The following is a 57,671-nucleotide window of genomic DNA, read 5'->3' on the forward strand; positions in this document are numbered from 1 at the left end:
CCCCTAACCCCTAACCCCTATCAAGCAGGGTTGATGCTGACAATTTTGCCGCCTTGGCGCTGAAGTTGTTGTAACTTCTCAGAAAGTCTTTCGTATGGCACAAATATAGCAGTGCTGCTGCGGCGTACCTTGGGATAACCCGGACTTAATAGCCCTGCGACTTCAATTCGGTAAACGCGATCGCCTTGACCTACAGCGTTCCCTAAATTCTTCCGAGGTGCAACATCATTTGATGCACGGTAGCTCCAGTTTTCGTTACTACCCGAAGGTCCTACGATGGAGGATGCGCTATTTGTTGCCAGTTCGCGAGCCAGACGAGAGGTTTTTCCTTCTACTTGAGCGCGATCGCTATTGGCATAACCGCGATATAACCGGAACATCCGGTTAAATCCTACTGTTTTTTGTCCTGGTTGAGTTGAAAAACCGCGATAGTATGGTACAACGTTGTCGCCGAAGTTAGTTTGATACTCTACAGAATCAATATAGGAATCTATTTCGGCATCATACCCTTGGTTTTGATACAAATCTAAGTGATAAACAACTTCTGACTCATCGTAGGGAGCACGACCCAACAGATGTTTGTAGTTGAGTTCGATTATTCGAGTTTGGAAGCTGTTGTAGAAAAATTTCTTCTTGTAAAGTTCTGACTTGGCAACGGTACGCACGAACTCCCGGACTGTCAGATTCCCATCTCGCAGGAGTGATTCGGCGCTCTTAAGACGTTCTGATGCCATTAAATAGTCATTACCTAATACTTGCCGATACACGGCACGAATCACCGCTTCGATATCGTCTTTGCTGGCGTTGAGGCGTAGTTCTACTCGAGGTGAATCACTAAAAGCCTCAGTCCCCAGCCTGGATGCTGCTGCTGTAATCGCCATTTTTCTTTCCCCCTATTTCTTTAGCACTTCAGCCAATACCATTTTGGATTTTAGATTTTAGATTTTGGATTGAATAAAGTCTTCTCTGGACTTGATTTCATCCAACTATCTGTCGCATTCTTCGTTCAAATCGGTACCGCTACAAAATGCCTTTGATAAGTATTTTTTATCTTTCCCCAGGTAAAACAATGCCCGGAGCGTGATTCAACTGCTAGGTGATCTCATCCAGCACTTGCATCCCTCTCCGGGCAATACGCGATCTAGCTTAGAGCGTTGATGACGTAATCAATGTAGGTGTTAGCTTCGTTAGCGGCTTGACCGGAGAGACCGTGGTTGGATTTGATGTACTTCAGAGCTTCTACATACCAGCTACCAGATAATTCAAAGGAGCGGTTGATTTCATCCAAACCAGCAATCAAGTACTCATCCAATGGACCGGTACCACCAGCAACCAAGGAGTAGGTAACAATCCGCAGGTAGTGACCAACGTCACGAGCACACTTGGACTTACCACGAGAATCTGCAGCGTACTGAGGTCCTTGCATTTGGGTTGTGTAAGGGAACTTCTGATACACTGTTTGTGTTGCACCGTCAATCAGACGCTGAGCGTTGGCTGTTAAACCACGAGCAGCTTCCAAGCTTGCTGCTGCACGCTCGAAACGACCATTAACAGCTTGTAATTCGGTGTTGCTCAGAAAACGTCCTTGGGTATCAGCAGCTGCTATTGCTTCGGTAATTGGGGTTTTCATGGTATACAATCTCCTCGGTGTTACGTTTTTTTATGCCTAGATACCTTATTGTTAGGTTTTGGGCTTTTCTTGTGCTATTAGGCAACAGCAGCCGCAGCGCGATCGAAGTAGCTAGCTACTTCAGAAATCAATGCACTGCAATCACCAGGGGTGATACCTGCAGGGTCGTTAGCAATTTTGATCGCAGCGTCTTTCATTTTTTGAACGCCAGCTGCAACGGAAGAACCAGGGGTACCTAATGCTTGGTATGTTTCGCGCAAGCCGTTCAAGCAGCGGTCATCTAATACGCTAGCGTCACCTGCTAAAATTGCGTAAGTAACATAGCGCAAGATGATTTCCATGTCGCGCAAACAAGCCGCCATACGACGGTTGGTATATGCGTTACCACCAGGAGCAATCAATTGGGGCTGTTCTTCAAACAAAGTACGAGCAGCGTTGGTAACGATGGTGGAAGCGTTGCTGGTGATGCGGTTTACAGCATCCAAGCGCTTGCTGCCATCTTTAACCAGGTTGTTGAGAGCATCTAGTTGCTCGGTGCTCAAAAATTCACCTCTGGAGTCGGCTTGAGAAACCACCTTAGCAAATGCGTCTAACATGGACTTTTTTCTCCTAATCGCTTAGTTGAGTGCTGTCTTGATTAAAACTGAGATTGTTTTATGAATGAGTGGAATGGTAAACAACAGATACCGAAATAAACTGTTTCTCTTCTTAACGTTCTTCTCTAGCCTGCCTGAGCATTCGCGAGAGATTATGAGAACCTGGTGTGATTTTATGAGAAACTGGCAAACCTGATGAACTGATTGCCTCTTTTAACTTTCGTCTGTTCTTTAACCCCTCCAGATTATGTTTATACAACAGCTATTGGGGCATTATCTGTTACAAATTATGAAGAAATGAGATAGAGCAATAAGAAAAGCCTCAAATCCTTTACATATAAGACACTCAGCCTGAGAAAAGAAAAAAAAACTGTAGCAAAAGTTAATATTCATTTTTTCCAAACCATGATTTCCGTTTATTAATATTTTTTTTATTATTGTTACAACCTAGTTAAGCCAACATATTGCAGTTTCTTATCCAGCGCGATCGCTCACACCGTTATGTAAATAATTCTTAACAAAACGTCCCTAAATATTTCTGCAGCTTTATAAAATTCTTCTTCGTGAGATAAATTCAGCGCAAAAAGCAGGGCTAAAAAGACAAATCCAAAATTTTTGAGATCGGAGGTTGACTTTTGTATTGTATTTTGATATGCAAATGGACGGGACACTCATGAAGGTTGGGCATTGGGCAAAGCAAAAATATTATTGAAATGAATTGTGTCCAATGACTCATGCAAGTTGACAAACAGCAAAACCACCTCCAAAACGTAGTTTTGGAAGTGAAATGTTTAAGTACTGTATAGAACTCCCTACTCCCTACTCCCTACCAAAGCCTTATTGACTCGCGATCGCACAACTTTATCGGTCTCTTGATGGAAAGACATTTGTAAAGCATTGTATGCATCTGGTGTTGCAATTTCTTGCAAAGAGACTGCGGCTGCGTAACGCAATCCCCAATCATCAGGAGCAAGTAAAGCCCAAGTCAATTTTTCCATAGCGTACTGAGTCACACCAGGATTATCGGTGGTACAACATATCCGTCCCAACCCGCGTGCTGCAACACGACGGACATTACCCTGACAGTGATTGGCTACTGCTGTACCCACAACATCCCCTAGCAACTCTGCTGCTCTGGGATCGCCAATTTGAGCCAAAGCTTGAATTATATATGCTTGTACGCCTTGGTCTGTAGAACTACGATAAGCAGAAATCAGTGGTTCTACGGTTGCGGGTGCAAGCTTTACTAAAGACTCCACAACCGTCCCGCATGCAGCATGGTTGCTGTTTAAGGCTTGGATTAATGCAGAGATGTTTGTCATTTGTCAAAGTTTAAAGTTGAATTAGCAAATCATCAATTGCTTTAAACAATAAGTCAGATGTTTCGCGATCGCAAATTTCACTACTATCTAAAACCGATTCTAAAATTCGTTTCAAATTCAGCAGCTTGAGACTGTTTGGAATTCGAGCTGCCAAAATGGCTTCAATAGCTTGTCGATGACCAACCGCCCCTAAATCAAACACAGCAGCCCAACGCAAATACATATTCTCGTGGTTGAGATTTTTAAGAATACGTTCAATGTACTGAGGTTGCTGAGTTAAAAGATACAGGTAGCGAGCAGCTGCACACTGCACTCGTTCAGATGGATGATTGAGAAAAGACTCTATTTGAGGACGAACTGACCAGACCTCTAAGGTACCTAACGCTTCAATGAGCGCTTCGTATGGTTCTTCTTTTGAAGATTGCAGAAGTTTGACTAAAGGCTCAACAGCCCTTAGATCCGCAATAACTCCCAGCGATTGAATTGCTGCTTCCCGCAGGCGCAGATCTTCTTCGCATTCTAGTGCTGCTATTAAAGAAGTGACAGCTTGTGGATTTTTCAGTTGACCTAACGCTCGTGCTGCTTGACGGCGTAGAGGATAACCACCGTTCGGAACTCGATAACGTTCATCAAATAGAGCTTCACATAGTGCTGCACAACTTGCTTGTATTTTGTGCTTTCCCAACCACCAAGCTGCATAATAGCGAATTTGGTTATCTTCACTCTTAAGGGCTGCGATCGCAGTTTCTTCTGAAAGAATTGGTTCTGTTTGATGAGTGGTAGTCATAATAATTCGTAATTCGTAATTCGTAATTCGTAATTTGAATGAATAATTACAAATTACGAATTTTAAATTATGTTTTAGGATTGAGTAATGCTGACTATCTTACCGCCACGCTTGTGAATTTCTTGATAGATAGATGAGAGTCTTTCATAGGGTACTGTGTAGACTTGTCTGCTACGGCGTACTGCTACACCAGTGTTCTGTGAACCCAGAACTGCTTCAATCACAAACATGCGCTTATCACCTCTTACAGGAGAACTGATGAGGGATGGCGCTGCTGTCAAACCACCACCATATGGAGATGTTGATGGTACAATCATGTTTGACAAGTTCATCGAGATTTTCGATCTCAAACGGGAATTTCTACCACCGTATTGTGCGTTATCGCTGTTAGCACTACCACGATACAGTGCAAATATGCGGTTATATCCTACTGTCTTCATTCCCGGAATTGATTTGAACCCACGATAATAGGGAACAACATAACTCCCGAAAGCATTTTCATACTCTGGGCTGTAAATGTAAGACTCTATGTCAGCATCGTAGCCACGAGAAGCATAGAGATCTACATGATAAGCAATTTCTGATTGGTCGTAAGGAGCGCGTCCCAGCAAATGTTTGTAGTTTAATTCAATGAAACGTCCTTGGGAGTTCTGGTAAAAAAATCTCTCTTTGTAAAATTCGGATTTAGCTAAAATCTCAACAAATTGTTGGACATTAATTTTCCCGTTCCGCAACAAAGATTCAGCGCTTTTGAATTTTTGACTGGCATAGACTCCCTGGCGACCAAATATTTGCTCGTAAGCAGCCCGAAATACTAGTTGCAAATCATCTTCGTTCCAATTTTGGCGTAGCTCAACTTTTTTGCCTACCCAATCGTTAACTCCTAGCCGTTCTACAACTGAACTAGTCATCTTTCTCAAACTCCAATTTTGCTAACTGCTCATTACTTAAAAGTTGTGGCTAATGGCTAACCGCCGATCGCTAATTGCTATCAATATTATTAGCAATTAACCATTAGCTATTAGCTATTAGCCACTAGCAAAAGACGTTAAGTTGTTTCTTAGCTCAATGCATTAATTGCATAGTTAATGTAGGTGTTAGCTTCACCAGCAACATCACCACTTAGACCGTGATTGTCGCGGACAAATTCTAGTGCTGCTACATACCAGCTGGGGGACAAACCGAGAGCGCTATTGAGTTCGCTCAAGCCTGCAACAACATATTCATCCAAAGGACCAGTACCGCCTACGACGCAGCAGTAGCTAATGGTGCGGAGGTAGTGATCGATATCCCGTACACACTTGTTTTTACCTTCTTGGGTAGAAGCGTATTGAGGTCCTTGCATCTGAGTGGTGTAAGGAAACTTTTGATACACGTGATTAGCTGCTGCTTCTGCCCATCTCTTGCCATTTTGAGAAAATGCTTTGGCTGCATCCAAACCTGCACGCGCACGGTTGAAACGACCAAAAACAGCTTGTATTTCGGTATTGCTGAGATAAGTACCGCGAACATCAGCAGTTGAGATCGCTTCAGTGAGTGGGGTTTTCATGATCTTCTTAATCTCCAAATGTTAATAGCTGTGATGGCTCAGAACTCAGAAATTGTTTCCTTGAGGAGATCTCTGAATTTTTAGGTTCTTCTCAAGAAAGTCACTTGTAAAAAACTGTATTAAACTACAGCAGAAGCAGCCCGGTCGAAATAGCTAGCAACTTCAGACATAAGTTGGCTGCAATCGCCTCGGCTAATGCCATTGGGATCGTTAGCAATTTTGATGGCAGCATCTTTCATTTTTTGAATTCCAGAAGCTACAGCATCACCAGGAGTACCCAATGCTTGGTAGGTTTCACGCAAACCATTTAAACAGCGATCGTCCAGAATGCTAGCATCACCTGCTAATACAGAGTAAGTGACATAACGCAGAATAAATCCTAAATCACGGATGCAAGCAGCTTGATTGCGGTTGTGGAAGCAAGCACCGCCAGCATTGAAAACTTCAGAACGTTCAGCGACTAAAGCGCGATATGCGTTTGCCACAATAGAGGAAGCGTTACTGGTGAGGCGATTAACCACATCTAAACGCTTATTGCTATCAGCAACTAATGCTGATAATCCGTTAATTTCGTTATCGCTTAGGTAAGAACCTTTTTTATCAGCTTGTTCAACGACTTTAGAAAAAGCATCTAGCATTGTTCTTTTCTCCTCAATTTTATTGCAGCTTATCCAATCTCTAAAATTGGCTTGCGCTTACGTTCAAAGCAATTCTTAAATCGCAGCATAATCACATAGAAATTACAGCACAAATTACCTACACAATCAACGGAAATAACGGTTGCATTGTGCAATTCATTTGCTTGTTGTAGCCTTAGTTCTTTGCTCGATTTCTTAATTACTTTTTAGATTCTATATAGTCCTTGACTAAATTTATTGTTAAAACTTGTAAACTTGTGTAAAACCATACAGTTTTTTACAAAATCCCTTTATCCATCAAGCTTTTAGTGCGATCGGCATCAGCGTGAATTTACAATTCGACATATTCCTTTGCCTATCTTTACCTAATTAGAGCGCCATCTAATAAACGGTCAAAAGTAACATTACCTAGAGTTAGGTTGATAATGATAGCAGCTTTAATGGAAGGATTCAGTGTAAAGTTACGTTAAGTTAATTAAAGAAGATTTTGTAAGATTTCTCATTTTTGTCTCTTTAGCGAGATGGCAGATTGAATATAAATTTTTAGGAATTAAGAATTGACAAAATAGACAATTGGCACTATAAAGTTCATCACCCATCGGTCACCGATCGCTGTTTACACCACCTCGTTCCCAGGCTCAGCCTGGGAATGCCTCACGGGAGGCTCCGCCTCCTGTATGGTGAGGCAGAGCCTCTAGTAATGCGTTCCCAGCCAGAGGCTAGGAACGAGAGTTAGGGATCTGTGTTCTTCGTCGTAAAACCTCTAGTAAAGTTGTGAAAATCTGAGGAAGAGCTGCACTCACTTCTATCCATTCCCCAGATACCGGATGTTGCAACTTCAGTTTCCAAGCATGGAGTGCTTGACCGGGTAAGTTAACTCCCACAGAACGACCAGAACTATAGACGGGATCGCCAACAATGGGATGACCTATTTGAGCGCTGTGAACCCGAATTTGATGGGTGCGTCCAGTTTCTAATTGAAAGTGCATTAAGGTGTAATTACCCAAACGTTCTCTCACTTTCCAGTGTGTTACCGCCAGTCTTCCACCTTTTTCTACTGGAACGACTGCCATTTTTTTGCGATCGACTGGATGGCGACCAATGGGTAGATCGATCGTACCGCTTTCCGTTTTGGGCGCACCGTAGACGATCCCTAAGTATTCTCGCCCTGCAGTTTTTGCTTTCAGTTGAGCTTGTAATGCTTGATGAGCTTGTTCTGTTTTGGCAATAACTATAGCCCCTGTCGTATCCTTATCCAATCGATGAACAATTCCCGGTCTTTGAACTCCCCCAATTCCCGGTAAATTGGGACAGTGAGCTAAGATAGCGTTTACAAGAGTACCATCTTGATGACCTGGTGCGGGATGAACAACTAAACCTGCTGGTTTATTAATAATCAGTAAAGAACTATCTTCGTAAAGAATATCTAAAGGTATCTCTTCTGGTTGAAGTTCCAGTGGTTCTGCTTCTGGTATATTCAGAGTGATATTATCCCCTGCTTTTACAGATATCTTCTTGGATGTGCAGGGTTTCCCATTCAGCTGGACGTTACCTTGCTCAATTAACTGTTGAATCCTGGAACGAGATAGATTTGGTAATTCTTGCCTTAGGTAACGATCTAAACGCGCATCCGAGTCAGGAATTGTTCGAGAGCTTTCTTCTGAAACTTGTATATTGATTTGTGTCACTTGATTTTGATAGCAAACCTTGTTCCAGTGTAGCCAAAATTTCGGTTGTAATTCTCACCCAGTAAGGATAATACTCCTCAACCCCTATTTTCAAGGGGTGTTTTAAAAATCAAATAGGATTTCTGCAGTCGTTTTGTAAAGATTCTGTGAAGCTTTGAGGCGCTCGTTCTTACTTAAATTTTTTTTCTTGCTATGTATAATAAATTGCAATTAGTAAAACGTAATAAATAATACTAGTATTGTATAACTGATTTCTGAATATCTTAGGACTTGTAATAAACACGGGAGCAAAAAACGGTGTAAAGACACATCATAAATATGAAAAGACGCACTGTTTTACGAGCCTCTACAAGGAGCGCAGACAATGTACATTAATTTCTGTAGATGTCTAACTATGGAGATATTTCTTTAATTTTTTCCTGCCAGCAGCTTCGCAGTTATGTATAAAAACACATTAGTATAAAAATATTTTTTCAAAAATTTTGTATAAATTATTTTTTGTATCAAAATAACTATAAGTTTTTTGAATAAGATTTTCTCTCTTTAGACTGATGACAAATTTTCTAAAAGACTAACTGTAGGAATTTTAAAACGAAATCTCTCCCCTGACTACAGTAGCCGCGATCGCATCTGCAACATTGTGTCAAAAAAAGTACATTTTTTTGAACCTCTACTCCAAGTAATAGCAATACTACTCGGTTAAGGGAAATAGTGCGAAACCCAACCTACGTAATTTCGTATTTTTATGCAAAACCTACGCAGTATTGCAAGTAATAGGAGTTTCATTACTATAACTAGTAACATTAACAACTTAAAATCCAGTATAATTACACTAGAAAAATCAGCCTTGATTTTTCGATACACGGAGTATAAAGTTGTAATAATTTCTCTATTAATAGATAATTAAGTATATACACTGAAAAAAATACCAAATAGTGTACATCCTCACAAGACATTTATGTTGGAAGAACAATAACCTTTTATGGTTTCTTTATTCACTTATATTACTCTTTACACATCCTTTAACTTTTTTTTGAAAATTATAGTAACCTAAATGTTAGAGAGCAAGTTACTTATCCCCTGCCCTGGTGTTCGGGAGTAAGCTGTTTATCATCTACCGATTAACTAAAAATTTTTATATTTCAGGTATGCACTGCAGTTCTTAAATTTTGAAGAACAGTGTTGGAATTGGCATCATGTGCCTCAGGGTGACTGCCCATCATAAAACAACGTCAGAGTGTGTTCCCAAATGCGCGTGAAGAATTGACTCTCTTCTTCACCAACCTAAGCTGCCTTCTACCGGGTATTGTTGTCGTATGAATTGACATCCCAGTCACCGTTGGAGAAAGTTTGCCATGAATTATACTCAAGGTAGTGTGATAAGTTGGTTAGAGACAGGGCTATTGAGCGGACAACTGTTATACAGTCACAGCAAGCTGCCTCAAAATGTGCCTATATGCTTAAGATGCATGAAAAGACAAGAAAGTCTTGCTATGCGCTTATGTCAAATGAGAACCTTTTTTGAGAAAAGCTGTCTACTATATCAACACTTTACAGTCAGCCAAGTTTTGCGGCTGGGTGCGAGCGCCCAAATCTACCTCCAACAGATGCTGAGATTCTCCATACAAGCTGTCGGTGATTCCATCTTTACTCTTCTAAAGGCTAATGTAGCCGAAAAAATTATAAATTTACAGGGTTAACAAATTAATTGAGTAGGAATCAAACATCTCCAAACAAGACTCCATAACAATGAGTACCGCCAGTTTTGTGAATTAGCTGTAACTTCGCACTTCTAATTTCTACAACTTGGGCTGTATAAGAACAAGCGTACTTAGGAGAGCGCATAGCACTTCCTTATGTCAACATAAAGGAATTTGCTATCTAAATATGTTGCAATTATCCCGGCATGATATTGTCATGCATAAATTTGTTCACAACTCAAATTTTGTTGCAAATCCTAATTTCAACTTAGAGCCATGAATATGACTACACTTCCCATTGGTAGATACAGGTTTTTCCAGAAAATACAGCCGCTATTTCTACTAAATAAAATGGCTAGTAACCCCAATACTGGTTGTTGGCAAGTTTATAGTCCATCGGCTTCCTGGCTAATTTATATGGAGAAAGGCAAACTCGTTTATATTTCCTATAGCGAGCAAATGTTTGATATTCTTCATAGAAATTTGCAACAGCTAAGCGAGCAAGTCCCCAATCTACGAAGTGCAATCGATAAACACTTCCAATCATTATTAGAACTTAATAGTAATCAATCCATAGAAAGCCCGGAATATAGAGTTATTTGCTGGTTGGTTAATCAAAATCACATAACCTCTGCGGAAGCAGGAATGTTAATAGAGCAATTGGCACTAGACGTGTTAGAGCCGTTACTGAGTATTGAAGACGGCAGCTACGAATTCATACCAGAAACTTGCCTGAATGATTTACCAATATTCTGTCATTTAGATTTACGCGTACTTTTTGAAGAATGTCAAGATAGAAAAAAGCAGAGAAATGCTAAACCTGCAAGTGCTCAACAGCAGTGCATACAATACATTAAGGCAAAAGCCCGAAAATATCAAGCAAAAATTGAGCGAAAGTTTGTCCGACAGGAAAGCAATGAAGTTAACAATGACGAGCGTCAGTTTTTGATTCCTAGCAATACCGCTCCTGAAACAGAGAATGATAATACAAAACAAGAAACTTTTCAACCTTCTACCGAAAACAGACTTTATAAAGTTGTTTGTATTGATGACAGTCCAGTTGTTGTCAATGCTGTGAAAAACTTTTTAGATCAACAAATATTTACTGTTACAGGAATTAGCGATCCTCTTAAAGCTTTAATGCAGATTATCCGTATTAAACCGGACATCATTTTACTTGATATTGAAATGCCCAACTTAGACGGGTATGAAATCTGTTCTTTGTTAAGAAAGCATTCATATTTTCAAAATACCCCTGTCATTATGGTAACGGGACGAACGGGATTTATCGATAAAGCCAAGGCAAAAATGGTTAAATCAACCGGATATCTGACAAAACCTTTTTCGCAAGTCGATTTACTAAAAATCATCTTTCAAAATATTAAGTGAATTCATGGGAGGCGACACCTCTCAGTTTACCCCCTATCGATCTGGTGGCTCTTCCACAGAATGCAGCATAGCAGGCTCTGCCTTGCGTGTAAGCTAAATCAGGAGGCGGAGCCTCTTAAAATGCATTCCCAGCCTGAGGCTGGGAACGAGGTGGGGTGTGAGATTTACCTTTCGCGACTCTGTATCCTCCAGAAAGTCGGGAAGCTGAACCATGCTTGTGTTTTTGTACAAACGTTACCTAACATTACATTTTTGTAACAAAAGCCGGATCTTCAAAAATTCCTCAAATATTCTAACTACATTTAACACAGACAAAATTCAGTTCAATAACGTAGACCGAACCATAGATTCAGTACGTTTAACATAATGGGGTTTAAAAATTATGACGACTTGTCCCTGCTGCTCTAACCAACTGCTACGCCATATCCGTAAAAATCAAGTTTCTTGGTTTTGCCGCAGTTGCTGGCAAGAGATGCCCGAGCTGAATTCAAGAAACCTAAATTCACTGTCTATGGGTAGATCTACTCAATTCACTATAAAACAATTAGTGGTTTCTCATTCATTATAACTTTTTTGTGTTGGTTAATTTTTTAATATTCATTTATAAATTAGGGAGACAATTTTATTGTCTCCCTAATTAACGTATATACTGCATACGAAAACACGTAGGTTGGGTTGAGGAACGAAACCCAACATTTACAGTGTATATGTATCACCTCATTTTTGGAAAGTTATTTAAAAGTAAAACTCAATATAAATCCTCACAAGATACTCACATTTGTATTTCAGAATAAAGTTGTTCAGGGTGAGCATCTCCACACACAACTGACATCGCTCGAAGCAGTTTCAAAAACCTGCCATCAACATGAAGAGCGGATTTCAAGTTTTTAACTCAGGAGCGATCGCACAACCTTTGCAGAGTGCGATCGCACATTCTTTTTAAAAAAGTAGAAGGAAAAACATGAATATAATTGAGCGTTTGTTTAGCGCATTGGCTCTCCAGATGTCTGCGCTTGCGGCGATTTCTAGTGTTGCAACAGCACAGGTGACAACTGTAGCCGATCCGGAGATAACAAAACCAAAGATTTGCTCTTTCGATACAATAGGAGACTTGCTCCCCCCCGCATTAGGCGATCGAAGTCCTTCACAGCTTTCTTACTTAGCACAGCAAGGATTTATTCAAAACCCAGACGGTTCCTGGGTTTGCTATGTGAATGATTCTAAGGACATAAGGCGGTACTATACCCTCTTCAAAATCCAACAAATCGATAAAAAGCTTGTAGCAAGCACTTTCTTAGACGGGGGTCATTTAATTGCAGGTCAAGACAACCGCAGCTTGGACTTGTTTATGATGCTGATTGAGAATCACACCAACGTAAGTTCACTAACCCGACAAGTTATACGCTCTTCTCTGGAAAACTTCATTACCCAAGTACGCTCTGGGAAGATACTACCCTCAAATCGTAGATATCGGTTCGACTATCCAAATCAAGGGTTGCTCTTATACCACCCCCTAGAGGGAAAACTTAAGGGTACGGCAATCACAATTAATCTGAACTGAACTTTCCCCAAAGGAAAAAGAGCTAACTCGTTTCACAAATTGTTATCAACCTGCCCAAGTACTCACGAGATGCTTGAGCGATCGTCCGAATTCTTTCTCCTTAATTTCTCTAACTGTGTGCATCTAGGCTCCCCGCAAAACATATGCCTTGCTCAATGTTCGCAGTTATAACTAAATTTATCCCAAACTCTCTTTTCTTGTTTTCTTGACTCTTTGATACGTCCTTCAACTTGACTATAAGGACTAGAATCGGATAGATGTTCCTTGACAAGCCACTCTGGAGAGTAGGAGATTTCATGAACATAACCGAAACCTTTCTCCACAAGACTATTTTGAACTCTTACAGTTGCCCCTGTGAAGAAATGAGCAACTCTAAAACCTTTTTGACTGGCTATAACTACACCATAATGCTCGTAATTTTTTCCGTTTTCATCCTGACAGTTAAGAGCCACAAGATCTCCTATTTTGATAGTTTCGCTGTTGATATCGGTAACATCAGGAATTTTATCGAGCAGAGCATAATAGTTTGATAGTGCAATTAATTGACGTTCGGTTGCTTTAAACAAAGATTCTGTCCATTTTGGATTGCATTCAGGGATGATTTCTATAATACAATCGAAGATCTCCTTTGGCTTTTTCATATGGTTAACATGAATTGCTACAGAGTTATTACGGATCTATGTGCGATCGCTCATTAAAGCTCTGAGCTTTTTTGAGAAAAATAAGTTATATATGAATAATGCTGCAAATTTCTACCAAAGTTACGATTCCCGACAGCGAGATCGAAATTAGTGCGATTCGCTCACAAGGCGCAGGAGGGCAAAACGTTAACAAGGTTGCCACCGCCATTCACTTGCGTTTCGACATTAAGGCTTCATCATTACCCGATTTTTACAAAGAACAACTTTTGAAGCTTCAAGATCGACGCATCACCCAAGAAGGAGTTATTGTTATCAAGTCTCAAGAACACAGAAGCCAAGAGCAGAACCGGGAGGAAGCCTTGAGACGACTGCAAGAACTCATCAAAAGCGTAGCCGTACTGAAAATAAAACGCAAACCTACCAAGCCAACTCGCAACTCTCAAAAAAAGCGTCTCGATAGCAAAAATAAGCGCGGACAAATTAAGTCTATGAGAAGGAACGTCACCGAATAATATGCGTGCTCGCGTTGAGAACTACTTATCTTATTTATTGTTTTGTGTCAAGGTTTTTAAGGTAGAAGCTGTTTCTTCTGGTTTGCCAGCCAGGGGGAAAACTAAAATACTCTCGATCGCTGGGTTATCTACTAATTCTTTTAAGCGATGAAATTGCCGCTCGCTAATGGCAATTCCAGCATATTTTTTCGCATAATTTAATTCCTCTTTGAAATTTGTCTCATTATCATTATAAGCTTGAATAAACACGCGATCGACATTCCAGTTTTGCCAATCAGCTGCAAAATACCGTTTAGCCCAATAAGGATTATGATGACAAATATCAAAACTAACGGTCGAGTTAGCTTGTTTCATCGCAGTTATCATTTGCTGCAAAAAATCAGTTAAACTAGCGGTGCGATCTATTTTGCCTGGTAATTCAGCATGATAACCTAAATAATCATCCCACTGCACTGCATCGATTTTCGGATACTTTTGGACGAACTCTACTAATATATTTTTAAAGAAATTTGCTACCTCAGGAATCTGCACATCAAGAACATAATGATCGATGCCAGCGTAGGTTTTATCCACACCAGGAACAATCCATTTCCGAGAAACTGCTAAATCGTAAATCGGACTGTTTTTATCTATTTTAATACCTTTCTCAAAATAAGCGTGAACTTGCATTCCTTGTTTGTGCGCCTCATCAATCAACCAATCAAGCCATTTATCTTGAAACTGGTTGGGACAACTTCTGTACCCTAACGTTTGCTGCATAACGTTGCTATTGTACATCGTACAACCATTACCCCAAACACCATGAATAATGGTATTAATTCCTTGAGAACGATAGTATCGAACTCTTTCACGAATCGTTTGTTCGTTGGCATTATTAGTAATTTGGTAGCGACTTAAATAAATTCCTCTAATGACTTTTTTCTCCCAAGGAGTTTGAGATAATGGTGTTGTTTGAGGAGGAGTTGTTTCCGGTGAAGCAAGGCGATCGTTAGAAGCGGAATTTGAAGTGCTTGAGAAAGAGGGAGTAGGAGTTGAAGAAGTCGTTGCAGTAGGAGTTGAAGAAGTTGTTGGACTGGGAGTTAAAGTAGCGGTTGGAGTGGAACTTACAAAAGGAATAGTTATTGGTAAATTCTCAGGCAAAAGGCGGCTGATGTCTAAATGTCCTGGCTGGCTGAACCACCAATAACCACCTCCTAAGATAGCAATGATTATGGAAATCGGAATATTTGAGCATCCGCATCCACTTGGCTCTTTCTTTTGACGCGACATAGTAACGTAATCTCGATTCATGTTTAAATAACTACAATTTCAAATCGATATTTTCCCAATACGTCCTTAAGAACGTGCGCTTCGATCTGTCTTTTGGAGCTACCACCATTTCTACGTTCTGAACCGTCTCTCCTTGAAATGCTCGAAACAAGGGGATCTCTTCCATTGTCATTGGCATTTAAGAACTCTCTTTCTGTTTGTAAATCTGCTTCTATCTGCTTATGCACGGATATCTCGCTCTGCAACTGCTCAATCCTTGCGAGAAGTTTAACTTGAGCACTGTGACGATGATTGAACAAACAAACAAGCAATGACAAATTTACAATAACGGCTGCTATTTCAATGGCAGTAGTCAGTGTATAAGTATCTGTAGTGCAGGCAAGTAAAGCGAAATGCAGGTAGAATGTGCAAGTTATAAATAAAGTTGAGTTCATTAGGAGAACATTGCCAAGTCATCTCTATCTAAAAAAAATACGTACTTGTTACTGTATCAGTTTATTTCAAGGAAAATTATGAAATTTTGATGTAATTATATATACTTATTAGAGAATAAATACTTAAGCTAAACACCACTGTATACAGTGCGTACATAAGAGCATGGTCTTGACAAAGGAGCTACTCCTTGATTAAAGTTTATATAACGAATGTTCGATATAAATATGATGTATGCCAAAAATAGTAGACCATGAGTTATATCGTAAAGAATTACTGAGTAAATGCTTTAGCTTGTTTGCTGAGAAAGGATACAGCGCTCTTACCATGCGCCAGATTGCCGAAAGCTTGGGCGTGTCTACCGGAACCCTCTATCATTACTTTCCCAATAAAAAAGCTCTATTTGAGCAATTAGTGGAAGAAATATGCGAGCGAGATGTATCGTTAGCGATCGCTGAGTTGGAAGGAGCACAAACTCCAAAAGAACGATTAGAGGTGTTGGGGCGATACCTAGTTCAAAAGCAGGATTACTACGTTAAATGGACTTATCTACTCGTTGATTTCTGTCAGCATCCAGACTTTAAGGATATGCAGGGTCATGATGTGTTTCAGCATGCAAATAAGGAGTACGAACAAATATTTTACAGGTTGTTAGGTGTTGAAGATCGAGTATTAGTTTGGTTGGTTATGTGTCTAATTGATGGCTTATTTCTAGAATTGCTTATGAAGAATGACAGGATTTCTATTACAGAACAGTTTGATTTGTTGGGCAAAATGGTAACTGCTTATTTGGAAAAGTATGGGGTTAGTGGTTAGTTGTTGGTTGTTAGTGGTTAGTTGTTGGTTGTTAGTGGTTAGTTGTTAGTGGACAAATGACAAATGACAAAGGACAAAGGACAAAGGACAAAGGAAATATGACAAATGACAAAGGACATATGACGTATGATAAGTAATTTATCTAAACAAAAAAATCAATGGTTGATGGCTTTAGTTATCGGTGCGACTGCCATCATGGGTGGAACAGTTGTTTATAGCATTTCTCAGTTTGGAGGAGTGAGTCAAAAACCTGCACCAGTGGTAACAACTTCACCAATGAAAAAAGTGACAGCCTTGGGAAGATTGGAACCTGAAGCTAAAGTCATTAAGCTGTCTGCTCCTCTGGCATTGGATGGCGATCGCCTGACAAAACTCCTGGTTCAAGAGGGCGATCGCGTGAAAGTTGGACAAGTGGTGGCAATTCTTGATTCGAGGGATAGACTGCAAGATGCGCTTAAAAAAGCACAAGAGCAAGTCAAGATGGCTCAAGCCAAACTTGCCCAAGTTAAAGCAGGAGCAAAAACTGGAGAAATTGCGGCTCAAAAAGCTTTAATAAAGCGTTTAAAAGCCCAACTACAGGGCGAAATCGCCACTCAAAAAGCTATTATTACTCGCCGTCAATCTGAGTTGAATATTGCTCGTGCGGAATACAATCGCTACCAAATGCTGTACCGAGAAGGAGCAGAATCTGCCTTGAACTTTGACAACAAAAGATTAGCTTTTGAAACTGCCCAAACACAGTTAATGGAAGCAAAAGCCAACCAGAACCGTACAGCAAATACACTACAGGCAGAAATAGCCGAAGCTAAAGCCACCCTTGATAAAATTGCTGAAGTTCGTCCTGTAGATGTGCAAGCGGCGCAAGCGGAAGTTGATGATGCCATTGCATCTGTTAAACAAGCACAAACCGACTTGGAAAAAGCTTACATTAGATCCCCTATTTCAGGAAATATTCTGAAGATTCACACGCGAGAGGGAGAAAAGATGAGCGAATCCGGGATTGTTGACTTGGCACAAATCGATCGCATGGTTGCTGTCGCAGAAGTTTATCAATCTGATATTAACAAAGTTAAACTCGGACAAAAGGCAACTGTCACCAGTCAAGCCGTGAAAGGAACACTCCAAGGAGTTGTTTCCCATATTGGCTTGCAAGTTGACAGACAAAATGTTTTCAGCAATCAACCGGGAGAGAACCTAGACAAGCGAGTTGTTGAGGTAAAAATTCGTCTTAACCCTGAAGACAGTAAAAAGGTTGCAGGTTTAACCAATTTACAAGTGCAAACAGCCATTGAATTATAACTTTGTCTTTGATTTAAAAGATAACGGATGTTCGGTATAAATTCATCAAGGGAAGCAATTATGTTTGGTAGATGGTTACGCAGAACACCGCTAGCGTGGCGGCAAGTGATGAAAGAAAAAACCCGTTTGGCGATCGCAGTTGCAGGCATTGCCTTTGCGGATATGCTGATGTTCGTGCAACTGGGGTTTCAAGATGCTCTTTACGACAGCGCTACATTACCCCATCGCTTGCTGGAAGCAGATTTAGTGATGACAAATCCCCAATTCCAAACTTTGTTCTCAGTGAAAACCTTCTCTAGAGAAAGACTTTATCAAGCATTGGGTCATGAAGCAGTAAAATCAGTAAGTTCTATATATATAGGTTCGGGACAGTGGAAAAATCCAGAAAACCGTCTGACTCGTGCTATTCTCATATGGGGAATTGAACCAGACGCCCCTAGTTTGAAGTTACCAGAAATCAAGCAAAATGCAACACAAGTAAAACTTTTGAATCACGTGTTGTTCGATCGTGCAGGGCGTCCGGAATATGGAGATATTGCTAGTAAGCTGCAAAGACAAGGAACCCTAGAAGCGGAATTGAACCAGCAAAATATTCAAGTGACAGGGTTATTTACCGTTGGTTCATCCTTTGCGGCAGATGGCAACGTCATCACCAGCGATTCAACATTTTTGAAATTGTTTCCAGAACGTCAACCCAACCACATAGAAGTTGGTTTGATTCAGCTGAAACCAGGTTTTGATGCAGCCAAAGTACAAGCAGAGTTGGCAAAAGAATTATCAGGGGATGTAAGAATTTTAACACCCGAAGGCTTTGCTAGCGTGGAAAAATACTATTGGGAAAGCCAGGGGACAATTGGATTTATTTTTGGGCTGGGTGTGGTTGTGGGATTTATTGTAGGAATCATCATTGTTTACCAGATTCTCTACAGCGATGTTGCCGACCATTTACCGGAGTATGCCACACTCAAGGCAATGGGTTACAGCGATGGTTATCTTATGCGCGTGTTATTACAAGAAGCCCTGTTATTGGCAGTCTTAGGTTTTATACCGGGATTTGCGATCGCAAGCGCACTATACCAATTGACATATGCAGCAACACTGCTACCGATTGCCATGACAACAAGTCGAGCAATAACCGTATTTGTGCTAACAGTAGGTATGTGTGGCTTTTCTGGAGCGGTAGCAATGCGGAAACTGCAAACCGCAGATCCCGCAGATATTTTTTAAGTAACTGGACTAAATTAAGTACACTCATAAAGGTTGGGCATTGGGCATGGGGCATTGGGCAAAGCAAAAATGTTATTGAAATTAATTGTGTCCAACTACTTAGCTATACCGATTCAAAAAATGTTTGCGACAGATAGTTGGATAAAATCAAGTCCAAGTGAGACGTTTTCAATCCAAAATCCAAAATCCAAAATCCAAAATCCAAAATCCAAAATCCAAAATCCAAAATTGTATGACTGGTACTAAAAAACTACCACGCTGGTTGAATGTAGGATTAGCATTTCCTATCATCTTTGTCAATGGTTGGCTCATACTTTTGCTTTGTCAATACTTACAACCAATCGTGAGTATTGTATTTACAGCCAGCCTGATCGCTTTTCTACTAAACTACCCTATTGTATTTTTAGAAGAGCGAGGAGTGAAAAGAGGTTTGGCCATTGGGCTTGTGCTCCTCATATCGCTACTGCTGTTTAGTATTATGGGATTGGTCTTAGGACCGTTAGTGTTTGAACAACTTGTTGAGTTTGGCAACCGCGTACCAGCTTGGATTGAAGCAGGAAAGCAAGAACTACAAGCCTTAGACGAGCAAACACTGTTTCAGCAGCTACCCGTTGATATCAGTGGAATTGCTAGTCAACTTACAGGTCAACTGACTGGAGCGATGCAATCTTTTACCAGACAAATTATTGGTGTAACACTTGATACTATTAATAGTGCGCTCAATCTTGTTTTAACTTTAGTACTTACTATTTTTCTAGTGTTGTATGGCAAAAGTCTTTGGGAGGGGCTTTTAAGCTGGTTACCCCCTAATTGGTATAACCAAATTCAATTATCTCTCAAGCAAAGTTTTCAAAACTACTTTGCAGGTCAAGCAATCATTGCCATTATTCTCAGTGCAATTATGGTGCTTGCATTTCTGGCATTACAAGTACCCTTTGGGTTACTTTTTGGACTGGGGATTGGGGTAGCAAGCTTAATCCCATTTGGTGGAGTTGTGAGTATCACACTCATCAGCGTTTTGGTAGCGTTTCAAGATGTATGGCTGGGACTCAAGGTGTTAATAGTTGCTGTTGTCCTCGGTCAAATTAACGAAAATGTTGTTGCACCTCGATTAATAGGAGGTATTACCGGGCTTAATCCTGCTTGGGTGTTTATCTCTCTACTTCTAGGCGCAAAGTTTGCAGGAGTCTTAGGTTTACTAATGGCAGTTCCAACAGCTAGCTTTATCAAAAAAACAGCCGATTCTTTACGAGAACCAGTCAGCAGCGAGCGGTAACTGGGGACAAGGAGGACAAGGGGGACAAGGAGGACAAGGGGGACAAGGGGACAAGGGAGACAAGGAGGACAAGGGAGACAAGGAGGACAAGGGGACAAGGGAGACAAGGGGACAAGGGAGACAAGGAGGACAAGGGAGAACAACTACGCTCAATGACAAATGACAAATGACCAATGACAAATGACCAATGACAACCTATAGAGGTATTTTTATGGAACCTGTGATTGTTGCACAAAACCTAAATCATTATTTTGGAGACGGTGCGCTTCGCAAACAAGCATTATTTGACATTAATTTAGAAATTAGAGCAGGCGAAATTGTGATTATGACTGGACCTTCAGGTTCGGGAAAAACAACTTTGTTGACTCTCATGGGTGGATTGCGTTCTGCTCATGAGGGAAGTTTGAGAATTTTAGGTCAAGAAATGTGTGCTGCAAGCCAAAAGCATTTGAGAGAGATTCGCTGCAACATTGGCTATATTTTTCAGGCACATAATTTAATGACGTTTTTAACAGCTAAAGAAAATGTCCGAATGTCTTTAGAATTGCATGACAAGTATCTAGACCAAGACATGGATGGTAAAGCAGTCGCTATGCTTGAAAGTGTTGGATTAGGTCATCGCGTTTCTTATTATCCAGAGAGTTTATCAGGCGGACAAAAGCAAAGGGTTGCGATCGCCCGTGCGCTTGTGAGCCAGCCAAAAATTGTTTTAGCTGACGAACCAACAGCCGCACTTGATAAAAAATCCGGACGTGATGTTGTAGAATTAATGCAAAAGCTAGCAAAAGAGCAAGGGTGTACCATTTTGCTTGTTACCCATGACAACCGCATTCTTGATATAGCCGATCGCATTGTCTATATGGAAGATGGACATCTGAAAGATAAAGTATAGAATATTCATTCGTTCGTAGTTGCGCTACTATAACAAATTCAGCGTATCCGTCCCATAAACCAATTTTGCCCTCAGTTTTTGCTTGAGAGCAAAGTTGTAGAATTTTTGTAGGTTGGGTTGAGGAACGAAACCCAACATTTACAAGCATTTGTTGGGTTTCGTTCCTCAACCCAACCTACTTAATTTCATTGTAGGAGCTTAACCGACAAGTATTGATTTTGCCCTCGGTTTTTGGCTGAGAGCAAAGTTGTAGTTACAGCATTAAATAGTAAACCTTTTTTTTCGCTTCAGCAGTGTGGCAACACCAACAGTTAGAACCAATACTTGGGATATGTTCTCTCTTGAGCCAGATTATTGAAGACTACAGCACAAAGTACCAAAATTATGGAACCTTCTAAGGCAGGAATAAAAAGAAATTGCCAGGATGGTTTTGTCATCATCACAACTAATGCAACTGCTCCCGAAGGAGGGTGTAAAGTTGCAGTCAGTTGCATCATACCAATGGCTGTAGCTACTGCCATTCCCATTGCCCAAGGTTCTGAACCGAAAAGATGCAGAATAGTTAGGCTAACTAATGCCGCCACAAGATTACCGCCAATGACATTCCGGGGTTGGGCTAAAGGACTGTCAGGAATACCAAAGATTAATACGCTAGTAGCACCAAAGGGAGCCATCAGCAAAGGAGAATTAGTTTTTACAGAAAGATAAGCCGTTGCTGCTATTCCAATAAAACTACCGCACCAACTCCAAAAGATATGTCTGTAGTGGGGTCTATGTAAACAAGATGAACGCCTAGTTCCACGAATTTTAAAGCAGTAGTTTTTCCATTTCTCCTGAAAATTTTGATAATTCAACCTTGCTAGATAGCTTGAATAAAACCGCCCTTTGGGTAAATAACCTTTCATAATTCTCCGGAGCAATTACAACCAACAGCCTTCAACACAAGAAAATTAAGTGTATTTATGGTCTTAGCTAATCTTTGTGAGTTAATTCGTTAAAAACTCCCTAACTTCTGTCAAGAGACGGAAGTTTTAATGAAAGTTATCACAATACTACGTAGGTTTTGCTAAAAACATAAATTCAAGGTAGGTTGGGGAGCCACTCGCGTGCTCTGGTTTCCAGAGTTGAGCGATGTGGCGTTTGAGGAACGAAACCCAACATTTATCAGCATTTGTTGGGTTTCGCTTACGCTCTACCCAACCTACAATTTCTCTCAGCCCTTGCAGTATTGAGAGTTATCAGCCAAAATCCAAATTTGAGCGACAAAATCTTTAAGTCATAAATCAGCGTTTTTATCAGTAAAAAATTCAAATTCATTGATTAAGAAAGTTTAATGGTGACCAATTGTCATGATTCTATGACATATTAGTTCCAGAATATCGTTTGAACCCAAGCAAGGAAATACAAAATATATAGAAATAAGCAATAATACTTATAATCTTTACTTATGTAACTTTGGGTAAGTCTTAAGTAACGGATGCGTGAGATCGTTAGCCAAGATTTACTCCCTTCCCGCTAGAAGATTAGCATTACACGTAGGTAGGGCTAAAGCCCACCATTCACCTGTTGGTGGGCAGTGCCTGAAATTATGAATGATGAATGATGAATGTTGAATGATTAAATCTTCAATTCATAATTCATAATTCATAATTCATAATTCATAATTCATAATTTATCTCGACTCGCATATCTTGTCGTCCACCTGCTTGTGGTGCCAATTTCAACTTTCTAACTTGTTCCATAGCAGAGACATCCAATTCTTGGTATCCGCTAGAACGAATCAGTTTCACCTGAGTCACATTACCAACGTCATCAGCCTCGACACTCATTTCCACCGTGCCTTTCATACCTTGCTGCCTTGCAGTTTCTGGATACTTGAAATTACAAAAGGCGCAATTTTCAATGAATTGAGAACCATTACCTACTGCTGATTTCGGTTGTTCCAAGATTTTAGTATCAAAACCACTAGTACGATTTATGCCTGTCTCCTCGGCAGGCGGGATTATATTAATTTTTGTACTAACTTGTGAGCGGGCTGGCGTAGATGCTAAAACCAAGACAGTGCCTGCTACCCATAGAGATCGAACAAGAAATAACTTCACAAAAGCCTCACTTGTAAAAAAATAATCCATAGAGTAGCCGCCATTCTATGCCAATATTTTTCAACAGCCATCTGTTAACCTACTAATTGTCCTGTTGAATAACAATCGATGGAAATCAGGAATTTATTTGTCGCAGGTGGGGTAGTGATGTGGCCCCTGCTAGCATTTTCGATACTAGCCGCCGCACTCATTATTGAGAGAATCTTCTTTTGGGTACGGATTACAAAGCGCCAAAATCAGGTAGTGCGAGAGGTTTTGAATCTTTACCGTCGCGATAATACTGTGGGTGCTATGGATAAATTACAAAAAAATACAGATTTACCCATTGCACGGATTTTTTTAGCAGCATTAGAATTGGAACAACCAAATCCAGAGGAATTTCGTCTTGCTTTAGAAAGTGAAGCTCAAGCTGAGATACCTTTGCTTAAACGATTTCAAAATATCTTTGATACTATTATTTCTCTTGCACCTCTGTTGGGTCTTCTGGGAACTGTCTTAGGATTAATTTACTCTTTTAAATCCTTAAATATTGGAGATGTGGGAGGTACTAGAACAGCAGGAGTCACATCTGGTATTAGTGAAGCTTTGGTTTCGACAGCTTCAGGATTAGTTGTTGCTATTTTTACCCTTCTATTTGCCAACACTTTCCGGGGTCTCTACCAAAGACAAATTGCTCTCATTCAAGAGTACGGCGGACAGTTAGAGTTGCTTTACCGCCGTCGCTATGAAAAAAAATATTAGGGATTGGGGATTGGGGATTAGGCTACAATTTTTTCACACCTCCCCTCTACCTCATAACTTGTAGTGTTAAATCTAGCATCTATCTATAACAGTCCAATTTATATGTCAGACTCAAACTAGCAGCCTTCAGACTTGTCTCTGAAGCTTTATCCATTATAATGTAATTAATATTACACTTTATTCCCAGATGGCTGCGATCGCTATGATTTGAAAAACTCTATATTATATGAGGGAAGCGAATCCGTGAAAATTCTGTTGGTAGAAGACGATCGCCCTACCAGTTTAGTAATTTCTGACATCCTGATTGCTCATAACTATACAGTTAACCAAGCAATGGATGGACAGACGGGTTTAGAACTGGCAAAGGCATTTGAATATGACCTAGTTCTTTTAGACATTATGCTTCCGGATACGGATGGTATTAGTGTATGCAGACGCCTGCGCTCTTTGGGGTATCAAAGCCCTATATTACTTTTGACTGGCAAAGACAGCACAACAGATCGAGTCATGGGTTTAGACGCTGGGGCAGATGATTATGTCGTTAAGCCGTTTGAAATCAATGAATTGTTAGCACGGGTTCGTGCTCTTTTACGACGGGGAAAGAAAATACCATCATCGGTAATTGTTTGGGAAGATATACAGTTTGATACTATTAACAACCAAGTAACCTGCGGAGAAAAACCCTTACGATTAACACCTAAAGAGTACTGTTTGTTAGAGCTTTTCCTGCTCAATCCAAAGCGTGTTTTTAGCCGCAAAGCGATTTTAGAGAAACTTTGGGATTTTGCCAATTCGCCAGGGGAAGAAACCGTTAGCACTCACATCAAATGTTTGCGGCAAAAATTTAAGGCAGCTGGTGCATCAGATCCAATTGAAACAGTTCACGGTTTGGGGTATCGACTGAAAACTCCATCAGAATCAAAAGAAAGTGATGCGTCCGTTAAGCAAACAATCAGCCAAAAAAAGATTACAGCAACCACCTCGAAAGTTTGGGATAAATTCAAGGGTAAGTATGTAGAACATTTTGCTGTGTTAGAACAAGCAACTTCGGCGCTAGCAAAAGGCGAGCAGACGGACGTACTGTTACAGCAGGCTAAATACGAAGCACACACCTTAGCCGGTTCATTGGGAATCTTTGGCTTGATGCGAGGTTCTGAACTAGCAAGGGAGTTAGAGGATTTTTTTCAACCTGACAAGCAGTTGCAAGCTTTGGACGTTAAACATATTGTGATGCTAGTAGAATTACTTAAAGAAGAGTTACAAAGAACACCTGATTTAAAAACAGAAGGAGAGCAAAGTTCTGACTCGCCACTGATTTTAATTGTGGATAACGATTTGATGTTAGCAGAACGAATCAGGATTGAAGCGATCGCTTGGAAGTTGCGAGTGGAGGTAGCAACAGATTTAGAAGTTGCTCGAAAAGTCATTACCCAAACTCCACCCCACGTTATTCTGCTTGATTTTAATTTCCCCAGTTCTACAGAAGATGGACTAACCTTACTTAAGGAAATAGCACAACGAACTCCCAAAATACCTGTTGTGGTCTTTTCTGAAGAAGGGAGTCTGGCAAACAGGTTAGAAGTTGCTCGTCTGGGCGGGCGTATTTTTTTACAAAAACCTCAATCTAGCTATAATATCCTCAAAGTTGTGACTAAAGTATTAAGCAGTACGCAAGAGGCTTCTTCTGGTAATCGGATAATGGCAGTCGATAAAGATGAAGCTGCTTTGTCACATCTAACAAATCTCCTAAAGCCATTAGGAGTAGAGGTCACAACATTAAGCGATCCGGATCAATTTTGGGAAGTGCTGATTGCTTCGAGACCAGATTTACTCATACTAGATGTGGAATTGCCTGGATTAAACAGCTTGGAATTGTGCCAGGTTGTGCGTTGCGATCCGACATGGTACAGGATACCAATTATCTTTTGGTCAGCACGCACGCAAGAGAGTGAAATTGATAGGGCATTTGCAGTAGGTGCAGATGACTACATTAGCAAGTCAGTTAAAGAAGCCGAACTAACAACTCGAGTTCTCCGCCGCCTTAGTAGAATCAAGAAACAGTCAGTATAGGTCCCTAACATAAAAATCCCCTCTTTCCTCGTAGTGTAGAAACTTCATACCACCTCGTTCCCAGGCGGAGCCTGGGAATGCCTGATTGAGAGGCTCCGCCTCCTGTATCGCTCTGCTCCGCCTCGCCGCCTGCATTCTGTGCCTCCGGCTGGGAAAGAGAGTCAGGGATCTGTCCATTGACCCATCAAAACTTTTGCGACAGATTGCTAACCGTTAATCCCATTAGCTTAGGTAGCTTTAATTAGGAGTAAAATGGAGTTAACTTTAATATTTAACTTCATTATAGTGATGCAATACTTATCATTACAACACTTTGACAAACAATATAGCTATCACCAATATGAAAAAAAAGATGGAAAAAGAAATTGCCAATTTGGAGTCCAAGGTAGTATTATGTATTTAAATAAAATTTTTGAGGACACCAATGGCTAGAAAAAAAGTAGTCCAGACAACTGAATATACAGTTACTAGGATTGCTTACTCTGTTGGTGAAATTCCATTTGAATTAATTAATCTAGCTCAAGCTTTAGGCAACTTACGCTCGGAACTATGGAACAAATATGGATCGCTACAAGCTTGGGGTATTGATAAAAATACAATTATTAAAAGTATTCGCAATACCCCTCTTAAGTTAGGTCAAATGTTGGTAATCTTTCTGGCAATGATATTTTGAAGAGCGCAATTGCACAGTGAAAGTTGTGAGTCGATCGGGCTGACTCGTGACGTGGATAGTACCTTGATGCAAGCGAACAATTTCATGGGAGATCGCCAGTCCCAATCCCGCTCCTCCCGTATCGCGGGAGCGATCGCTGTCGGCGCGGTAGAAACGCTTAAACAGATGGGGTAAATGTTCGGCTTTAATTCCTTGACCAGTATTCGTGAAAATCACCTTAACCTGTCCCCTTTCCCAATGTGCTCTCACCGTCACTTGACCTTCTTCGGGAGTATACTTGATGGCATTATCCAGTAAATTTAAAAACAGGCGAGTTAAGTGGTCGGAGTTCCCAGGAACGTAAAGTGAAGGCTCTGTACTAACATTTATCCTAATCTTCTTAATTTCTGCCATCGGCTGAATTTGCTCTATGAGGATTTCTAGTAAATCGCTCAAGTCAATATTCGTCAAGCTAGAGTGGTATTCAGATTCGCTATGTTCCAAACGAGATAAAAAAAGCAACCTATTCGTCAGGCGAATTATGCGATCGACCTCCCGTTGTAATTCTTGCAGGGTACTCTCGTATTCTTCGACACTGCGAGTTCGGCTTAAAGTGACACCAAGGCGTCCTTTGATCGCTGTCAGAGGTGTGCGTAACTCATGAGATACATCCGCCGTAAATCGTTGTTCGTGCTCAAATGCTGCTTGCAGGCGGTCTAACATCTTATCTATGGCGATCGCTAATCGTCCGACTTCATCTGTTGAACCTTGATAGCCAATGCGTTGGGTAAAATCATTGGAACTAATTGCTTGTGCGGTGCGGATGATGCGATCGATGGGAGATAACGCCCGTTCAGCCAAAAATAATCCTCCAAACCCTGCAACCAAAAGAATCAAAGGACAACTACAAAGCATCAATGTCAGTAGATGTTTTGATGCTTTAGAAATTGGTTCAAGAGATTGAGCAACTTGCAACCAACCAATGCTTGGGGAGAAAGGTAATGGTTGAGTGTACACTCGCCAAATTTTATTATGTTGGCGTAGGTTAGCATAACCTGTTTTTATTTGCTTGATATCAGGTACACCTTGGTAATTACCAATGCTATCCCATATTTCACCTTTGGAAGATATCAACCATAGAGCAAAGCCAGTATTAGCTGGCTGATTCGTAATCGTTTCTGATTGGTCTAGGATTCTAAAGGCAGGATGACCATCCTCCTCAACCAACTCGGAGAAAGTTTTAGATGCAGTGACTTGCAAAGACCTATCTAATTGGCTTAGTAAGCTGTTTTCTAATTGAATGTGTAAGTATGTACCAAAAAGTACCAGCGTACAGCCTAAAAGTAATATGTACCTGGCTGTTAGGTGTCTCCTAATCGGACTTTTACTTAATTGCAAAAAAAACATAGAAATTAACTAACGCAATAAGATTTGGGGCAATATCCTACCATTCTGACTGCACCTACTTAGTAGCTGCTGAAAGCTACAGGAGAATTTGATTTTTAAGGATATAGTAGAGATAGGAGTATTTGTTTGTTGGCAAGGCTCATTTGAGAAATGCTAAGAGGGAATAGAAACTATTAAGTTTTTTTAGACTTCATAAATTTCCATAATATATGTAAAAAATGAGGAACTTGTGAAGAGTGAAACTCTATCAGCGGATATTGGTCTCACTTACTCATTTTGCGCCAAAGTCAAGTGGGATTTATAACTTATAAGTTATTTTTATATTGTTTTATTTTTCAAGCTCAAATTGTACCAAATTAAAAGTCCGCCTGCGCGGACTGCTTCTTAAGTTTGAGGGATTGGGGAACGGGGAACGCTTCACAGGGATTGCATATGGTGCGGTGTAAAATTTGTTCTCTAGGTTTTTGTTCTGCTCCATGCCAAAGAGCAAAGTGCTGTAGGGTGGGGATGGATGCGAACAAACTAAAGCTGATTTTGGAGGAACTTTATGCTTGGTTGCATTAGATGAACAGGGCGTCTTATTCTTTTGTATTTTATCTCTTGATTTTGTACCGAATGTTCGGTATTGTAAGAATGTACCGAATGTTTGGTATCGAGCAACAATTTTTCACGCTTGCCTTAACCTTTTTTGAACCGAACGTTCTATCAAAAGGAGAATTTAACAGCTATGTCCGCATACCGCACAATTCAGATTGATGGTCTCAATATTGCCTATCGTGAAACAGGTTCGCCACAGTCGCCAACCATCCTTTTATTGCATGGCTTCCCAACTTCATCACATATGTTTCGTAACTTAATGGATGCTTTAGCAGATCGATTCCATCTTGTTGCACCTGATTATCCTGGTTTTGGGAACAGTTCAATGCCAGCGATCGATGAATTTGAATACACCTTTGACAATTTAGCTTCTGTCATTGAGAAATTTATCGAGGCATTAGGATTGAACAAGTACAGCCTTTATGTGATGGATTATGGTGCTCCCATCGGGTATAGGATTGCACACAAGTATCCAGAACGAGTAGAAGCGCTAATTGTTCAAAATGGCAATGCTTATGAACAAGGGCTGCGCGAGTTTTGGGAACCCCTGAAGGCTTATTGGATTGAACCGACACCAGAAAATGCTGACAAGTTAAGACAATTACTGACTTTGGATGCAACCAAGTGGCAATATACTCACGGAGTCCGCAATCCTGAATCTATCAGTCCTGATAACTGGAATATTGACCAAGCGCTACTTGACCGACCTGGTAATAATGATATCCAGTTAGCACTGTTTTATAGTTACGGTTCTAATCTACCCTTATATCCTCAATGGCAGGAGTACTTTCGCAAGTACCAACCTCCAACATTAATAGTCTGGGGTAAAAATGACTCTATATTTCCTGCCGATGGTGCTTATCCCTACCTACAGGATTTAAAAAACATAGAATTTCATCTGCTGAATACAGGGCATTTTGCCCTAGAGGAAGAGGGCGAAACTATTGCTTGGCTTATTGCTAACTTTCTGACGAAACAATTGCAACGCTTAGCTACTTAAATTCGCTCTCAATACTACAAGGGAACTCGAATTTTTGTGGGTCGGGCTTTCCTTGTGGAACAACCCAACAAATGTCTGTAAATGTTGGGTTTCGTTCCTCAACCCAACCTACGCATTTTTGTATTTTTAAAAATCATCTGCATAACAATCTTCTAATTTGGATGTGAGAGTTGCAGCCCATCCAATAGCTGCACCATCAGATTTATAAAATGGCGAGGCGGGTAAATGTCCAACTGAAGCATTTAAACTAAACTTAAGGTCGGAGTATGGTTGCCAACGATAGTTAAGTCTCCATCCTACCAGATCGCCAAACCTAAGATAGTCATCTTCTACACTCTCCCAAATGCGGCTTTGTACGGCAAATCCAAAATGCCCTTTGCTGTACTTAGTCCAAAGATCGTTGATAGTTTTTAGCTCCAAACACGGAAGTTGAGCAAAATCTTCTTCTCTTATCCAACCTGCTGTAACGCGGTTGGTTATTTTTCTCATCACTTGTCCAGTTTCTTCGTCTGCGTCTTTCCATTGTCCAGCTTCTAAAAGGTCGCGCAGTTGAGTATAGTCGATATTATCTGTTGAAGTCAGTTGGTCTGGCATTTGTAAAAGGTAGAAGTGAGAAGAAGGCAAAAGCCTAGTTTTTTAGAAAAACTAGGCTTTGACTGTTAATACTATCGAGATTGATTATGCAGCGTTTGCTTGGGCTTTTTTGTAAAGTAAGTTAATAATTGAAGCTTTTTCTAAAAGTCCCACAAGTACGCCATTGTCACGGATGACAGCAAGTGTAGATAGCTTTCTTTGTTCTAGCAGTTGTACTGCATCCATTAATGATTGGTCGGATCTTACAGTCGCCAACTGTTCGATTGGTCGCATGACTTCTTTGATTTGAGTTTCTGACCACAGTGCTGTTGGGATGGCTCTCAAATTATCAATAGATACTGCTCCTACAAGGTGTCCATCTTCATCTGTCACTAGGAAACGGCTCCAGTTTTGCCAGTCCAAGATACGTTTGTCAGCAAATTCTCTTAATGTAAGATGAGCTTCGACAATTGGACTGTCTGTGGTAACTGCATCGGCTGCTGTGAGACCTGTGAGTTTCTCTTGTACTCTAGCAAATTGAGCTGCATTACCTGCATTTTGCAGTAAGAAGAAACCGATTAGCAAGTTCCAGAAGTTGGCAAAGCTACCAAATAACAAGAGTGGGAGTAAACCGGAGGCTATCGCAACCCAACCAAAGATTTGACCAACTCGACTGGCAAAAACAACACCCTGATAAGGATTTCCCGTAATCTTCCACACAAGAGCTTTTAAGATATTTCCACCATCTAGAGGTAAGCCCGGTATGAGGTTAAAGAGTGCTAATGCTAAGTTTACATAAGCGAGAACACCAAGAATTGCGGCTAGGGGTCCTGAAGGAGCGATCGCAATCCCAACACCTGTGAGTATACCGAATAACAGTAAGCTAACAACAGGACCTGCAATTGCAACCCAAAAAGCTTCCGCAGGAGTTGACGACTCTTTTTCTAAACTTGCCAATCCACCAAATATAAACAGTGTAATTGATTTCACACCAATTCCTTGGCGAAGAGCGACAAAGCTATGTCCCAATTCATGAGCGACAACAGAGCCAAACAATAATAGTGCTGTCAGCAACCCGAGTATAACAGCTAACGCTGCACCCAACTGCGGGAATTGCGCTGCTAATCCACTGCTGTAGCTGAGAGTGACTAAGCCCAGAACAAAAAACCAAGATGGATGGATGTAGAAGGGAATCCCGAAGAGGTTGCCAACGCGAATTGTGCCATTCATGTGGTTCTCCTTTGATTTCAATATGGAGGTTTTGCTTTTCCCCTCCCGATGTCTCTATCGTAACGAAATGTTAAGCGCTTCTCATCTTTTCAACTGTAGTGGTGTCCGTTCGTAGAGGTGCGGTTATTACACACCACCGTTGAATTACTGACAAGAAGAAAGGCAGAGGACAAAAGGGATGGTATGCCAATTTTCGCGCATCTTATAAGACAAATCCGCTCCCCATGGTATGTAACAATCATTTGGTAAAATGCTATAAATCCGCAACTTTAGCATAAAGGGGTAGAAGCTGCATCCGTCCAATAATGAAAAGTTTTGGGAGTAATTGCTTGGGTTTCCTCTTTATAAATTTGTTGTAAACATTGGTAAAATGCTCGTGCATACCTTTCACATCCTAACGTCATCAAGCACTTAAGAATGCGCGTGATGCGAAGATAGTTATGATTTCCAAAGTTTATCCACTCTATGGCACGAATTTTGTAGTTGTGTGCTTTCGTCACAATATAGCGTTGCGAAGCGCAGTACTCTGCATCGCTCTCTGTGTTGCCTTCTAACCCGTAAAATTTTAACATAACACTGAAAGACTGTAACAAGTTTTGCTGAAGGTGAGAGTCAGTCCGAAATCTTTCAATAACTTCATTATTGAGAACAGGCGCGTAGGGATTAAAAGCGCTTTTCTCATTTATGGGAAATAACCATTGGATATAGTCATGATTGTATTCCAACTCATCAAAATTCCAAGCCCATATTTCCTGAATCATTCGCCCTTCTATATCTGGCTGTTCTGCAAGATAAAAAGGCACAATCATGGTCGTGAGTTGTTTTTCATTTTTCATGGCTGATAAGTGTAGTTTTTTAAATGGTAGATTATTTCATGCTTATCTCAAATGTAGTCCCTTTAAGCCCTGGTTCGGGGTGTGCTTCTACATAAGCTGTCATAATTTGTTGAAATGTTTGTGCGTAGTTAAATGCCGCTATCAGTTGCATCCAACCAGGAGTGCGAGAAAACTTAATTTCTTGTTTTTTAGCTGCTTTACGACAAGCATTGTAAGAACCATATTGTTTGAGCAACTATGTACAACGTATTTGCCTCAGATTGAGGTAAATTTTCGATAGTTTTAGGAAATTCTGTGGCGGAACGGAAGCGAGCGGAAGATTCTTTCGGGGTGGCCATGGTTGTGTCAAATAGTTACAAAGAGTTATTTGGTAGCAAGCACTGATAATAAAAACTATTAGCCGTTTCTGAATTCCTGAATTCCTCCTGCTTTTTTGGACACTTTTATAATTGTCCCCAGCACTTTACTGTCCTATCAAGTACCTGTATGGGCATAAAAATATTTGAGAAAACCTTGGAAGCTTGAAAGCTTGATTTTTGTAGGTGTTCTGTGTGCATAGCTTTATCACAGTTATTAAACGATAAAGCCAAAACAAAAACTGGACTAAATGGTTTTGAGTTAAGCACAAATAATTATAAGATTTACGCTCTATAGAAATTCTGTTATATATAATACTTTAAGAACAACCGTAGAATTACAGGTTTTGCATGGCGTGGGTAGTGCATTCTCCAAACCTTTAAGTTCGACAGTTTGTCTTTTGACAGGTGTTGTAACCTAAAAACTGTATAACAACTAACAAATCTGTTGAACATGGCTGAAGCACAACTTCCCAATTACGAACAAATCGCCAATCGATTTGATATGTGGATACCTTATTTGACGCCCGTGAGTGAAGCGCTACTCAAACATTTACCAGTTGATTCAAATAACACAATCCTTGATATTGCGTGTGGAACAGGTGAACCCGGACTGAGCCTAGCTCGAAAACATATTTCTGGAGTCAGAATAGTTGGTATCGATTCCGTTCCAGGAATGGTTTCGGTAGCAGCCGCTAAAGCGAAAAGTGAAGGTTTGAACAATATCGAATTTCTTGTTATGAAAGCTGAGAACCTTAGCTTTGCTGATAGTTTTTTTGATGGTGTGATGTCTCGATTTGGTCTAATGCTTTTAGACAATCCCAATGCTGGTTGCTCTGAGATGCTGCGTGTTCTTAAGATCGGTGGGCATTATGCTGTTGCCGTTTGGGATGAACCTGAGAAGAATACCTTCTTCTTTTCGTTTGCGCGATCGTTTAACGAACAAGTTTCCGTGCAAAACCAACTTCCTATCACGCTTGCGAGTCGGTTAGCTGGAGCAAATGCCCTACCCACCCTTTTAAACGAAGGTGGTGCCAGTGAAATTACCACTGAGTTGTTTGAGTTTGAGATGAAATTCTCTAGTTTCAAAGAAATTTGGGCGTTGGTGGAGGATTCAGGAATCTTTGATGCACAGTTTGGTTTACTGTCAGTTGATAAACGTTTGGCTGTAAGAGAGGGTTTGGAGAAACTATTTTCTGGATTTAAACACAACAGTGGATATCTCATCCCTCACTGCTGCCGCTTAGTATGGGGAAAGCGTTAGCTACTGTTCCGCTACTTGCTGAATTAAAAAGTAGGAAAAGTAGCATTAGTATAGCGATGCTCTAGAATTGCTATGTAAAATCTAAAAATTCAAAAGAAAACAACTACTTTTCCTACTTTTAGGACAATCCAAAATATTCATAATTTAAAGTTCTAAAAATCTTGTGCTCGGAAAAAAATTTCCCTATTCTAAGTGAATATTAAAAATATGCTTCGCTCAAATAAAAACGGGGATATAGCGCATATGTCGTTCAAAAAAATAATCGTTTTTGTATCAGAGCCGGAATATGCACCTGCCCAGCAATTTATCGGTTTGTTAGGACACTCATCAGATTCGTTTCAAGTACACGTTTTTCAACCGTCTGATGTGCTGTGTGTTCCCACAACCTTAGAAGCACTTGAGATGAAGCAAGAACTCTTTTAGAAGAAGCAGACGGAGAAAAAAGTGGTGTGCTTGCTTTTGAGGAGTTAATCTTGGCTCTGAGTGAGTACGGGTTGTGCGATCTATACGATAACAAGCAAGAACTTGTGCGGTGGTTGGATCGAGAAAGCATCTCCTTGAAAGAATGGGCTAACGAAAACCCCAACGATGTTGTTGGCGATCGCACTACAATAGTTGAGGAACAGCCAGATCTTTTTGGAGAAATGGAAACTCCGGACTCGGTGTTAGCTCTTGAAAGGAGTTTATGACGCACGATCGCCCAACTGACTACGCCGCCATACTCCGCGCTGCTCAAGCAGTACCGGAACCACCTGAGTGGCTCACTCCGAGTAAGCATATTTACTCTCCAGAGTATGGAGTGGGTGAAGTGATGGCTGTTTTGGGTAAGCGGTTGATTGTGAAATTCCTGGAGGAAGTCAACCCAACTCAATTTGCCGATTGGGAAGATGCACTCGCCAAAGGCATTATTCAAGCCAGTCACACAACTTTGGCTTCTTCCACAGCACCCAATGAAGAAGCCAATGGCAGCGATCTAGCAATTATTAGCGAGCAAATCCAACAAATTCCACAACTTGCATTTCGTGCGCTCGCTCAAGAATTATCTCTGGCTTTAGTCACAGCAGACATCACAGAAGGTTCATCAGGTGTTCTTCACCCCATCCCAAAGGATCTACCTCTGTCTTTACGCCAAGCTCTTCACAACAATAGCATCGCTAACCTATACTCCCATCAGTTAGAAGCGCTTGCCAAATTGCGATCGGGGTTTGACCTCAGCCTCGTCACTCCCACAGCATCTGGAAAAACGCTGTGCTACAACCTAGCTATCTTAGAATCTTGCCTAAAGCAACCTAAAACAACAGCACTGTATATTTTCCCACTCAAAGCATTGGCATTAGACCAAATGCGAAAGCTACATCAGTTAGTAAGGTTAATGCCAAACAGTGTCAAAATTGGATTGATGACGGGAGATACCCCCAAAGAAGAGAGACAGCGCTTGTTCATCCCCCATCCTCCCAACATCCTGGCTGTTAGCCCCGATTTGTTGCATCACTATCTTTACAATACGCGACGGCGAGATGAAGGAGAGCCTTGGCGTCAGTTCTTGAGACAGTTACGCTGGGTAGTTATAGATGAGACTCATACCTATATTGGTGCATTTGGTGCTCACTTTGCCAATCTTATAAGACGGCTGCGACTGGCTGTAGATGCTGTTGGCGGTAACTCTAGCAAAATTCAGTTTATCTGCTCTAGTGCTACCATTGGCAATCCCACTGAAATGGCGCTAAGATTTAGCGGCAGAACTCATCAACCCCAAAGACTGCACTTAATTGAACGTAGCGGTGCCGATCGCGCCGGACGTACTTTATTATGTCTTGCTCCAAGTAGTACTGCCAATTTTGATGCGTGTAAAATCATCATTTCTTGGTTGCAACACGATTTGAGCGGAATTGTCTTCTGCAACTCTAGAGCCTCTGTCAAAAGTTTGTTGGGACTCATTCAACGGGAAACTCAACGCCAAGGTTTAAGTTATCTGGCAACTAAGGTAGCAGTCTTTCACAGTTCTTTGACAGGCGATCGCCGACACGATATAATTCAGAAACTACAAAAGGGGCAAATCAAAGTTATTATTTCTACCTCTGCTTTGGAAGCGGGAATCGACCTTCCCGAACTGGATTGTTGCCTCATACGTGGTTTTCCCGGTAGTTTAATGTCTTTTTGGCAACGTGTAGGAAGAGCGGGGCGCAAGCAACACGGGCTTGTTATTTTTCTGCCCCTTGCTCAAAATCCCATTGATGTCTTTTACGCAAAACATACTGAACAACTGCTATCGGGGGAAGTGGAAAGCGCTGCTTTTAATCCAGATTACCCAACAATTTTAGGCAAGCACTTGGAATGCGGTTGTATAGAAAGTAGCATAGCCATACAAGAACTGAGCGATCGCTTTGGTAAAGCCTCTGGTGCAATTGCTGATTCCTTAATGCAACAAAACAAACTCTTTCTCAGTAGCAACGGTAGAGTTTGGGGACAAGGCTATCCTCATAAAGATATTAACCTTAGAAGCAGTTCTCAGAAATCCATCTCATTAATCGACTCTTACACCAGAGAAATTTTAGAAACAATGTCTCTTTCTCTGGCGCACCGAGAAGTTTTTCCCCAAGCTATCTACACCTTACAAGACGAAAGTGGAGAATTAGTTGCTTATCGCTCTAAAAGTTTAGACGAAGAACGGGGAGAAGCAATCTTAGAACGAGCGGAGAAAGATAGCGACTTATTCACCGAAGCAGAATCCGATTTGCATATCAAACCACTTTCAAATTTAGCAGAGCCAAAAATCATTCAGACATCCATTCCAGAAGGCAAGTTGCGACTGACATTAGTTTGGGGAGAAATTACAACACTTGTGACGGGCTACCGACAGATGAAGCGTACCTATGGAATGACTTGTGTTTCGGCAAAATGTACTAACTACCGCAAACCACTAGAAGGTACAGTTTGCTCTTGTTGCAAAAGTCGTTTGCGTTCAGCTGAAATAACCAACCTCATATCAGAAGTCGCATTTGAGCAGCCCTATAAAACCCAGTATCAAGCACCCTGTATACTGGTAGAAGTGAATCAGTCCCTGCAAAAGGCACTTGCTGCACAAATCGTAAATGTCAAGAAAAAGATCGCAGACACTCATGGAAACGGTATTCCAGAGCAATATCGGGAATTATGGACTTGCGCCTCTGAGTTTACAGCACTCCACAGCATCCAGCATCAGATAATAAAAGCTGTACCGTTAGTGGTTTTGTCTTCGAGTCTGGATGTAGATGGTATTGTGACTCCTCAAGCTACAGGTACGGTTGCTTACTTTTTTGACACTTGTGATGGTGGGAACGGTGCAACGGAAGCTATATTTCATCAATTGCCCAAATTTGCTGCGAAAGCACATGCCTTAGCTGCAGAGTGCGGCTGTGAATCTGGTTGTCCCCGATGCTTGCACTCCTCTAGCTGTCCCCAGCATAATGTGGGATTGCATAAAGACGTTGGATTGTTTTTGCTCAATGCAATTAGCCAAAGTGACCCATAGATCCTCACCTCGTTCCCAGGCTCCGCCTGGGAATGCCTTCATGGAGGCTCCGCCTCCAGTACTCAAAAGCTCAAGTTATCTATTATAATGCCGAAATTGAGGGGAAAAATTGTGCTGGGGAATTTCTCAAGGATGTATCTCAACAAATTAGCATACTCCCGTACAGCCTACTATACTTGATTAAACTGTATTGATTTATGTAAAGTTGTATGCTTAGATTTTATGTAATCAAATCCTGGTTGGAGAACTTCTTCCCAAGCCGCTTTAATTACCCTTTTATGCTCTACACTTTCTAGGCATCGAGGATCTGTATCACTTACTGTTTCAATTATCACTTCTTCAAATTTATTATATAAATCTTCTGAAGTAACATATTGGTTCTGGCTATGAGCTTCCGCAATCCTAGTTAGAATATTTCTTCCCTCTAAGCTGTTTGTAACATAGGAATCTTGTCCTTCTAAGTAGTAAGCAAATAATAGTAAAATAGCATCTTTAAGTTGTTGATATTGATGGTGCCAGCGTCCCTCAATCGTAGAAGTCTTTTGAAAAGAGCTAGAACCAATAGATTCTATTAATTTGCTATAAAAATTTTTAAAGAATTCATCATCGGGAACTGATATACATCTCTCATAACTTTCTTTAACTAAATCTAAACCTACATTCATACTACAAATTATATTGACTGCTTCTTCCAAACTCCAATATCGTTTTTTAGGTTCGGGAGCGGTCATTTTAAGAATAACTTTTTCTAGAATTTCTGGACACTTAGGACACTTTTTTGTAATTGATGCTAGTGGTTTGAAGGCTTTATTATAATTATTTTTCAATTCTTCAAAGCTCTTAAGGGTAGGAGGAATTTCACCTGTAAGAATCTCATATGCTAAAAGCCCAAGTATATATTGAGCGGATTTATCAAATGACAACGTTTTATTATATGCAAAATTTTCAGGTAGTAAATATGCTAATTCTTCTCGAAATTTTTCTTCCTCTAAGTTCTTTGACATATGGTCAAGTTCTGAAAGCATTTTTTCAAAACTATAATCTTTGTATAAATTGAATGATGAGATATAAGGTTCATTATTGTTAACTATAATGTTTGATGGTTTAATATTATCATAATCAAATTTTAATTCTTTAGCTTCAATTTTATTGTTGAGTTTTAAAAACACCTTTCCAATTTTACAGATAAACTGTTGAGCTTCTTCCACTGAATCAAATGTAATGTCTCCACTGCGTATGGAAATTTTCTGACGAAGGCTTTCTCCTTGAAGCAATTTCATTATGTAGTAACAAGAATTAATCTCCTCATCGTACTGATAATCGTAAATAGTGATAAAGTTTGGTTCATCGGAAACTTTAACTGCATCTCTAACAATTTTCAGGAAATTATCTTTTAAATCCTGGCTCTCTAATACTTTAATAGCTACATGACGTTCTAAATAGCTATCTAAAGCTTTATAAACTTTTGCTATTCTACCTTTTCCAATCATTCCTGTTTGAGAATCTACTAAATATCTCTCCTTAAATCTCTTACTCTCAAATAATAAAATTTCTGGTTCAATTAATTCTTCAGCAATTGTCTTCAGTAATAGATTTCCAGGATTTGTCTCACGTGCAGCAAAAATTAAATCTTTAATCCATCCTTGTGCTTCTGCTACCTTAATTAAATTAAAAACGATTTCTTGTAAATTATTGCCTCCTGCAATTTCTTCTAAATTTTTATTTAAACTAAACGATAATAGTTGCTCTAAAGATGCTTTAGTAGGAAAAGCATTAATTAAAGTATCTCGTAATTTTTCCTTATGTTGACCTGACAAACTCGTAACCATACCGACTTCCAGTTATTATAAACAACTAGATTGTGTATATTTGCAATCGTAAATTTCGAGCGATCGCTATATCTCTTCACCTACGTATTTACATCACACTACAAATAGACGGAGTTGTATTCCAGATGTTTCTCTTTAATTTTAAGAAAGTTTTAATATTTTACATTTAATTCAGCGAGATCTCCTAGAGTATCTAAAAACCGCAAAGACGAGCCAGTGCGTTGGACGGGTTCCCCGGCTTGAAGCTCCGGGCGTCGCAAAGAGCGCGAAGGGAGAGGAAAAGAAGATGAGTCTGAATGTTGTTTTACCTTGCAAAGTTCTCTTGACGGACTACTAGTATAATTTACAAACAGGATCTCGCTCAATTACGAGAAAAGCATGACCAGTCTTTCAACTCAGTCAACGCTCCCACTCCCTCCTGGTGGATTAGGTTTGCCTGCGATCGGTGAATCGATCGCTTACTTAAGCGATCCAGAAGGCTTTATTGCTAAACGACAACAGCAGCATGGTAACATCTTCAAAACCCATCTTTTCGGTCGCCCAACCATTGCCTTGATAGGAGCAGATGCGGCGCGGTTTCTTTTCTCCAATGACGGGGAAAAATTGGAAATGACGAATACTCCAAATTTTGAGATTCTACTGGGTGCAAAATCAATTGGCGTGCAGACAGGAACGGCTCATCAAATACTGCGCCGTCAACTGTTTCAAGCTTTCCAGCCAAGAGCTTTAGAAAACTATGCAGTCACAATGGAAGAAATGACCCATCGGTACTTGCAAAAGTGGGAACAAATGGAAACGCTGACTTGGTATGAAGAGTTGAAAAAATATACCCTCGATATTGCTTGTCGTTTGTTTGTGGGGGTGAGTACTGCGGCGGACGAAGCGTTAGAAAAAGTTTACGAAGACTGGAGTCAAGGGCTTTTGACGATTCCAGTTCGGTTTCCACTTAGCAAGTTCGATCGAGCAGTTCGATCGCGGGAAAAATTGCTCGCTCGCTTCGAGCGCTTAATCGATGGACGCCAACAGCATCCTTCAAACGAGCAAGATGTTTTGAGTATTTTATTAGTGGCAAAAGACGAAGAAGGCAATGCACTCAGTCGAGCAGACATCAAAGACAATGTTTTGGGAATGTTGATTGCGGGACATGAAACACTAACATCAGCATTAACTTCGTTGTGTCTATTACTGGCGCAACATCCAAAAGTACTCGAAACCGTGCGTGCAGAACAAGCGCAACTTGGATTTCCCACTCAATTGACTCAAGCAACCTTGAAGCAAATGACGTACTTAGAGCAAGTGCTGAAAGAGGTGTTGCGACTTGTACCGCCTGTAGTTCGGAGCGGCTCGCGGAAAGTTTTGGAGTCTTGTGAGTTCGGTGGTTATTCAATTCCAAAGGGTTGGGATGTGTATTATCAGATTCCTGAAACACATCAAGATCGTCAGATCTACACGCACCCAGAGCGATTCGATCCAGATCGATTTTCACCAGAGCGAGCGGAAGATAAACAAAAAGTCTTCAGTCATATTCCATTTGGTGGCGGTATACGAGAGTGTTTGGGGAAAGAGTTTGCCAGATTAGAAATGAAATTGTTTGCTGCTTTGTTAGTTCGTGATTACGCATGGGAGTTAATCCCAGGGCAAAATCTAGAGCGAGTTGTGCTCCCGTTCTCTCGTCCTCGCGATGGGCTAAAGGTGAAGTTCAGTCGGCGTTAAATTTCAGAAAATTCTTCCTCATTCAATACTACTGTGGGTTCGCGCATAACATAAAATGTGGACAACGAAGTTATAGGGGTTCTAGAGCGCCGGTCCAGTAGAAGCACTTGACCTAAAACGCAAGATATGCAGGTTGTTAAAATTGGGGATTTTAGTATTCGGTCTTTATGCGTTCGCGTAGCGTCTCCGAAGGAGAATCGCTAAAAATCTGACCCAAATATTCCACCGAAAATCGGGGTTTTACCCAAACACACATAATTTAGTTTTTGTCAACATATATTAGTGGACCGGCGCTCTAGGCTACGCAATTCGCGCATAAAGTGAAATTGACCATGGAGTAAGGGTTTTAGCCTTCTAGTCAATTCGCACATAAGTTGAAATTTTGCATCTAATCACAGAAATTCACGGGATTTCGGACAATACTGGTTATAATTTCTAATAAAACTCTTGAATGTTCCGTAGTCAAGCTGGTTGACTATCATATAAAGTAAGCGATCGCTCCATTAGCAGAGTATAAGCTCATTACACTTCAAAAGTGCGCTTTAAAAAGCATTCGGGCTGTCGTTAAATCAAAGTCGGAAAATTTCATATAGTGTGCGAATTGACGCTTGAGGCTAAGACCGTTGTGCTACAATCGATTTCACTTTATGCGCGAATTGCGTCGTCTCAAACCCGCTTCACTCCGTTGTTAAAATTTTATCTTATGTGCGAACCCACATATATACCTAAAACGTAAATGTTGAAGAAGGCAGCCTTGCTGGAGGCAGATGGCAGAAGGCTCACTTCTGTTGGGGATTCTGACCCCAACCGATTGTAGACACCGTGTAGACAGTGGGGTTTTATACCCCATTGGCAGAGGTCAGACGGAACAGAGGGCAATACTGCTCGGTTAAGAGAATTGTAGGTTGGGTTTCGCTGTCGCTCAACCCAACCTATGCCGATAAATGTTGGGAGAAACCCAACCAATGCCGATAAATGTTGGGAGAAACCCAACCAATGCCGATAAATGTTGGGAGAAACCCAACCAATGCCCATAAATGTTGGGTTTCGTTCCTCAACCCAACCTACGTAATTGCGTGTTTTTATGCAAAACCTACGCAGTATTGAATTCTCAATAGCTTTAAATTAATGAAAATGGCTAATGTAAAAATCAGGGTTTGAGAAAAGCTCAAAATGGCGTTTTGCAGATGTCGTGAAAAGTCGGGGCGACTATACGCGCCCATCACTTCTAGAGATGGGCGCGTATAGTCGCCATCTTGGGAAGTAATGTAACTATACGAACCTTTCGACACGCACACTAGGCAATACTTAAATTAACTCGCATAACAACATCGTTGAAATCTTTGTCTCCACCACTTGGTAAGTCCTCAAAGCCAAAAACGTTATTCCCTAACAAGCGAATATGATCTACTTTATCAGCGTTAGCTCCTAAGAATGGGAAGTAAACTGCTGGATCGTTATTGGAATTGCTATCAAGTAAAGCATCAGGTTTACCATTAACAATCATAAATGGTGCAAAGATTGAACCGGGCTGTAAAGTTCCTGTGTAAGTTGCAGTACCTTGGCGATCAACTGTTAAGTCAATACCTGCAACACGTCCACGAACTGCGGCTTCAATATAACCAGTCTGTCCCGCGAAAATATCTGCTGTCCCATCTGAGTTGGTGTCAATACCACCATTCTCATCAGCTACTTGATAAAAACCGATAAAATTATCAAAATCTGCTTCTCTGTTAATGACAAAATCAGCTTTTACTTGGCTTGTAATCCCCCGTAAATCAATAACTTCTCCTTGTGACTTTCCTTGGAGATTTGTACCGAGAGGTAATGAATCATTGGTAGACTGAATTTTTACCACCAAATCCTTGAAGTCATCACTACTATTACCATCTGTATCTTTCCAAGCTAGGGAAAATTCGTCAGAACCTAAGTCTGTTATTTTTTGCCTTAAAGGATTAGAAAATAGTAGGTCTGTAAGTGGAGTGGCTCCAGCGCGTACAGCATCAGTTGTACTGTTTCTGACTAAATAAAATCTCAAGTTTTCGCCGGAATTAAATTCCAATAAATGTGTCAAATTGTTGGTATTAAACCCATTGGGGAGATTAGCGAGCGCAGAAAAAATTACTTGAGATCGGTTCAAAGCTGCTTCGGCATAACCTGCTTCTCCTGGAGCAATACCGTCAATTTTACCTTGAGCATCGTCTACGGTGAATACTCCGATTTCATTGACCAGTTTAGAAGTTTGTTCAATGAGCGTGACTTTAAGTTTTGATTTACCACTACTGTTGGCAATGGTAAAAATGTCATCGGCTATTTTTGCAAGTTTGAAAGTAGGTGAGCCGTTTTGCTGGGCAACAGTTAGTAGGAATGTGTCAGTTGCGATTAAACCATTATTATCTGTAGCTCGTACCTCAATTTCTAAACTGCCAATATTTGCGTTAGTTGGTGTACCGCTGAAGTTACGAGTAGCAGGATTAAATTTTAACCAGCTGGGTAAATGACTGCCATCTTTTAAAGTTGCAGAGTAAGTGAGATTGTCACCTGCATCGATATCAGTGAAGGTGTTGACATCAAAGGTAAAGCTGAAGGCTGTATCTGCTAGGGTGGATCGATCTGCGATCGCATTCACCAATGTCGGCGCATCGTTGACTCCTGTAATGGTAACGCTTGTTGTGCCCGTGCTGCCACCTTTGCCGTCAGCGATAGTGTAGCTGAAGCTATCAGTTGCATTTTTACCTACTGCCAAGCTTTCAAACTGACGGTTGGGATTATAAGAAAAATTACCATTGGCATTGAGAGTTAACAGTGCGCCAGAGGCGAGGGCGATCTGAGTACCTACATCTGCTGTTTTGCCGTTGACAGCAGTGACGGTTAGATCCCTATTCATCTCAGTCTCAACACCACTACTCCAGTCATTTAGCACATTGCCATTGAGAATAGTGTCTTCGTTAGTAGTAACGATATGTGGAGTATTAGTCGTTGTCGAAGTTACGTTAATTGTTACTTGAGTGGTAGACTCTAGATCGCTATCAGCAGCAACTACGGTAAGGTTAAACGGAGTGCTAGAATCTGCGATCGCTAGATCCTCTGGGTCATTAACGAAAATTTCGCCGTTTAAGTCAATGCCGAAGGGCCGCTCGCCATTACTATTCAAATCTTTGTTACCGGAAGTCATCGAATAGCCGACACTAATATCAGTAGAACCGCCATTACCATCATTAGCATCTAAGTTGCCAACTACAGTACCGCGCTCTGCATTAGAACTAACGGTAAAATATCCTGTTGATAAAAATAACGGTGCTTTATTCGCTTCGATAGTAACAACAAAGATTCGATCTATGGTTTGCCCATCGCTGTCTGTAACCGAAACTTTGATATTAGCACTGCCAGTCTGCCCAGCTATTGGTGAAATATTCAGGAAGCGAGTATATTCATTACTTCCTGGTGTAAGCACAACATTTCCTGCGGGGAGAAGTTTCTCATTATCAGAAGTAATATTAATTATGAGCTTGTTTTGTGGTGTTTCAAAGTCATAAACCGTGATGGGGAAATCAGCGAGTTGCTCACCTTCAACAAGAAAAAGGTCGCTTACTCCTCCTAACTGGGGCAAGAGGGTAACAGCACGGATGGTAGCGAGTGCATCATCGCTGGTATCGGCATAAGCCAAAATCTCAGTTTCGCTAAGCTTACCTTGACCCAAGAGATTCAGTGCATTGGCTTCTTCTCCATTAGAAACTCGCTTCGCTTGCGTTACACGGCGCAGGAGATCAAAGCCGTCGCTTGCTTCGTCGCTAAGAATCTGTTTCTTAATAGCTCCAGCAACCAGGACTTGAGCCGCTTCATCAGCAATGCTCTCAATAACATTCAAGTCGATATTAAATGACAAGCCCTTTGCTTGCAGGAGAGATTGCGCCTCAGTTGCAGCAGCACGAATAATCGTTTTTACTTGGTTAGCATCTTCTAGATTAAGTTGCCTACTAACAATTAAATCTACCACTGCTGAATAGGCAGCAGCACTTAGAACGCTGTTAACTGGGGCTTGTTGTTCGGTAACTGTACTGCCACCTGCACCAGCAAGAAGATTTTGTATGCCTAGAACTGCGCTTTGAACCTTGGTAACGGCGAGAATAACTGCTCTGGCTTGGGGGTTGGCGTTGAGGGTTTCGTCCTGGTGGTCAAAGCCAAATAAATCAATATCTGAAGAGATGCCAAACTCACTTTGAATTATCGCTAAAGCATCATCAATTGTCTTTCCTTCTGTCACCAGTTGCTGAATTAAAACACTTAGAGGTGTAATGTTGCTTCCTGGTAATACTGCAAGCGTTGTTTGGAATGGCAAACCTGTTGTCGCATCTATTCCACCTTGAGAGCAAATCAGTCCAGTTGAAAGATCCAATCCCTGTGGAATTTCGAGAATATAAGTGCCGTCCGATTGAGTGATGGTGTTAGGTTCTTCAGGATCGAAAATGGCATTATTATTGGCATCAAACCAAATTGTGGCTCCTTCAATGGAACCGTTCTTCAGATACCCTGCAATTGTTGTGGCTGCATCTCGAACTGGTTGGACAATGATTTTTTGAGCAGCATCTTTACCTGCTTGTATAGCTTCATTCAAGATACCCTTAACAGTATCAGCAACATTGGTGACTTTTTTCTCAGCCTCGCTTTTTATTCTGGCAAGAATATCATCGAAGCTATCAAAATCACGATTTGTTTTGCCAAGATTAATATTAAAACCACCTAGTTTTTTGCCTAATACAGTGAGATTGATATCTTTTAAACTTCCAGAGATAAGTCCGCTTTTACTTACATCAAGATTAGTCGTGACATCAAATCCTGCGATATTAATTTTCCCAAAACTTAATGTTGGAGTTTTAAGTTTACCAGTTAAGTCAAAACCATGCTGGTGTAAATTAACTGATAGATTTGATTTTCCAGAGCCAAAAATATTAGTATTAACAGCAAAACCCAGACTAGTTTTACTGCCATTAACAGAAACATTCGATAAATTGCGACCGAGAAGATAAATGTTACCGTTACCAGAAAGCGCAAAATTATTGATGTTAGAACCAATGGTGACAGTAGAGTTAATGTTTCCTAGTAAAACTTTTGAGATACCTAGAGACAAGCTACCTGTTGCAGTCAGGGCATTACGGTTTCCACTAAAGCTAGCGTTAGCAATAGGATAACTAAAAATGGATAAACCACCACTTCCTGATAAGTCAAAATTATTATTACCTAGCGTAACATTAGCATCCAGTCCTCCTGCAAAAATACCAGGAATACTAGGAAAATTTAATCTGCCAGTTGCTGAAATGCCGTTACGATTCCCGCTAAAGTTGACGTTAGCAAGCGAGTTATTAAAGATGGATAAGTTGCCACTACCTGTTAAAGTAAAATCATTATTACCTATAGCAACATTAGCATTTACCCCTCCTGTCAACACACTAGGAATATCAGGAAAATCTAATCTGCCAGTTGCGGAAATGCCATTACGATTTCCACTAAAGTTGACGTTAGCAAGGGTGTTGTTGAAGATAGATAAGTTACCGCTTCCTGTTAAAGCAAAATCATTGAAAGTTGTTCCCAGTGCAATAGTAGCATTGGCATTACCTTGAAGAACACCAGGAATTCCAAGTAGGTTGAGGCTTCCGGTAGCATTAAAACGAGTGCGATCGCCACTGACAGTTGCACCAACAATAGGATTACCAAAAACTAATGCATTAGCAGAACCACTAAATGTAAGGTTTGATTTGGTAATGTTTGAGGCAGTGAAATCAGTGTTTAGTTGTAGTCCAGGTAAGGCTAGCTTACCCTTGATGTCTACATCATCAACTCCAACCCTAAAGTCTGCTTCTGCTAACTCAAAACCAAAGAGTTGAACACTTGCATCTCCAGAGATTAGAGGAGATGTACTTGTGCCAATCTTGATATCTAAATTCAGATCGGGCTCGTTATTAGCACCTTCAATAATGACAACGCCTAAGCCGCCCAAATTAATTCTGGAGAGCGCTAAACTACCAGTAATTTCTGACAGATTTGTCTGTGCATTTAAGGCAAGTTTTCCTTTCACGCCGTAAGCATCAACTTGTGCATTGATAGCGAAGCCTTCTTCTAAAGGAATTCCAGCGATGTCAGTTTTAAAAGGAACAAACTGAATTAAAGGTTCATTCTCACCGTCATTGTTCAGATCGAGACCAGAAACTGTAACGTCTAAAATCGTGTCGAGCAGATCCAGCGTTTTGTCAATGACTGGAATTTCATCTCCAACTTGCTTGAGTGCAAACGAACCGATTGGGCCTACCAATAAATCAACCAGAGTCAATGGTTGATTGGTTTTCAGAAATAGTGCAATATTTTTGAGATTGGTACGATCTATGGAAAAGGCAGCTTTAAGATCGTAGTTTCCGAAACGGGCATCGCCTAAAAAGCCAATACTGTTAATGAAAGGAAACGTATAAGTTCCCCCTAATTCAAAGGCTAAGTTACGAATTTCCGAATCAGGAATGCCGAAGGGGTTTTTCCACGGACTACTGTTAGTCTGTAAAGCAAAACCTGCTGTTACGGTTGATACAGGGAACGGGTTTAGCTGAACGTTACCAGAAAGGAACAAAGTTGGCTCATTGTTCTGAAAAGGATCGTAGCCTGATAATTCAAGGTTGCCAGTAAAACCGAAGTTTGGATTTAAACTCTTATCAACAGCTAAACCTAGTTTTAGGTTCTTGAGAATAGCTTTCAGTTCACCCAGAGATAAAAGCGTCGCATTCAGGGGAACAACCGCAGCTAAACTAGCTCCCTCTGAACCCAAACCTGCAAGTACACCTAAACTTTCAATCCCTAAATGTTCATTAATGAATTTTGAAAACTGATCTGTACCAGATTTAAAGTCAATAGTACCAATGAAGTTAAATCCTTCAACAAGGGTAATAGAACTGAGTCTGGAATCTTCAATTTTTTTTGTTTCACTAGAAATAATTAAATCAGGATCGGATACCTTGAATAAATCTAGTATCGGCACCCCTTTAGCAAAGTCTGTAAAGTCAATGAGGTCTGGTAATTCGTAGCGTAATTGAAAGTCTCCTTTCTTGTCGTAGGTAATATTAAATCTCTTGCCATTGAGTTCAGCACCAAATCCTAAATCTGGCCCTGTGGCAACACTGATTTCAGGTTCTGCAAGTTTCAGCATCAGATTTTCTGAACCGAAAAATGCTTGATTAGCTGCTTTAATTGCTTTCTCAATAAATGCAGGCGATTTTCCTAGAATATCATCAATATCTACAGTAAAATTCACTTCGTCCTGATATCTTAGTGTAATACTGTATTGTGATGAGAGATTCTCTTTGTCTTGAGGCTTTTGTGATAGAACAAACTCTAAATCATCTAAGTTATTACCAATTGATTGCAGCGAAGCTGTCACTTCATTAGGTAACTCATGCCCAAAGATATCCTCCATTAAATCTAGTGATTGATTGAAAGGAAGCCGAGAAACAGCAAGCTCAAAACTCCGCTTATTACCAGTACCTTCAATACGGATGCGGGGATTACTGACCGTTAAAGGTGAAGAAATTGGTGTTCCTAAACCTAATGCGCTAGCAAGCTCATTAATTGGCTTACGCAGGTCAAAATCACCATTGTAAGTAAGTGCTAATTTGTCTTTGCCGAAGGTTAATCCCAGGTTAGAAATTTCTGCAAGGAGACTATTAATAAAGCTAGGTGCATTTAGCTCACTGAGTAAACTTCCTGCGTCGGCTCTAGCAAGACGAGGAATACTAAAGGCATAAGTGAAGTCACCGCTATCATTTTTCTCAATTGCGACTTCAGGATTTTTAATTGCAAGTGTGTTATTAAAGGGACTACCCAAACCTAGAGTTTCTGTTAGTTTGTTGAGGGCTGAACCAACATTAATGTCTCCCAAATACGTAAGGCGTAATTGGTCTTCGGCAAGGATGAGGTCTAGGTTTTGCGCTTGGTTGGCTAGATTTTGAATTTCAGTAGGAAGGAGAGAATTTACTTGACTTGTAAGCCAAGACTGAAGACTAGCAATCGAAAGACGAGGTGCAGTGAATTCAAAGCTAGGATTGTCACCGGGATTGAGAATCTTGAAAGCGGGATTGGCGATCGCAAGTTCTGCGGGTAGCGGATGACTCAAACCAAGTTGATTTGCAAGCGGGTTAATAATCTCTTTGACATTCAAATTACCACCGTAAGTAACTTGCACTGCATTGTCACTTACAACTAAATCGAGATCCTGGGCTGTATTTGCTAGAGCTTTAATTGCGCTCTGCACAGTGTCGGGTAATGCAGAATCTAAAGCGTCAACTTGAGTCGTGAGCCAAGATTGAAGACTATTGACGGGTAAGGAAGCAACGCTTAACTCATAGCGGGGATTAGTCGCTGGGTCAATTATGGTGATGTTAGGAGCAGTCACCGTGAGTGTAGGAAGCTTGAGTGTATTGGCTAAATCCTGAACTCCTGGAGTCTTACCTAACAAGTTGTTCAAAGACTGGTTACTGAGGTATCCCAAACGCAAGCGATCGCGCTCTACTTTTAAGTCGAAAGCAGGGACATTGGCTAACAGGTTATTAGCAACATCAGCAAGCTTGACATTCGTCAGCAACCCAAGAAGAGTTTCGGCGCTGAGATCCGGAATAATTAGGTTAAACTCGGGCTGTTTAAGGTCAAATCCTTCTACCTCGATTTGTGCATTAGCGATCTCCCCTTGCAAGCTTGCTAACTTCAGATTTGTGGCAATGGTCGCAAGATTTGGTAGTTTTTGTAGTAAATTATTCGTGTTTAAATTCCCAGGATAGGACAGTAAAAGGTGAGCGCCTTCTATACTCTTTAAAGTTACAGGTAAGAATAGACTGCCTAATCGAGTTTCGAGAGTTGTTTTTAACCCACTCGGTACCGAGCCAATTTCTTTGCCTACTGCACTAACAAGCTCGTCCCAAGTTAGGAAGGTGTTATCACTGAAAACAGTGACATTAACATCAGATAAGTTTAAGTTGTGATAACCAGGGTCTTGACTAGTGACAATGTGGCGAATGCTTGTAGCACCTAAATCGGCTACACCAAGCGCACTTTCAACACCTTTAACAGTTATTGTTTGAGCTTGGTTCCAATTACTGCGGTTAAAGGTAATCGGCGCGATCGCTTCGAGTAATCCCCCTGTGGCAGCAAAGTTAATTGTGACATCACTATAGGGTTCGCTGTTAAGCCGCATTTGATAGGTAGTTGAGCGTTCGCCTTCACCTACTTGAAGAGAAGTTTTCGTGACTGTTACTCCAGCCACATCTGCTATGTCAACAGGAATATCATTTAACTTGAAGCCGTTGTAACCTGCGTCATTGCTAATTACACTCAGGCGAATGGGGGTTTTTTCTCTGATACTTCCTTGGGAAATACCATCATTAACTGCTACGACATTAACAGTCTGAGGTTGATTCCAATTTGTGGAGGTGAAGATAACGGGTGTGAGAGGACTTAAGGGGCTAGTTGTCAAGAACTCAATTTTGACATCGCTGGCAGGTTGGCTGCTGAGAGCAATCGTGAAGCTGTCGGTTTGATTTCCTTCTCTGACTTGGTTGATACCATCGCTAATGTTGACAACAATGCTAGTAGTGTCATTCTCCAGCACGCTTACTACAGCATTTTTAATAGGTAGGTTGTTAAAAGCTGGGTCATTACTGACAACTTTTTGAATAATTGTCCCCGTCCGATTGCCCGTTACTCGATTATCATCAACTGGAGTCACTAAAACGTTTTGAGGGATGTTCCAATTGTTTGGAGTAAAAGTCATCGGCGCGATTGCTTCAAACAAACTATCGGGACTAAAGTTAATTGTGACGTTGGCAGTAGGCTTAGTATCAAGAACTAGCGTGTAAGTGGCAACCTCCTGTTGTCCTTCTTTGAGTTGAATGCTTGGCGAGACTGTTAGTCCTGCAGTCTCATCTTCCAGTACCGTTGCCTCAACATCGCCAACATGAATGTTTTGGTAGTTTGGATCTTGGCTACTAACTTGGTGAGTAATGATGCTTTTGCGATCGCCACTTACAATACCGTCATCAACAAAATTAACGGTAACGGTTTGGGCAATATTCCAGTTAGTTGGGGTAAAGGTGAGTTTATCAATGGCTGTGCTATATTTATCTGTCGCGATCAGAACTTCTACGTTGTTTCGCGGCTGACTGGTTAGGCGAATAGTATAGTCATCGCTACCGCCTTCAAAACCCTTGGTAAGACTCCCGCTTTCCGTAATACGAACCCCAGCAATATCGTCATCGCCGATCGAAACTGTGTTACTTGCCTTAGCATTATTCACAAGATAACCGGAGCCAGCAATGAGAGTAAGATTGACAGTTTCTAACGGCTCAGTCACCTTATCATCAGGAGTGGGTAGAACCTCAATTGTTACCCCCGTCGCACCTTCTGGGATATAAATACTACCAGGGAGAACAAAGTAGTCCGGTTCGCCAGGTCCAAAGGGTTGATTATTATTGGCTGTGGCTGTGCTGGTCGCTTCAACTTGATAGTTAATTGTAATACCGCCAGCTGGTGCTGCTGCACTCAAAAGCAGATTGAATTGACCAGCAACTGTGCTTTCTTCACTAGCGTTGGCAGTAGAAAGAATACTAACTGTGGGTAGGTCTTGGTCTTTAACGGCAGCATGAAGGGCATCTACGACTAAATCAATTGGGTAATTGGGGTCGCTACTAGCAGTAATGCGATGGACAATGGTACTAGTGCGATCGCCTGTTACTTCTCCATCAGCTAAAGCGCGAACGGTAACGGTGCGAGGCGTTGTGTCATTTAGAGAAATGATTTGAGTCGGCGCAAAGTTGACTCCATCTAAACTAATTTCAGTTTGAGAATCTGCCGTTGCTGTTACTTGGACATTACTCGTCGGCGGTTGAGTTAAAGCAATCTGATAGGTATCTGTAGTTCCTGCTTCACTGACAACAACATTCCCGTTGCTCTTAATAATTAAGACACCGAAACTTTCATTGTCTTGATTGATGAGTTGCAATGGAGCGATCGTAATGTTATTGTATTTGGGATCAAAACTGGTAGCCGTAGCTTGAATCTTAAACTCTGTCGAACCGTCGGCTTGATTATCATCTACTCCTGTTACCGTCACAGTTTTAGCTTTATTCCAGTCTTCAGGAGTAAAAGTTAGCTTTGAAATTGATAGTGTGCCCTCAGTGAGATTGGAAGAAGTTAGGTTAATCTCAACAGCTGACTCCGGTTGGCTGGTTAAAACCGCCTCAATCTCGCTTTTTCCTCCTGATTCACTGGTGTTGTTATTTCTTGCAGTTATCTTAACACCAGCAACATCATTATCGTTAAGAGTTAGGGTTGCCGTTTTGTTAGTGCTACTGGGGATGTATTCGTTGCTATTAACGCTTAGTAAGGTGAGTGTAATGGTTTCTGGATATTCAGCAATTCGATCGTTAACACTGGTTAAGGTGAGCGCTTTTTCAGTTTCACCTTCGTTAAATTGAATCGTTTCGATGAGGTTAAAGTCCTTGCCCAATGTAGCTGTACCGGATATCGCGACTTGTACCGTTGCGCCACCCACTAAAGCAGGTCGATCCAAAGAAATCATAAAGATTCCTGGATGACCTTCAATAATGCTGTGCCCAGCATTGATACTTGCAGTTGGGACTACATCGTTATCAATATTGAAAACTTCAAAGTCAGCAACTTTAATATTTTTATACTTGTCATCTTCACTGATGACAGTAGTGCTAATCGTGAAGGATTTATTGCCATCTATGGAATTATCATTAACTCCCGTTACCGTTACTGTCTGTGGTGTAAAGAAGTTGTTACTGTTAAAGCTTAAAAAAGCCGGAGAAACAGTTCCTTCAGTCTCGTTACTGCTGATTATCTGAATCTTGACCTCTTTAAGAGGTTGGCTATTTAGTTTAACTGTAAAAGTTGCCGTAACACCATCTTCTGTCACATTGCCAGTCATGGGAGAAAGAGTGACACCTGCTGTATCGTTGTCTAAATTCCCAATCTCAACTTTTTGATTAAGCTGATCTAGGTTTGCTTGAGTTAGCTTGGCGTAGTTAGTATCCGAACTCTTGGAAGCATCAAACGAAATGGTGTAAGTCTGCTTTTCATCATCAATAAAGTCATCAACGCCAGTAACAATAACCGTTTGAGGAGTATTCCAATTATTACTGTTAAAAGTTAAGGACGAAGTAGACAGTTCTCCTTCGCTAGTATCTACTCCTTTGATATCAATCGTTACCGGATTACTGGGTTGAGCATTTAAGACAACAGTAAATTTAGCAGTATCGCCTGTCTCGCTAGTTTCTGAATCTTGAATATTGAGGGTGATACCAGCTTTATCATTATCTTGGTTTTCATACTCAAATTGAGTTTCCAGGCTATCGTATTTAGCATCTTGGCTAATAACGTCTACGGTAATTGTGTTTTTAACATTACCGTCAATGAGGTTGTCATCTACACCTGTGATTGTAATTGTTTTAACTGTTTTAAGGTCATAATCATCAGGAGTAAAAGTTAAAGTTTCACTTGACAAAATGCCTTCAGAAGTATCTAAACCCTTTAATTGAAGAACAATATTCTCCAGAGGTTTAGTTTTGAGACTAAAATTAAACTGTGCCTTGGCACCATCTTCGGTCGTCGTTACAGATACAGGCTCAATCAGAATGCCAGCTTCATCATTATCTTCAATCCGGATAGAAGCTGAAACAAAATCATAATGAATGTCGTAGTTTTCGCCTTTTGGGTCTGGTAATAATGTTAAAGTAACGGTTTCATTATCCTCATCTATCGCGTCATTCTTAACATTAACAAAAAGTGTAATACCAACTGTTCCACTGGGAATTTCAAGAGAATTTATTTCATTAGGAACGGTGAGGTGCTTTTCACTGATTGAGTTTCCGTCTTTAAATGAGATTGCAGCACCGATTGTGTAATCTTCAACTTTTTTCGCCTCCCCAGATAGGTTATAAAACAAAGTGAAAGGCTGGGAAGGTTCTCCAAAAAAATTAATATAGAACTTACCTGGCTCGCTTAGATTATCGTTGTTTTTATCGTTTTCAGAGCCATCATTTTCACCAGACTTATAATAAGTACTGAGATAAATTTTTGATTCGTTATCTTGAATTTCAAGGTTGATGTTACTCTTGGCTTGTTCTACATTATAAACAATCTCTCCATTAGAGGTTTTTAATGGAGATATCTGCAAATCTATCGTTTCACTAGACTCAACAAATTTATCGTCTATGGCTACAACTTCAACAATAGGGGATTTAAACTGTCCATCAGGAATTTTAACCGTGAGTTGATTGCCATTGAGAGTACCAGATTTAAACTGATAATCTGTACCGGAAATTGCACTGCCAGCTAAGTTAATAATGACATCTAAATTTCCTATATTTGTGTTGCGAGTAACTATAAAACTTGCTTGTTGCCCTAAATTATCTTTGGCTTCTCTTGCTATAACTTGCTGAACTTCCAGGCTAACAAGCCGATCCGATGAGTTAACTTCAAAAGCTCCTAAATCAATTTTTCCTAAGAAGCGTTCTTTACCCCTTTGGTCGAATGATAGTGGCTCAAAAATAACTCCATCATTATCAATATCAAGGGTGTCTTGAGCAACTGTATTGTCCCCAGCATTAATTGCTGGCGAACCAGCCAGAAGTTGATGGGTAAATGTGGCACCGCCATTATTCTGTAAAGGTCCCAGGCGAGGATTATTGTTAATAACTTCGTAGACTTTACCATTAACAGTTATTGTTTTAACGCTACCATCGGCAATTAAATTAACTCCTTCTAGTTTGGGTGTAACACCAAGAAAATCTTTCGTAAAACCCAAGTTACCACCAATTATGGAGTTTGCTAGAGTAGCGGTATTGTGGTTATTAATTCCTCCTACATAAGTCCCTGAATTACCACTGAGTGTACTATTTCTTATATTTAACTTATCAAAGTTATCAATACCGCCAGCATCACCACTTGCGGAGTTATTGCTGAGTGTGCCATTGCTCAAATTCACTGTGCCTTCTGCATTGGCAATGCCACCACCATCATCTGCAGCAATGTTGCCACTAATCGTACTATTTTTTAGGCTGACTGTACCAGCAAAGTTGAAAATGCCCCCGCCATCCCTAGTTATGACATTACTACCAATCGTGCTGTTCCCACTGATGGTGCTATTAATTACTGTCAATGTTCTTAAAAGACTATTGCGTTTAAGCTGAATTTCATCTCCTCTCCCTAAGACTGGGCCATTGTAGATACCACCACCATCACTATGTGAGGAGTTACCACTAATAATGCTGTTGCTTATGGTAAAAGTACTGTATTGCTCTGAATAGTACTCGGTTGGGCCGTTGGCAATACCTCCTCCGTGGGAAAATGCTAAATTACCGCTTATGGTGCTGTTGTTAAGGCTAAATGTACCAAAATCGTTATGAACGCCTCCTCCGTCTAGCGCAGAGTTGCCACTAATCGTACTGTTGTTAACGATGACTGTACTTGTACCGGAATAATGGTAGTTGTAAATGCCCCCACCTCTCCATCCCTCACTGGCAACAGTGTGATTGTTACTAATTGTGCTGTTGTTCAGGGTTAATGTGCCTAAGTTGAAAATGCCAGCACCAGAATTTCTTGAAACATTATCTGTGACAGTGGAACGGTTCAACGTCAGATGCTCATAGTTGATAATACCACCGCCTGTATAGATGGCAGATGTAGGTCTTCCTTCTTTAATAATCAACCCAGAAATATTAACTGCACTTTGCTTATTAAAATCGCCATCGTCAATTCTAAGAACGAGAGAGGATTTGTTTCCGCTAACAGTAATATCTGGCGTACCATTACCGTCAATATCGCCATTAATTGTTAGGGCTTTGTTGATGTTTAATTGACCAAGAGTTAGTGCAATCGTTCCACTATTGGCAAAGGTAATAGTGTCTCCAGGAGTAGCAAGCGAAATTGCTTCTCTGAGCGACAAATCTCCGGCACTATAATTGCCATCATTTTCATCAACCAGCGTATCAACTTTCAAAGTTGCCGCTTCAATTTCAGTCCCATCTGCTAGGACAAAGGTGTCATCCTCAGCTTGCATAAATGCTAATTGCTCGTGACTGAGGCTTTCCCCCCGCACCAACGCTGAGAAAATTGCTCCTTCATCCCCTAAAGAATCAGCACTGTTGATTTGTGCATCAATAAAGTGACCAATTTCTTCTAAAAGTACACTAGCGATCGCTTCCGGTTTGTCAATGTTTATCTTTAAAAAATCCTGTGAAAGATAAATTTGATTCGTCGCCGTAGCAAAAGCCCCATTTACTCCATTGATATCTGCTGCATGGCGAATTTCTATCTCCGGAAAATCACTAAAATCTTGGCTTAACCATGCCATCCCAAAAGTATCAATCTTAGCCCCTTCCCCAAAAGCTACTGCCATCTTTTGGCTAAAATCATGGTCATTAGCAAAACTCTGTAAGTACCCTTGTGTCAGCAATAGAGCTTGTTCTAAAGCTGTTAACTCTGTTGCATCAAGGGTTAAAGAAGACTTTATAAGTAAATTGTTGCCGGAAATATGTGCATTGTTCATCTATGGAGCAGCCTTTGTAGACAAGAAGGGAGTTAACTCAGATTTTTTGGGTAAAACTTCTGTCCAAACAGTCTAACTTTGTATAAAATTTGATGGTTGGAAAAAGTCGCAGAAAAGTCGGAATTTATTAGTAAATTTACGAAAACTTTAAAAACTATAGCTTTTCTCAGTCTAATGAGGTACACCCCCCTTTCATCCCCCCTTGGTAAGGGGGGATGAAAGGGGGGTAATTTTTGTACCTCACTAGGTTGGAATTTGCTGTAGATACTTTAAGTGCGAATGTTGTAGTTACTTATAGTATTGCTAAGTCATTAAATGATGGTAGAAGAAGCGATCGCTTTGAATAATAACGGTTGTCAATACAGCTTTATTTGTATATAAGTAAGTCGGCGTTAAAAAATCAACCTGTGTAACAAAATGTAAAATCAGCAAAGAGCTTATGAATACTTTGTTTTAGGTTTTTTACAAAAATTATCATACATTGATTTTATTCTGCCGACTTACTTACACAGGTAATTCGGTAGTTATTACGCAGAATTTATACAATGGTTTTTATCAAGTTTTTTAATAATTTTAGTCAAGAGAAATAAATGAAAAAAGGATTTAGGTGATGGAAATACCGTGTAGGGTTATTTGCCAAAACGGGATGCTCCCTCCAAATCTAATCTCCTAAACGGATAGTGACAATTCAAAAGTCACTTCACCAATTTCACTCAGAACCAGGCTCATATACGGGCTTAATTAACACCACTGTTAACAAATCATACTCACCTTTGTTCTTTGTGTTCTGATTGCCAAGGGAGCAATTACGCTTCGTCTTACCCGATGGCAGGGTTTCCGTATCTCGTCTTACCTACAGGGTTTCGACCTGTCCCTGACCGAATAATTCGTAATACCAATTTAATATGAAGTTGCACATTATTTTTACCCCTCCTAACCTCCCCTTATAAAGGGGAGGAAAATAAATT

Annotated in this window: 40 protein-coding genes; 18 read left to right on the plus strand and 22 right to left on the minus strand. The window is 40.7% G+C overall.

Going from position 1 to position 57,671, the window contains the following annotated elements:
• Nucleotides 1-20 precede the first annotated feature (20 nt).
• From F7734_RS29670 to F7734_RS29710, 9 genes are all read right to left on the minus strand, one after another.
• On the minus strand, nt 21-881 hold the full coding sequence (locus tag F7734_RS29670; protein ID WP_155748167.1) for a phycobilisome linker polypeptide: 861 nt from the start codon (nt 879-881) through the stop codon (nt 21-23).
• Nucleotides 882-1,141: 260 nt separating this feature from the next.
• Nucleotides 1,142-1,630, minus strand: coding sequence for a phycocyanin subunit alpha (gene cpcA / locus F7734_RS29675; protein WP_155748168.1), 489 nt, complete (start codon nt 1,628-1,630; stop codon nt 1,142-1,144).
• A gap of 77 nt (nt 1,631-1,707) precedes the next feature.
• Nucleotides 1,708-2,226, minus strand: a complete 519-nt coding sequence (locus tag F7734_RS29680; RefSeq protein WP_155748169.1) for a phycocyanin subunit beta — start codon at nt 2,224-2,226, stop codon at nt 1,708-1,710.
• Between the two features lie 812 nt (nt 2,227-3,038).
• A complete protein-coding gene (locus tag F7734_RS29685; protein ID WP_155748170.1) occupies nt 3,039-3,548 on the minus strand; it encodes a HEAT repeat domain-containing protein in 510 nt (169 codons plus the stop codon).
• A 10-nt stretch (nt 3,549-3,558) separates the two neighbouring features.
• Nucleotides 3,559-4,335: a HEAT repeat domain-containing protein gene (locus tag F7734_RS29690; protein ID WP_155748171.1), complete on the minus strand. Its 777-nt coding sequence runs from the start codon at nt 4,333-4,335 to the stop codon at nt 3,559-3,561.
• Nucleotides 4,336-4,409: 74 nt separating this feature from the next.
• The gene (locus tag F7734_RS29695) at nt 4,410-5,246 is read right to left on the minus strand and encodes a phycobilisome linker polypeptide (protein WP_155748172.1); all 837 of its coding nucleotides are present in this window, start codon (nt 5,244-5,246) and stop codon (nt 4,410-4,412) included.
• A gap of 149 nt (nt 5,247-5,395) precedes the next feature.
• On the minus strand, nt 5,396-5,884 hold the full coding sequence (locus tag F7734_RS29700; RefSeq protein WP_155748173.1) for a phycocyanin alpha subunit: 489 nt from the start codon (nt 5,882-5,884) through the stop codon (nt 5,396-5,398).
• A 119-nt stretch (nt 5,885-6,003) separates the two neighbouring features.
• Nucleotides 6,004-6,522 carry a phycocyanin subunit beta gene (locus F7734_RS29705; protein WP_155748174.1) on the minus strand — a complete coding sequence of 173 codons (519 nt, stop codon included), beginning with the start codon at nt 6,520-6,522 and terminating at the stop codon, nt 6,004-6,006.
• Between the two features lie 719 nt (nt 6,523-7,241).
• Entirely contained in the window at nt 7,242-8,201 is a 960-nt protein-coding gene (locus F7734_RS29710; RefSeq protein WP_347566306.1) for an RluA family pseudouridine synthase, read from the minus strand.
• Between the two features lie 1,364 nt (nt 8,202-9,565).
• Here F7734_RS29710 and F7734_RS29715 point away from each other — a divergent pair.
• The 3 genes from F7734_RS29715 to F7734_RS29730 all read left to right on the plus strand — a co-directional run bounded on the left by F7734_RS29715 (nt 9,566) and on the right by F7734_RS29730 (nt 12,860).
• A complete protein-coding gene (locus F7734_RS29715) occupies nt 9,566-9,910 on the plus strand; it encodes a hypothetical protein (RefSeq protein ID WP_155748175.1) in 345 nt (114 codons plus the stop codon).
• A gap of 282 nt (nt 9,911-10,192) precedes the next feature.
• Nucleotides 10,193-11,299: a response regulator gene (locus F7734_RS29720; RefSeq protein WP_155748204.1), complete on the plus strand. Its 1,107-nt coding sequence runs from the start codon at nt 10,193-10,195 to the stop codon at nt 11,297-11,299.
• Between the two features lie 961 nt (nt 11,300-12,260).
• On the plus strand, nt 12,261-12,860 hold the full coding sequence (locus tag F7734_RS29730; RefSeq protein WP_155748177.1) for a hypothetical protein: 600 nt from the start codon (nt 12,261-12,263) through the stop codon (nt 12,858-12,860).
• A 152-nt stretch (nt 12,861-13,012) separates the two neighbouring features.
• Here F7734_RS29730 and F7734_RS29735 read toward each other — a convergent pair whose 3' ends face one another.
• Nucleotides 13,013-13,501, minus strand: a complete 489-nt coding sequence (locus F7734_RS29735; RefSeq protein WP_155748178.1) for a hypothetical protein — start codon at nt 13,499-13,501, stop codon at nt 13,013-13,015.
• Between the two features lie 98 nt (nt 13,502-13,599).
• Here F7734_RS29735 and arfB point away from each other — a divergent pair, with 98 nt between their 5' ends.
• The gene (arfB, locus tag F7734_RS29740) at nt 13,600-14,013 is read left to right on the plus strand and encodes an alternative ribosome rescue aminoacyl-tRNA hydrolase ArfB (protein ID WP_155748179.1); all 414 of its coding nucleotides are present in this window, start codon (nt 13,600-13,602) and stop codon (nt 14,011-14,013) included.
• A gap of 30 nt (nt 14,014-14,043) precedes the next feature.
• Here the strand turns inward: arfB and F7734_RS29745 are convergent, their stop codons facing one another.
• Together F7734_RS29745 and F7734_RS29750 are read right to left on the minus strand one after the other, a co-directional pair.
• Entirely contained in the window at nt 14,044-15,282 is a 1,239-nt protein-coding gene (locus tag F7734_RS29745) for a family 10 glycosylhydrolase (protein ID WP_155748180.1), read from the minus strand.
• Nucleotides 15,283-15,305: 23 nt separating this feature from the next.
• Nucleotides 15,306-15,716: a hypothetical protein gene (locus tag F7734_RS29750; protein ID WP_155748181.1), complete on the minus strand. Its 411-nt coding sequence runs from the start codon at nt 15,714-15,716 to the stop codon at nt 15,306-15,308.
• Between the two features lie 232 nt (nt 15,717-15,948).
• Between F7734_RS29750 and F7734_RS29755 the strand changes: the two genes are divergently transcribed.
• The 5 genes from F7734_RS29755 to F7734_RS29775 all read left to right on the plus strand — a co-directional run bounded on the left by F7734_RS29755 (nt 15,949) and on the right by F7734_RS29775 (nt 21,224).
• Nucleotides 15,949-16,530: a TetR/AcrR family transcriptional regulator gene (locus F7734_RS29755; RefSeq protein ID WP_155748182.1), complete on the plus strand. Its 582-nt coding sequence runs from the start codon at nt 15,949-15,951 to the stop codon at nt 16,528-16,530.
• A 126-nt stretch (nt 16,531-16,656) separates the two neighbouring features.
• On the plus strand, nt 16,657-17,829 hold the full coding sequence (locus tag F7734_RS29760) for an ABC exporter membrane fusion protein (protein WP_155748183.1): 1,173 nt from the start codon (nt 16,657-16,659) through the stop codon (nt 17,827-17,829).
• A 60-nt stretch (nt 17,830-17,889) separates the two neighbouring features.
• Nucleotides 17,890-19,056, plus strand: a complete 1,167-nt coding sequence (gene devC / locus F7734_RS29765) for an ABC transporter permease DevC (protein ID WP_155748184.1) — start codon at nt 17,890-17,892, stop codon at nt 19,054-19,056.
• A gap of 232 nt (nt 19,057-19,288) precedes the next feature.
• Nucleotides 19,289-20,332 carry an AI-2E family transporter gene (locus F7734_RS29770; protein WP_155748185.1) on the plus strand — a complete coding sequence of 348 codons (1,044 nt, stop codon included), beginning with the start codon at nt 19,289-19,291 and terminating at the stop codon, nt 20,330-20,332.
• A 211-nt stretch (nt 20,333-20,543) separates the two neighbouring features.
• Entirely contained in the window at nt 20,544-21,224 is a 681-nt protein-coding gene (locus tag F7734_RS29775) for a DevA family ABC transporter ATP-binding protein (protein ID WP_155748205.1), read from the plus strand.
• A 311-nt stretch (nt 21,225-21,535) separates the two neighbouring features.
• Here F7734_RS29775 and F7734_RS29780 read toward each other — a convergent pair whose 3' ends face one another.
• Both F7734_RS29780 and F7734_RS29785 read right to left on the minus strand, forming a co-directional pair.
• Entirely contained in the window at nt 21,536-22,129 is a 594-nt protein-coding gene (locus tag F7734_RS29780) for an HPP family protein (protein WP_155748186.1), read from the minus strand.
• Nucleotides 22,130-22,882: 753 nt separating this feature from the next.
• Complete coding sequence (locus F7734_RS29785) at nt 22,883-23,356, minus strand: energy transducer TonB (protein WP_155748187.1); 474 nt, start codon at nt 23,354-23,356, stop codon at nt 22,883-22,885.
• A 78-nt stretch (nt 23,357-23,434) separates the two neighbouring features.
• On the opposite strand from F7734_RS29785, the gene F7734_RS29790 reads away from it, so the two are divergent.
• The 3 genes from F7734_RS29790 to F7734_RS29800 all read left to right on the plus strand — a co-directional run bounded on the left by F7734_RS29790 (nt 23,435) and on the right by F7734_RS29800 (nt 26,810).
• Nucleotides 23,435-24,067 (plus strand): MotA/TolQ/ExbB proton channel family protein, encoded by a 633-nt coding sequence (locus F7734_RS29790; protein WP_155748188.1) that lies wholly within the window; start codon nt 23,435-23,437, stop codon nt 24,065-24,067.
• Between the two features lie 243 nt (nt 24,068-24,310).
• Nucleotides 24,311-26,137, plus strand: coding sequence for a response regulator (locus F7734_RS29795; RefSeq protein WP_166482237.1), 1,827 nt, complete (start codon nt 24,311-24,313; stop codon nt 26,135-26,137).
• 424 nt (nt 26,138-26,561) lie between these two features.
• Complete coding sequence (locus F7734_RS29800; RefSeq protein ID WP_155748190.1) at nt 26,562-26,810, plus strand: hypothetical protein; 249 nt, start codon at nt 26,562-26,564, stop codon at nt 26,808-26,810.
• On the opposite strand, the gene F7734_RS29805 is transcribed toward F7734_RS29800, so the two are convergent.
• A complete protein-coding gene (locus F7734_RS29805; protein ID WP_243147169.1) occupies nt 26,769-28,049 on the minus strand; it encodes an ATP-binding protein in 1,281 nt (426 codons plus the stop codon). The two genes, F7734_RS29800 and F7734_RS29805, sit on opposite strands and share 42 nt — an antisense overlap.
• An 874-nt stretch (nt 28,050-28,923) precedes the next feature.
• Between F7734_RS29805 and F7734_RS29810 the strand changes: the two genes are divergently transcribed.
• A complete protein-coding gene (locus F7734_RS29810; RefSeq protein ID WP_155748192.1) occupies nt 28,924-29,793 on the plus strand; it encodes an alpha/beta hydrolase in 870 nt (289 codons plus the stop codon).
• 126 nt (nt 29,794-29,919) lie between these two features.
• On the opposite strand, the gene F7734_RS29815 is transcribed toward F7734_RS29810, so the two are convergent.
• The 4 genes from F7734_RS29815 to F7734_RS29830 all read right to left on the minus strand — a co-directional run bounded on the left by F7734_RS29815 (nt 29,920) and on the right by F7734_RS29830 (nt 32,667).
• Nucleotides 29,920-30,387 (minus strand): GUN4 domain-containing protein, encoded by a 468-nt coding sequence (locus F7734_RS29815; protein ID WP_155748193.1) that lies wholly within the window; start codon nt 30,385-30,387, stop codon nt 29,920-29,922.
• A gap of 84 nt (nt 30,388-30,471) precedes the next feature.
• Complete coding sequence (locus tag F7734_RS29820) at nt 30,472-31,596, minus strand: site-2 protease family protein (protein ID WP_155748194.1); 1,125 nt, start codon at nt 31,594-31,596, stop codon at nt 30,472-30,474.
• 269 nt (nt 31,597-31,865) lie between these two features.
• Nucleotides 31,866-32,432 carry an opioid growth factor receptor-related protein gene (locus tag F7734_RS29825; protein ID WP_155748195.1) on the minus strand — a complete coding sequence of 189 codons (567 nt, stop codon included), beginning with the start codon at nt 32,430-32,432 and terminating at the stop codon, nt 31,866-31,868.
• A 31-nt stretch (nt 32,433-32,463) separates the two neighbouring features.
• Nucleotides 32,464-32,667, minus strand: coding sequence for a hypothetical protein (locus tag F7734_RS29830; protein ID WP_243147170.1), 204 nt, complete (start codon nt 32,665-32,667; stop codon nt 32,464-32,466).
• Nucleotides 32,668-33,242: 575 nt separating this feature from the next.
• On the opposite strand from F7734_RS29830, the gene F7734_RS29835 reads away from it, so the two are divergent.
• The 4 genes from F7734_RS29835 (at nt 33,243) to F7734_RS29850 (ending at nt 37,563) form a co-directional block, all read left to right on the plus strand.
• Entirely contained in the window at nt 33,243-34,052 is an 810-nt protein-coding gene (locus F7734_RS29835; protein ID WP_155748196.1) for a class I SAM-dependent methyltransferase, read from the plus strand.
• A 207-nt stretch (nt 34,053-34,259) separates the two neighbouring features.
• A complete protein-coding gene (locus tag F7734_RS29840; protein WP_155748197.1) occupies nt 34,260-34,475 on the plus strand; it encodes a hypothetical protein in 216 nt (71 codons plus the stop codon).
• A gap of 50 nt (nt 34,476-34,525) precedes the next feature.
• The gene (locus F7734_RS29845) at nt 34,526-34,741 is read left to right on the plus strand and encodes a hypothetical protein (protein WP_155748198.1); all 216 of its coding nucleotides are present in this window, start codon (nt 34,526-34,528) and stop codon (nt 34,739-34,741) included.
• The gene (locus F7734_RS29850; protein ID WP_155748199.1) at nt 34,738-37,563 is read left to right on the plus strand and encodes a DEAD/DEAH box helicase; all 2,826 of its coding nucleotides are present in this window, start codon (nt 34,738-34,740) and stop codon (nt 37,561-37,563) included. Before F7734_RS29845 ends, F7734_RS29850 begins: the two co-directional genes overlap by 4 nt.
• Before the next feature lie 170 nt (nt 37,564-37,733).
• Here F7734_RS29850 and F7734_RS29855 read toward each other — a convergent pair whose 3' ends face one another.
• Nucleotides 37,734-39,392 (minus strand): effector-associated domain EAD1-containing protein, encoded by a 1,659-nt coding sequence (locus tag F7734_RS29855; protein ID WP_155748200.1) that lies wholly within the window; start codon nt 39,390-39,392, stop codon nt 37,734-37,736.
• Between the two features lie 378 nt (nt 39,393-39,770).
• On the opposite strand from F7734_RS29855, the gene F7734_RS29860 reads away from it, so the two are divergent.
• Nucleotides 39,771-41,105, plus strand: coding sequence for a cytochrome P450 (locus F7734_RS29860; protein WP_155748201.1), 1,335 nt, complete (start codon nt 39,771-39,773; stop codon nt 41,103-41,105).
• A gap of 696 nt (nt 41,106-41,801) precedes the next feature.
• Here F7734_RS29860 and F7734_RS29865 read toward each other — a convergent pair.
• Together F7734_RS29865 and F7734_RS29870 are read right to left on the minus strand one after the other, a co-directional pair.
• Nucleotides 41,802-42,140, minus strand: coding sequence for a hypothetical protein (locus F7734_RS29865; protein WP_155748202.1), 339 nt, complete (start codon nt 42,138-42,140; stop codon nt 41,802-41,804).
• Between the two features lie 262 nt (nt 42,141-42,402).
• On the minus strand, nt 42,403-56,703 hold the full coding sequence (locus tag F7734_RS29870) for a DUF4114 domain-containing protein (RefSeq protein ID WP_155748203.1): 14,301 nt from the start codon (nt 56,701-56,703) through the stop codon (nt 42,403-42,405).
• Between the last annotated feature and the right edge of the window lie 968 nt (nt 56,704-57,671).

The organism is Scytonema sp. UIC 10036, assembly GCF_009725235.1.

Bases quoted from the DNA above. Each gene is read 5' to 3' on its own strand.
- arfB (WP_155748179.1), top strand. From the start codon at position 13,600: ATGCTGCAAATTTCTACCAAAGTTACGATTCCCGACAGCGAGATCGAA.
- F7734_RS29825 (WP_155748195.1), bottom strand. From the start codon at position 32,432: ATGAAAAATGAAAAACAACTCACGACCATGATTGTGCCTTTTTATCTT.
- F7734_RS29775 (WP_155748205.1), top strand. From the start codon at position 20,544: ATGGAACCTGTGATTGTTGCACAAAACCTAAATCATTATTTTGGAGAC.
- F7734_RS29760 (WP_155748183.1), top strand. From the start codon at position 16,657: ATGATAAGTAATTTATCTAAACAAAAAAATCAATGGTTGATGGCTTTA.
- F7734_RS29865 (WP_155748202.1), bottom strand. From the start codon at position 42,140: ATGGGCATTGGTTGGGTTTCTCCCAACATTTATCGGCATTGGTTGGGT.
- F7734_RS29750 (WP_155748181.1), bottom strand. From the start codon at position 15,716: ATGAACTCAACTTTATTTATAACTTGCACATTCTACCTGCATTTCGCT.
- F7734_RS29850 (WP_155748199.1), top strand. From the start codon at position 34,738: ATGACGCACGATCGCCCAACTGACTACGCCGCCATACTCCGCGCTGCT.
- F7734_RS29680 (WP_155748169.1), bottom strand. From the start codon at position 2,226: ATGTTAGACGCATTTGCTAAGGTGGTTTCTCAAGCCGACTCCAGAGGT.
- F7734_RS29810 (WP_155748192.1), top strand. From the start codon at position 28,924: ATGTCCGCATACCGCACAATTCAGATTGATGGTCTCAATATTGCCTAT.
- F7734_RS29755 (WP_155748182.1), top strand. From the start codon at position 15,949: ATGCCAAAAATAGTAGACCATGAGTTATATCGTAAAGAATTACTGAGT.
- F7734_RS29870 (WP_155748203.1), bottom strand. From the start codon at position 56,703: ATGAACAATGCACATATTTCCGGCAACAATTTACTTATAAAGTCTTCT.
- F7734_RS29715 (WP_155748175.1), top strand. From the start codon at position 9,566: ATGAATTATACTCAAGGTAGTGTGATAAGTTGGTTAGAGACAGGGCTA.
- F7734_RS29855 (WP_155748200.1), bottom strand. From the start codon at position 39,392: ATGGTTACGAGTTTGTCAGGTCAACATAAGGAAAAATTACGAGATACT.
- F7734_RS29685 (WP_155748170.1), bottom strand. From the start codon at position 3,548: ATGACAAACATCTCTGCATTAATCCAAGCCTTAAACAGCAACCATGCT.
- F7734_RS29835 (WP_155748196.1), top strand. From the start codon at position 33,243: ATGGCTGAAGCACAACTTCCCAATTACGAACAAATCGCCAATCGATTT.
- F7734_RS29780 (WP_155748186.1), bottom strand. From the start codon at position 22,129: ATGAAAGGTTATTTACCCAAAGGGCGGTTTTATTCAAGCTATCTAGCA.
- F7734_RS29705 (WP_155748174.1), bottom strand. From the start codon at position 6,522: ATGCTAGATGCTTTTTCTAAAGTCGTTGAACAAGCTGATAAAAAAGGT.
- F7734_RS29745 (WP_155748180.1), bottom strand. From the start codon at position 15,282: ATGTCGCGTCAAAAGAAAGAGCCAAGTGGATGCGGATGCTCAAATATT.
- F7734_RS29860 (WP_155748201.1), top strand. From the start codon at position 39,771: ATGACCAGTCTTTCAACTCAGTCAACGCTCCCACTCCCTCCTGGTGGA.
- F7734_RS29800 (WP_155748190.1), top strand. From the start codon at position 26,562: ATGGCTAGAAAAAAAGTAGTCCAGACAACTGAATATACAGTTACTAGG.
- F7734_RS29735 (WP_155748178.1), bottom strand. From the start codon at position 13,501: ATGAAAAAGCCAAAGGAGATCTTCGATTGTATTATAGAAATCATCCCT.
- F7734_RS29720 (WP_155748204.1), top strand. From the start codon at position 10,193: ATGACTACACTTCCCATTGGTAGATACAGGTTTTTCCAGAAAATACAG.
- F7734_RS29840 (WP_155748197.1), top strand. From the start codon at position 34,260: ATGCTTCGCTCAAATAAAAACGGGGATATAGCGCATATGTCGTTCAAA.
- F7734_RS29700 (WP_155748173.1), bottom strand. From the start codon at position 5,884: ATGAAAACCCCACTCACTGAAGCGATCTCAACTGCTGATGTTCGCGGT.
- F7734_RS29670 (WP_155748167.1), bottom strand. From the start codon at position 881: ATGGCGATTACAGCAGCAGCATCCAGGCTGGGGACTGAGGCTTTTAGT.
- F7734_RS29695 (WP_155748172.1), bottom strand. From the start codon at position 5,246: ATGACTAGTTCAGTTGTAGAACGGCTAGGAGTTAACGATTGGGTAGGC.
- F7734_RS29690 (WP_155748171.1), bottom strand. From the start codon at position 4,335: ATGACTACCACTCATCAAACAGAACCAATTCTTTCAGAAGAAACTGCG.
- devC (WP_155748184.1), top strand. From the start codon at position 17,890: ATGTTTGGTAGATGGTTACGCAGAACACCGCTAGCGTGGCGGCAAGTG.
- cpcA (WP_155748168.1), bottom strand. From the start codon at position 1,630: ATGAAAACCCCAATTACCGAAGCAATAGCAGCTGCTGATACCCAAGGA.
- F7734_RS29790 (WP_155748188.1), top strand. From the start codon at position 23,435: ATGGAAATCAGGAATTTATTTGTCGCAGGTGGGGTAGTGATGTGGCCC.
- F7734_RS29770 (WP_155748185.1), top strand. From the start codon at position 19,289: ATGACTGGTACTAAAAAACTACCACGCTGGTTGAATGTAGGATTAGCA.
- F7734_RS29820 (WP_155748194.1), bottom strand. From the start codon at position 31,596: ATGAATGGCACAATTCGCGTTGGCAACCTCTTCGGGATTCCCTTCTAC.
- F7734_RS29785 (WP_155748187.1), bottom strand. From the start codon at position 23,356: ATGGATTATTTTTTTACAAGTGAGGCTTTTGTGAAGTTATTTCTTGTT.
- F7734_RS29730 (WP_155748177.1), top strand. From the start codon at position 12,261: ATGAATATAATTGAGCGTTTGTTTAGCGCATTGGCTCTCCAGATGTCT.
- F7734_RS29815 (WP_155748193.1), bottom strand. From the start codon at position 30,387: ATGCCAGACCAACTGACTTCAACAGATAATATCGACTATACTCAACTG.